The following is a 55,512-nucleotide window of genomic DNA, read 5'->3' as shown; positions in this document are numbered from 1 at the left end:
GGTTCTATCCCGCGATCTACCTGGCGGGCATGGCGGTGTTCTGGATCGGCGCCCTCCCGGCGTACTTCGACGGCGGCCCCCTGATCGGGAGCGGGCCCTACGTGCTCGCCTGCTTCGCCGGGGCGGGTCTGTTGCTGGCCGCGCTGTACCGCGCCCGCCGCCCGGCACCTGCCGCGGTCTGAGGGGTGCCGGTCGGGGAAGATGGCGGGCATGGGGCACCACGGATGGCAGGGCAACCCGCCCGGCACGGAGGACGAGGCACGCCGCCGCATCGTCGAAGCGGCGACGGCGTGCCTCGACCGGGCCGGGCTCGCGAAGACCAGCCTGTCCGACGTCGCCGCCGAAGCCGGGGTGACCCGGCAGACCGTCTACCGCTACTTCCCGGGTTTGAAGGACATCCTCCGCGCCGTCGCGCTGGCCGGGGTCGAGGAGTTCGCCGGGCGGATGGAACGCCACCTGGCCGCGTTCGGCACGCCGGCGGAAGCCGCGGTCGAGTCGGTGGTGTTCGCGGTCCGGACGGTCCCCGGCGAGCCGTACCTGGGCTTGCTCCTGCAGGCGGGCGAAGCCGACTTCTTCACCGACGGCGTGATTTCGCCGCTGGCCTTCTCGTTCGGAGCGCGGATCCTCCGCAACGTCCCGGTCGACTGGGCGGGCGTGGGTGTGACGACGGACGAAGAGTTGCAGGGGCTCGCCGAAGTCCTGATGCGGTTGTTCATGTCGTTCCTGCAGTACCCGACGACCCCGGCGCTCACGGACGACGAGCTGAGGGCCCTCGTCCACCGCTGGATCGGCCCGGCTCTGCGGAGCTGACTCAGGGGGATCGGAAGGCTCGCCGGTAGGCGCCGGGCGTGGTGCCGATCTGAGCGCGGAACCGGCGCCGCAGGTTGACCGCGGACGTCAGGCCGACCCGGGCCGCGATCGCCTCCACCGGCAGGTCGGTTTCCTCCAGCAACGTGCGGGCTTCCGTCACCCGGCGGGCCAGCGTGGGTGGGGAGGGACTCCGCGGCAGACCGCACTGGCTCGCGGGTCGAAACTCGCTCCGGTAGGTGCCTGATGGCGCCGATTTGAGCGTGGACCCCCTTCCGCCGCGCGGTGGAAGCAGCCAGTACCCCGGGTGGCGGGAGCGAGCCGGTCGGCCCGGGCGAGTGCGCGTGGGTAGCGGGTTCGGCAGCTGGCCGCGCCAGGCTCAAGGCGTCCGGAACGCGCGCCGGTAGGCGCCCGGAGTAGTACCTACCTGAGCGCGGAACCGGCGCCGCAGGTTGACCGCGGACGTCAGGCCGACCCGGGCCGCGATCGCCTCCACCGGCAGGTCGGTTTCCTCCAGCAGCGTGCGGGCTTCCGTCACCCGGCGGGCCAGCAGCCACGCACCCGGACTCGTCCCGAGCCGTTCTCCGAAGCGCCGGGCCAGCGTGCGCGGCGAGACACCCGCGTGCGCCGCCATCTCACCCACCGACAACGGCGTTCCGAGCCGTTGCGCCGCCCACTCCAGCAGACCGTCCAGCGCGTCCGGCGGCGGGGACGGCGGGGCGAACTGGGCCTGGCCCCCTTCCCGATGGGGTGGCATCACCATGTGCCGCGCGACGAGGGCGGCGTGCGCGGCTCCGTGGTCCTTGCGGACCAGGTGCAGGCACAGGTCGATCCCCGCGCCCGCCCCGGCGCTCGTCGCGACGTCGCCGTGGTCGACGTACAGCACGTCCGGCTCCACGCGCACCCGGGGAAACTCGCGCCGCAGCTGTTCGGCGCGTTGCCAGTGGGTCGTGGCGGACCGGCCGTCCAGCAGGCCCGTGCGGGCCAGCGCGAACACCCCCGAGCAGATCGTGACCAGCCGCGCGCCCCGGGCGTGGGCCCGCAGCAGCGCGCGGCGGACGCGCGGGGACAGCGGCGCCTCCACCGGCGCCCACCCCGGGATGATGACGGTGTCCGCGGAGGCAAGCGCCGCCAGTCCACGGGAGACCGACATCGCGTACCCGGCCGTCGTCGGCACCGGGCCGGGCGTCTCGGCGCACACCTCGAACTCGTAGTGCTGCGGCACCCCGGCGCGCGGCGTCCCGAAGACCTCCGCCGCGCACCCCAGCTCGAACGTCGACTGCACCGGCCGCACCAGGGCCACCACGCGATGCATGGCAAGAAAGTACCCCAAGGTGTCTTCCCGGACTCTGGCCCGCCCCGCCGCGCGCGGGCACCGTGGCGGCATGCACCCCGAGATCCTTTCCCAGCCGGGTTACACCTCCGCCGCCGTCGAGGACGCCCCCGTCCGCGAACTGTTCCCCGGCATCCGGCTGCGTCCACTGTGGACCGGCGCGAACGGCGCGCACGCCAACGTCCTGGAGATGGACGCCGGCACGTCGTGGCCGCGCCGGGACGTCCACGAACCCGGCCCGGAGGAGGTCTACGTCGTCGCGGGCACGTTCAACGACGGCGCCCGCGACTACCCGGCGGGCACGTTCCTGCACGCGCCGGCCGGTTCGTGGCACGTGCCCGCGACGACGACCGGCTGCACGCTGTTCCTCTTCTACCCGGAAGGCTGACGCTCGATCACGCTCCGACGCCCAGCGCGGCGAGCAGCACGGAGAAGAACGTGACCCCGGCGAGCGTCGCGTGGGCGAGCGGCCGGGGACGGCGCAGCATGGCCAGCCCGGCCCGGCCGTAGTCGCGCAGGGCGCCCGAGCGGCCGTGGCGCGCGCGGTGGCCGCGCACCAGGAGCGTGTCGCCGAGCCCGTTGCCGGCGGCGAGGACGGCGAGCGCCGTCCAGGCGAGCGCGGCGGGATGCCCGGTCGCCAGGTAGCCGATCCAGAGCGCCAGGCCGGCGAGGGTCGTGGCCAGGTGCCCGTAGGCCAGCGGCGGTGGCGTGCTTCCCGAGCGCAGCCACCCGACGAACATGGTCAGCCCCACGGTCGCGCCGGCCAGCCAGCACACCAGGGCGAGGAGGGGAGTCATGCGCCTGACGGTACTACTATCGTAGTGTCCAGTCACTACCTCTATAGTGAAACCGTGACCACGAATCGCGAGCGGGCCCTCGGCGCGGCGATCGAGCTCCTCGGGACCGAAGGACTGCGGGCGCTCACCCACTCCCGCGTCGACAGCCGCGCCGGCCTGCCCAAGGGCTCGGCTTCCAACTACTTCCGGACCCGCGCCGCCCTGCTCGAGGGCGTCGTCCAGCACATGGTCGACCGCGAGGCCCCGGCCGTCGCCGACGCCGTCCTCGCGCCGGACAGCCGCGAGGAGCTGGTCGACGAGCTGGTCCGGTTCTACGAGTTCCTCACCGGCCCGAGCCGGGTCGTGACCGCGGCCCGGATGGTGCTGCTGGCCGAGGCCAGCCACGACCCGGTACTGCGCGCAGCACTCACCCGGGGCCGGGCGACGTTCGAGCGGCTGTTCGTCCCCGCGCTGATCCGGCTCGGCGCGACCGACCCGAAAACGGCCACCGAAGCGCTGGCGGCCTGCTTCGAAGGCCTTTACGCGCACCGGATCGGCCGCCACGCCGATCCCGACGCCCGGGCGGTGTTCGAGCTGGTCGTCCGGAGCGTGCTCCCGCCGCGCTGAAAATTTCCGGGCCGCGCGGGGAGAAGCCGCGTGCTGCAGTGTTCGAACAGCTCCGCGCGGGCACCGGCCTCGCCGTCGCGGAGGCGTCGCAGCAGGATCCGCCGGCAGCGCTGGAACACGGGCCGGGCGTACCGGCCGTAGAGCGCGCCGAGCGCACTCCAGTCACCGTCGTTCAACTCCGCTCCGGGCCGGGGGGGCTTCGCCACGTCACAGGTCGCCGGGTACGTGGCGGCCCGGGCCGGTTTCTCCCCGCCGGAGGCGAAATTTTCGCCGGACGTTCTGGCCGGGCCGCGCGCCGCCCTGGAAGTCGCGGACCCGCGTTGTCCGGGTTTTGTCCAGCTCGGCGATTCCTTCGGCGCGCGCCCGGTGTCTACACCTCGGAAACGGCGGGAAGCCGCCGACGGGAGCCGCGAGGAGACGCGAGTGAGCACCAGAACTTCACCCACACCGGTGCCACCGGTAGCAGGCGCGAAACGGAGGTGGGTGCTGGCCATCACCTCGGTCGCCTCCCTGATGGTCGTCCTCGACTCGCTGGTCGTGGCCACCGCCCTGACCGCGATCAAGACGGACCTCGGCGCGTCCATCACCGAGCTCGAATGGACGGTCAACGCCTACGGCCTGAGCTTCGCCGTCCTCCTCATGACGGCCGCGGCCGCCGGGGACCGCTGGGGCCGGCGGCGGGTGTTCGCCGCCGGGGTGACCGTGTTCGCGGTCGCGTCCCTGGTCTGCGCGGTCGCGCCGAACGTGGAGACCCTGATCGCCGGCCGCGTGCTCCAAGGCGCGGGCGCCGCCTTCGTCATGCCGCTCGCCCTCGCGTTGCTGGGAGCCGCCTTCCCGCCGGAGCTCAGGCCCAAGGCACTCGGCGTCTTCGCCGGCGTGAGCGGCGTGGCGGTGCCGCTCGGGCCGCTCCTCGGCGGCGCCGTCGTGGAGGGCATCTCCTGGCCGTGGATCTTCTGGATCAACGTCCCGGTGGGGCTCGCCCTGGTCTGCTTCGCGCTGACCCGCGTCGAAGAGAGCCACGGCCCGGACCCGGCCATCGACTTCCCGGGGCTGGTGCTGGCCGGTGCCGGTTCGTTCGGCGTGGTCTGGGCCCTGGTCCAGGGCAACACCGCCGGCTGGACCAGCTGGGTGGTCGTCGGCCCGCTCGTGGCCGGTCTGGTGGCGCTCGGGGCGTTCATCGCCCGTCAGCGGAAAGCCGCCCACCCGATGCTGCCGCTCCACCTGTTCCGCTCACGCCGGTTCGCCGCGGGCAACGTCGTGGTCTTCTTCCACTGGGCCTCCGCGCTGGGTGCGGTGTTCTTCATGGCCCAGTTCCTGCAGGCCGGGCTGGGGTACGGGCCGCTGGCCGCCGGTCTCGGGCTGGCGCCGTGGGGACTGACCACGGCGGTCATCCCGCAGGTGGCGGGCCGGCTGGTCGGCCGGTTCGGCGAGCGGCCCTTCATCGTCGCGGGGCTGGGCCTGCACAGCCTCGCCATGCTCTGGATCGCCCTGGTGGCCGACCCGCAGAGCCCGTACTGGGCGATCGCCGCGCCGCTGGTGCTGTCCGGAGCCGGCATCGCGCTGTGCCTGCCTGCCGTGCAGAGCGCGGTGCTGACGTCGGTCGCCCCGCGGTTCATCGGCAAGGCCTCCGGCGCCTTCAGCGCGATGCGGCAGCTCGGCGGGGCGTTCGGCGTCGCGGTCCTGGTCGTCGGGTTCTCGCTGGCCGGCAGCTACGCCTCGAGTGACGCGTTCACCGACGGGTTCACCGCCGCCGTCGTGGTCAGCGCCGTCCTCGGCACCGCCGGCGCGCTCACCGGAATCCTCATTCCCCGCCACGAACCGAAGGAGTAGGACCATGTCCGACCTGAAGGCGCACGCCGACCTGCTGCGCGAGCTCCACCACGGGAAGATGCTCGTGCTGCCGAACGCCTGGGACGAGGCCAGCGCCGAACTCGTCGCCGGAATGGGGTTCCCGGTCGTGGCGACCTCGAGCGCCGCCGTTGCGGACGTGCTCGGGCACCAGGACGGCGAAAAGGCGCCCTGGCGGGAGATGTTCGCGGCCGCCGCGCGGATCGCCCGTGCCGTGCCCGTCCCGGTGACCATGGACGCCGAGGCGGGCTACGGCTTGACGCCGGACCAGCTCGTGGCGGAGCTCGTCGAGGCCGGGGTCGCCGGCTGCAACCTCGAGGACGCCGATCACCGGTCCGGCGGCCTCGTGGACGCCGAGGCGCACGCGGACCGGCTCGCCCAGGTCCGCGCGGCCGCCGACGCGGCCGGCGTGCCGATCGTCGTCAACGCGCGGATCGACGTGTTCCTGCCGTCCGGCGGGATTCCGGAGGAGGACCGGCCGGCCGAGGCGATCCGGCGGGGCCGGCTCTACCGGCGGGCCGGCGCGGACTGCGTCTACCCGATCGGGGTGTCTTCCGAGTCCGTCATCGGGCGGCTGGTCACCGAGGTACCCGGGCCGGTCAACGGCAACACCGGCGCGTCGCTGGACCTCGCCGCGCTGGAGTCGATGGGCGTGGCGCGGGTGTCCTTCGGGCCCCGCTTCTACCGCGGGGGCCTGGACGCGATGCGCGGCGCCCTCGAAGCCCTCCGCCCGGCGGGGGAGCCGGATGCCCGCCGATGAGGCGGTGCTGGCGGCCGCCCTGGACTACGCGGTCACGTCGGCGGCCGGGATCGGCGTCGCCGACCTCGGCCGCCGGTCGGCCTGCGCCGGCTGGACCGTGGCCGAAGCGCTGGCGCACCTCACGCAGTCACTCCGGTACCTGGCCGCTTCGCTGAGCTCCGGCGCCGTGCCGGCCACGGTCGCGCCGCCGGGCACGGCCCGGACGCTGAGCCGCGACCTCGGCCGGGCGGCGGCCTCGCTCGGCGCCGCGGCCCACGACCTGCGGGGGCGGCGCTCGGTCGCGGTCGACGGCCTTCCGCTGCCGTGCCACCGCCTGATGGTGGTGGGCGCGATCGAGGCGGCGGTCCACGGCTGGGACGCCGCCCGGGGCGCCGGCTGTGCCCGGCCCCTGCCCGGCGAGCTGGCCACGCGGCTGCTCGAGGAGCTGCCGCTGGTCCTCGACGGCGAAACCCGCCGCGGGATGTTCGCCGACCCCGTCGTCCTGCCCCCGGGACGGCCGCCCGCCGAGCGCCTGCTCGCGGCGCTCGGGCGCGATCCGGGCCGGATCCGTACCCACGAGCAGGGAGTGTGGCGTGCCTTCTGAGACGATTCCCCTGATGGCCGACGCGCAGCTGCGAGACGAGTTCGCCTCGCTTCGCCATGCCCTCGTCGCCCACTGCTACCAGATGACCGGCTCCTACCAGGACGCCGAAGACGTCGTCCAGGAGACGTACCTCCGGGCGGCGCGCGGGATGGACGCCTTCGAAGGGCGCTCTTCGCTCAAGACGTGGCTCTACCGGATCGCGACCAACACCTGCATCACGGAGCTGAACCACCGGAGCCGGCGGGTGCTGCCCGCCGGGCTCGGCGCACCGGCGAGCGACCCCGACACCCGCGTCTTCGGCGACGACTCCCTCGCGTGGCTCGAGCCGCTGCCCGACGCCGTCCTCGGTCACCGGAACACCGACCCGGGGGAGGTCGTCGTCCGGCGCGAGTCGGTGCGGCTGGCGTTGGTCGCGGCGCTGCAGTACCTGCCGGTGCGGCAGCGGGCGGCGTTCCTGTTGCGGGAGGTCCTTTCCTGGTCCGCCGCGGAGATCGCGGAAACGCTCGGCATCAGCGTTCCCGCGGTGAAGAGCCTCCTGCAACGGGCCCGCGGACGCCTCGACGAACTGGACCTCGACGCACCGGCCGCCGAGCAGCCGGCCGCGGAGATCGAGCGCGCCCTGCTCGACCGCTACATCGCGGCGTTCGAGGCGGAGGACGCCGCCGCCATCCGCGCGGTCATCCACGACGACTTCAGCCTGGAATCCGTGCCGCACCCGGTCTGGTTCAAGGGGTTGGACGTGTGCCTGCCGTTCCTGGAGCGCCACGCTTTCCCGGCGACGGCCGGAGCGATCCGCCTCCTCCCGACCCGCGCCAACGGCCAACCGGCCGCGGCCGGCTACCGCCGCGACGCGGCCGGGGTGCTGCGCGCCGAAGGTTTGTGGGTGTACACCCTGAGGGGCGACCGCTTCTCCCGCGCGATCAAGTTCCCGGAGGCGGCCCTGGTGACGGCGGCGGGGTTGCCCGCCCGCCTTTCCTGACCGCACGGCCGCTGCGGCGGAGTCAGCACCGCCGCGAACGCCGACAGATCGGCTGCTTCGCCGGCGGCGGTTTCGCCGACCGGAACGCCGCACGCACGCTGACCCTGGCTGCCTTCGGCGCGGCGGTGGCCGTCCCTGAGTACCGCGTGGTCACACTCGCCGGGCTCGCCCGGGTCTGCCCGCCTTCGCGATCAACGTGGGCATCGCCCTCGGCTAGGAGCTGTCCTGTAAGTCGTCGGAGCCAGAGCACGATGGCGGCGATGGTGAGTTCGGCCTGGTAGTAGGCGGCGCGTTTGGCGTAGCGGGCGGCCAGGTCACGAAACTGTTTGAGCCGGTTGAAGCACCGCTCGACCACGTTGCGCTGCCGGTAGACCTCGGGATCGAACGCGGGTGGTCGCCCGCCGCGGGAGCCCTTGGCTGCCCGGCGGGCGATCTGGCATCCCGCTCAGGGCTGACGAAGGTGATCCTCCGGTCCCGCATCGCCCGGCGGGTCGAGGGATGCGAGTACGCCTTGTCCGCGATCACCGTCTCCGGCCGGCACCGCGGACGCCCTGGCCCGAGGCGTCCGACGCTGATGCCGTCCAGCAGCGGAACCAGCTGCGGGTTGTCTCCGGCTTGGCCTGGGGTGAGCAGGAACCGCATCGGCATGCCACCTCCATCGACAGCGAGGTGGATCTTGGTGCTCAGCCCGCCGCGGGACCGCCCGAGTCCTTCCCCGTCGAGGGCGAGGGCCTCGATTCCGTCGCTGCATCCCCTTTTTTCCGGGCTCCAGCAGCGTGCTGGTGCGCTCGGACCACGCTCGAGTCGATCGAGATGATCCATTCGAGGTCGCCGACGGCGTCGTCTTTGACGATCACCCGGTCGAGGATCTTGTCCCAGGTGCCGTCCTTGGTCCATAACCGCAGCCGTTCATGAGCGGATTTCCACGGCCCATACCGTTCGGGCAGGTCACGCCACGGAGCGCCGGTGCGCAGCTAGATCACTTACAGGACAGGCCCTAGACCGCCGGTTGCGCGGTGTACGGCCGGGTTGTCGGCGGTCGTGGCCCGGCCTGATCATCCTCGTGGCCGCGATCCCGGTCGCCTGGGCGACCACGGCCGCTGCGCCACGGTCAGGCGCAGCGGGACCGGCCCGGGCAGCTGCGCACGAACTTGACCACCGGGGCCGCCGGGATCGCCTGGTTCGCAGCGGGCATCCCCTGCGGCCATTCGATCGACAGCGCGACGGCCGAGGAGTTGTTGCCGTAGTTCTTCTCCGCCAGCGTCCGGTCGGCGTTCACCGTGTTCACCAGGTCGTACGTCCCCGCCGGGACGTGGGTGATGTCCAGCCACTGGAAGTCGACGTCGTACTTGTAGTCGTCGCCGGAGCCGACCGAGATTCCTTCGAGCACCTCGAGGGCGGTGGGTTCGTGGTGGCGGCACTGGTTGCTGCGGAGGGTGTCGGCGAGGTTCGCGTCGGGGCCCGTGTCGCCCGGCACGTGGGCCAGCCGGCCGGCGTCGGCCACCGGGTACCGGTCGCCGAGGCAGAAGCCGTTCTTGCGGTCGGTGACGATCGTCTTGCCCTGCGGGGAAACCAGCGTGAAGTGCTCGAAGTTCATCAGGTGCCAGTGCTGGTGGGCCAGCGCGGGTTCGTAGTAGGTGAACGCCCCCGTGGCGCGCTGCGCGGACGCGTAGCCCGGCGGGATCGAGCCGCTGCCGCCGTCGCGCATGGCCTGCCGGACCGTCATGGTGCTCTGCTGCGCGTTGTCGCGACGCCCGTAGAGCAGCAACGGCCCGTCGCCGATGTTCTCTTCCGACGTGGTGAAGCGCAGCCGGACGGCTTTCGCCACGTTGGCCGGAACGCAGCGGCCGTTGGGCGCGCCGGGGTCGACCACCAGGCACACGTCCCAGGCCTGGCACCGCGCGAGGTCCCCGGATTCGCCCGTGGTGCATCCCGGGGGGACCTGGCGGAGATCGGGGAGGAGCAGATCGGGTGCCGCGTAGGCGCGCGGGGCCGACGCCGACCCCGCGGCGAGGAGCACCGCCGCGACCACTGCCGCGTATTTCTTGAGCACGAGCTGGACCGTCCTGTCCGGTGTTTCAACCGGCTCATTCTAGGCGGATTCCGGCCGCGGTCCGGGGGAGCGACGCACGCACGTCACACCATCGACTGAGTGGTGACCCATTCCCGCTCGCCCGGTGAGTACCGTGCGGGCGAACTGCCGCCGTCGAAGAGGAACTCCATGCCGACCACCACCGAATTCCGGGAATCCGTCGAGAACTGTCCCGAGGTGGTGCTCGCGGCCGTCGGCGGCGCGACGCTGGTGTGCGGGACCCGGCCGGAACTCATCAAACTGGCCCCGCTGGTGCGGTTGTTCGGCGACGAGGGCACGGTCGTCTACACGGGACAGCACTACGACGAGTCCCTGTACGAGCGCATCCGCGCGCACCTGCCGCCGTCGAACCGCTTCCACGAACTCGGCGTGGGCGGCGGCCGCCGCGGTGACCAGCTCGGCCGGACGATCAGCGCGGTCGACGAGGTGCTCGCGACCCACCCCGGACGCGTGGTGCTCGTCCAGGGCGACACGACCTCCGCGCTCGCCGGGGCGCTGGCGGCCAACGCGCACGGTCTGCCGCTGGTGCACGTCGAAGCCGGGCTGCGCAGCCACGACCGGGCGATGCCGGAGGAGCACAACCGGGTGCTGATCGACCACCTGGCCGACCTGTGCTGCGCGCCGACCGACCTCAACCGCCGGAACCTGCTGGCGGAAAACGTGCCCGCCGAACGGATCGCCGTCACCGGCAACACGGTTGTCGAGGCGCTGGAGGCCGCGCTCCCGCCCGCCGCGGAACGGGCGGCCGTCCTGGCGGCGCGCGGGCTGGAGCGGGACCGCTACGTCCTGGCCACCATCCACCGGCCGGAGAACGTCGACGATCCCGAGCGGCTGTCGGTGATCCTCGGCGAGCTCGGCCGGCTGCCGGTGCCCGTGGTCTTCCCGTTGCACCCGCGCACGGCCAAGAGCGTCGACCGGTTCGGCCTCGGCCGGCTGCTCGACCCGCTCGTCGTGGCGGAGCCCCAGGCCTACCCGGACTTCCTCGCCCTGGCCGCGGAAACCGCCCTGATCGTGTCCGATTCGGGCGGCATCCAGGAAGAAGCGAGTGTCCTCAAGCGCCCGGTGGTCGTGGTGCGGCGGAGCACCGAGCGGCCCGAGATCGCCGGCACGTTCGGGGTGCGCGTGCCGCCCGGGCCGCGGATCGGCGCGGAAGCCGCGCGGTGGCTCGACGACGTCGCCGGCCACCGCGAGCGCCTCCGGCGGATCCCGTCACCGTACGGCGACGGGTCCGCCTCGGCCCGGATCGTGGCCGCGCTCGGTTCCGTGCTCGTTCAGCGGACCGGCGCGGCGACCTCCGGCTGAGCGGGCGCGGCGACGATCCGGCTCGTGACGTCGTTCGCGAGGGCCACGCTCGAGTTCCAGCTCGTGACCTCCGGGTACACGTGGGCCGTCGTGGCCAGCAGCAGGTTCGTGCCGTCCACCGTGACGGGCGGCCGCGCGGCGAGGTAACCGAGCGGGTACACGGGTTCGACGAACGGCGCCTTGAACACCCGGACGTCCGCGATGCCGTCCGGGCCGAGCTCGGGGTAGAGACCCATGAGCTGAGCCGACCAGCGCGCGGCGATCGCGGCGTCGTCGTCGAGGTACAGCTGCGAGTCGCGATCGGTGTAGCGCATGACGTAGACGAGGTGGTCGCCTCCGTAGGCCTCCGTGCCGGCGAGCTCGGACATGGCGACGACCCCGTCGAACTCCGTGCCCGAGTGCAGCACCGGGGTCCAGTAGTGCTCCGTCAGCGGCCGCCGGAGGAAGAACACGCCGGTGACCACCCCCTGGTAGGCCAGGTCGGTGCGGGGCAGCCGGGCGGCGAGCGCGTCGTCGGCGATGCGCCGCAGCAGGGGCAGCGGCACGGTGGAGACGACGTGGTCCGCGTCGAGGATCTCGCCGCCGGTCAGGGTGAGGATCGAGCGGCCCTGCGTGCTGTGCAGCCGCCGGACGGGGGCCGCCGTGCGCACGGTGCCGCCGGCCTCCTCGATCGACGTCCGCAGCGCGTCGATGATCGTCTTGTAGCCGCCGTCCGGGTAGCCGCGCGTGGCCACGTTGCGCTCCCGGCCCAGCCGCTGCCACAGGTACAGCGCGGGCACGTCCCCGAAGGACGGCCCGAACTTCGAGCCGAACATCGGCGCGAAGAGCCGCTCCCAGACGACGTCGCCGTAGAGCCCGCGCAGCCAGTCCTCGGTGCGGAGCGTGTCGAGGTCCCGGCCCTGGCCCAAGCGCCGCAGCAGCAGGGAAACCACGCCGAAGCGAACGCGGTCGTGGAGCCGCAGCGGGGAGAACCGCAGCAGGTCCCAGGGGGAGTTGAACGCGTGGCGGCGGCCGTCGACGACCATGCCCATCGTCGTGTTGCGCCACCGGACCGAGTCCTTCAGGCCCACTTCGTCGAGCAGCTGCAGCAAGCTCGCGTCGGTCGGCATGACGCAGTGGTAGAACCGCTCGACCCACCGGTCTCCGCGGGCGAAGAACGTGCCGAGGCCGCCGAGCTGGTCGCCGGCCTCCAGCAGGGTCACCCGGGTGCCGAGCCGGGCGAGGCGGTGGGCGGCCGCGAGGCCGCAGATGCCGCCGCCGATCACGGCGACGTGCTGGTTGGTGGTCGGGTTCGTCGTCACCGGCGGGGTCACAGCTTCCGGTAGGGCGCCGGGCTCAGCCGGTCGCGGGCGAGCAGTTTCAGGTACTGCATGATGGTCCGGCGCAGCTTCAGCTTGCTCGGCCCCTGCTTCCGGTCGTACTGCAGGGCCAGCGGCACCTCGGCGATCACCGGCCGGCAGTGGCGCAGCTTGAGCAGCAGCTCCACCATGCACGCGAAGCCCTGCTCCTCGATGAGCCGTTCGCCCCAGTGGGCGGAGGCCCGCGCCAGCAGGGACGCCCGGTAGGCCCGGTAGCCGCTGGTGAAGTCGCGGACGCCGTCGACGTCGAGGGCGCGGCGGAAGAGCTGAGCCGCACCGCGGGAGAGCAGCCGCCGCCCGAACGGCGCGGTCCGGTCGTCGCCGCCCGGGACGAACCGCGAGCAGATGGCGACGTCCGCGCCGGCGTCGATCTCCGCCTGCAGCGCGCGGATCAGCGCCGGGTCGTGCGTGTCGTCGGCGTCCATGACGACGACGACGTCCTCGGGGCCGGCTTCCTCGAGCGCGGCCCGGAGCCCGGACTGCACCGCCCGGCCGAGCCCGAGGTTCACCAGGTGCCGCACGACGCGGACGTCGAGCCCGCCGAAGCCGGACCCGGCCACCGCCGCGGTGGCGTCGGCGGAACCGTCGTCGACGACCCAGACGGTGAGCCGCTCGGTGCGGGCCACGTCGGCGAGCCGCCGCAGCAACGGCGGTAGCGACGCTTCTTCGTTGAACGCGGGCAGCACGACGTGCGCCCGTCCGCCGGTCCGGGCCTCGGTGCGGTCCGGTTCGGCCAATGTGGCCAGGGTGGTCTCTTCGTGCGCCACGGGTCCCCTCGTCTGGTTGTGCTGTCACCCGCCCGGAATCGGGCTTCGTGCGGCCGTCAGGTGATATTCGGCTATGTTGTGTGGTTTCTTTAGCGGCCTCGAGAGTCCCCCGGAAGGATGGACGTCATTCCAGAACTACGTGGTGTTTCCATCGGTCACTGGATCGGGTTTCTTCAGGTGCCCGATCGGGTGGATTCCCGGAATTCCAGGCCGAATTTCACCCGACCGGGCCGGTGTTGCCTCGAATGGCTGAGTCGTGAAGAAAGCGAGAATGAATTCCTCATGTCAGGAAGAGGGCAAGACCGGTGACTGAACTGAGAGACGCGGTCCTCGCCGAAGCGCTGCCGGCGCCGCGGCGCGGCACCCGGCCGGGCGCCGCGCCGCGCAACCCCGTGCGCACCCGGCCGTTGCTGGCGCGGGTCAACGCCGTGGCCGTGCTGCTCGTCGCCGTCGACTGCGCGGCCTGGCTGACCGCTGTGCTGCGGACCGGCCCCGGGCCGGTGTGCGCGGCGGTGACCGCCGTGGCGCTGGCGGGTGCCCGGGTGACCGGCCGGGTCCACCGCCGCCGCCTCTGGCTGTCCTGGCTGCAGGACCTCCCGCGCTCGGTCACCGCGACCGCGCTGGCCTTCGCGCTGGTCACGGGGGTCGGCCTGGTGGCCGGGATGGACGGCGCGAGCACGGCACGGATGCAGGAAGTGGTGCTGCTCTTCGCCGTGCTCGGGGAGGCCGCCCGGCCGGCGGTCTTCGCGGCCGGCCGGTGGGGACGCCGCCGGCTGCGGCGCTGCGACCGGGCCGTCGTGGTCGGCTCCGGCCGGATCGGCGGCGAACTGGTCCGCACCATGCTGGAGCACCCGGAGTTCGGGCTGCTCCCGGTCGGTGTCGCGGCGGCCGACCCGGACCCGGTGCCGGCCGGCCTGCCGGTCGAGCCGATCGCCGGCGACCTCGCCGAGGCCATCGGCCGGCTGCGCGCGGGCACGGTGATCCTCGCCCCCGCCGACGACCGGGACGGCGCGATCGTCGACGCCGCCATCACCGCCCACCGGCTCGGGTGCGTCACGCTGGTGCTGCCGCACCTGTTCGAGCTCTGCCCGGACGGACCGGGCGTGGACCGGCTCCGCAGCTACCCGCTGGTGTGGCTGGGTGGCGCGCCGACCCGCCGGCCCAGCTGGTGGGTCAAGCGGGCCGTCGAGACCGCGCTGGCCGCGGCCGCGCTCGTCGTCCTCGCCCCGGTCATCGCCTGCGGGGCGCTGGCCGTCGCGCTGGAAAGCGGCTTCCCGGTGTTCTTCCGCCAGGTGCGGGTCGGGATGGACGGCCGGACGTTCGTGCTCTACAAGCTCCGCAGCGTCCGGCAGGCCGCCGTCGACGATTCGCAGACGCGCTGGTCGGTCGCCGGCGACAGCCGGGTCGGCCCGGTCGGCCGGTTCCTCCGGCGGTCCTCTTTGGACGAATTGCCGCAGCTGTGGAACGTCGTGCGCGGGGACATGTCGCTCGTCGGGCCGCGGCCGGAGCGGCCGGTGTTCGTGCACGAGTTCTCCGCGGTCCACGACCTGTACTGGGCCCGGCACCGGGTGCCGACCGGGCTGACCGGCCTGGCGCAGGTGCACGGCCTGCGCGGGGACACCTCGATCGCGGACCGGGCCCGCTACGACAACTACTACATCGCGAACTGGTCCCTCTGGCTGGACGTCAAGATCGTCATCCTCACGGTGGGAGAACTGCTGTGCCGAAGGCAACGCTGATGCGGACCCACCCGGTGGTGGCCGGGGCGGCCGCGCTCGTCCTGGTGGCCGGCTGCCTGACGGGGTGCGTCCCCGGCTCGGGCCAGGGGACTCCGGCCCGGGGGCAGTCCTCGCAGGACGTCTCGGCCCGGGGGTATTCGGCGCCACCGCCGAAGCCCCTCGCGCCGTGCGCGTGGTGGTACGGGATCGGCCAGCCGCCCACGGCCTCGGAGATCGAGACGGCGGCCAAGCGGTACCAGGTCGTCGTGCTCAACGCCGACCAGAGCGCGAGCATGCGCCGCCTGCGCCAGCTCAACCCGCGGGTGAAGGTGCTGGTGTACAAGGACTTGTCCAGCACCCGCAACTACCCGGGCGCGGTCGACGGCGGCCGGGACGCCGCCTTCCTGCCGAGCGGGATCGGGTACGTCGCCGCGCAGCAGACCCACCCCGAGTGGTTCGCCCAGGACGTCAACGGGCGGCGCATCGAGTGGCAGGGGTACCCCAAGCACTGGCAGATGACGGTGTGGAACCCCGCCTACCAGCAGGCGTGGACCGACGCCGTCGTCGCGGAGGTGACCCGCGAGGGCTGGGACGGGGTGCTCGCGGACAACGACTTCAACTCGCTGAGCCACTACTCGTCCGCGGTGCTGGCCGGCACGGCGAACGTCGCGGAGACCGACCGCAAGCTCCGCGACGGCCTCGACGCGTTCCTGTCCCTCGCCGGTGACGCGTTCGAGGCGGTGGGGAAGCTCCTGGTGCCCAACGTGTCCGAGACGCACCTGGTGCCGGGCCGGTGGACCGCCCACTCCCGCTTCGGCGGGGCCATGGAGGAGAACTTCGGGTTCCGCGAAGACGGCGGGACCGGCGGGCTCCTGACCTTCCGCGGCAACGAGTTCCAGGAACTGCGGGCCCAGGCGGCCCTCGGCGAGTCCATGCTGCTGCTCGTCACGCGGACGCACAACGCGCGCGAGGAACGGGCGGGGTACGCGAGCGCGGCCCTGCTCGCCGGGCCGCGGACGTGCTGGACCCGGGCGACGACCGACGACTACCGGGACCCGGAGTGGTCGGCCCTGCAGGACAGCGGGCTGGGCGAGGCGGTGGACGCCGCCGGCCGCGAGCCGAACGGCGTCTGGACCCGGACGTTCAGCCACGGCTGGGTCGCGGTGAACACCACGGCGGCCGCCCAGACGGTGATCCCGCCCGAAGGCCTCGTCGCCCCCGGCTCACCCCCGCCCCGCCCGACCCCGACGCCTTCGCCGTCCCCTTCGTCAGGGCCCCCGCCACCGCCCCAGCCGCCCACCCCGATCACGCTGGAGGCCGCGGACGCGATCGTCCTGGTCGAACCGGCCAAAGCCCCGTCCTAACCCGCCGTGATGCCCGCCTGATCACGCGAGATCCGTCTCCAGTCACGCGAGTCCCGTCTCCAGTCACGCGAGTCCGGGCCCGGATCACGCGGACCGCGGTGATCGGACGGGCTTCACGCGTGATCGGACAGACGACACGGCTTGGTGAGCCGGTCGTACAGCGCGAGGTGACGGCGTGCGCAGGCCTCCGGCCGGTACCGCGCCTGAGCCCGCTCGGCGAGGAGCCGGCCGATCCGGGCCGGGTCCGGTTCCGCGAACAGGGCGCGCAGCCCGTCGGCGAGCGCGGCGACGTCGCCTGGGGGCACCAGGAAGGACGAGCCGCCCAGCATGTCCGGCACGCCGCCGGTGGCCGTCGCGAGGACCGGCTTCCCGGCGGCCATCGCCTCCGCCACCACGAGCGGCTGCTGCTCCATGGTGGACGGAAGGACCAGCGCGTCCGCCGTGGCGAGCAGGGCGGGGACGTCCGGCCGGAAGCCCAGGAACGTCACGCGCCCGGCCAGCGGTGACGTCTGCGCGGCGCGCTCCGCCTCGGCGCGCTGCGGGCCGTCGCCGACCACCGTCAGCCGGGCGTCCGGCGGCAGCACGCCGGGCCGGGCCAGCGCGGCCAGCAGGTCGAGGATTCCCTTGCGCTCCACCAGGAGCCCGGCGAACACGAGGTGCCGCACCGGCCCGCGCGGCGGGTGCGGCGAGGCCGGTTCGACGCAGTTGTCGAGGTGCTCCAGCCGTCCCGCGGGCACCTTGAGGCGCCGCCGCAGGAAGCGGCCCATCGCCTCGGCGGGCACGATCGTGCGGTCCAGGACGCGGGCCACCACGGCGTCCGCCGCGAGCACGGTCCGGGTGTACCCGGACGGCCCGGCCGCGCCGCGCTCGCCGCGGAACCACGGCTCGGCCACGTCGTCGGGCACGCCGTGGTAGGTCTGGAGCAGGACGGGCCGGGCGCCACGGGCGAAGCGCAGGCCCGCGATCACCAGGCCCGCGCGCCGGTCCTGGGCGTGCACGACGTCGGGCCGCCACGCCCGCAGCGCCGCCCGCGCCCGGCCCGCCGCCGCGAAGTCCTCCTTGTCCGCCACCTTCAGTTCCTCGTGACGGCCGTCGAGCAATGCGGCACCCCGGGCGGGCACGGGACCGAAAACCCGCACCTCGACGCCGGTCCCGGCCAGCGTGGCGGCCAGCCGGACGGTGACGTCGACCGGGCCGCCCCGGTCCTGGGTGAGCAGGTAGGCGATGCGGGTCACGGGAGGCGCTCCGAAGGGGTGAGTTTGTCGACGAGGGCGGCGATCTGGTCGGTCATCCGCCCGCGGTCGAAGGACAGCTCCGCGCGACGGCGGCCGCGCTCGCCTTCGAGCCGGGCCAGCCCGGGGTCGGCGAGGCGCGTGGCCACCGCCTCGGCGAGGAGGGCGAGGTCACCGGGCGGCAGCACGGCGCCCGCGTCCGCGACGCTCTGGCGCATCCCGCCGACGTCGAACGCGACCACCGGCCGGGCGCACGCCATCGCCTCCAGCGGCACGAGGGCCATGCCCTCGGCGCGGGAAGGCAGGACGACCACGTCGGCGGCCGTGTACCAGGCGGCGGGCTCGTCGGTGTGCCCCGCCCACCGCACGGACGCGTGGCCCGCCACCGGATGCCGCTCGCGCCACACGGGACCCAGCGGCCCGTCACCGGCGAAGACGAGCTTCGCGTCCGGCAGGCGCCGCAGCACCGCCGGCCAGGCCGACAGCAGCTGGTCCTGGCCCTTGAGCTCGGCCAGCCGGCCCAGGCAGACCGCGATCGGGTCCTCCTCGGGCAGGCCGAGCCGCCGCCGCGCCGCGGTCCGGTCGCCGGGGAGGAACCGGGTGGTGTCGACGCCGTTGCAGACGACGTCCGCCTCGGCCGTCACCCCCGCCGTCCGGCCGGCGGCCAGCTCGTCGTCGCTCACGCACACGACGAGGTCGGTCCACCGCGAGGCGAAGCGTTCCCACGCGGCGGACGCGCGGCGCAGGGTCCCGCGTGCCGTCTCGAAGGACCACAGGTGGGGCTGGAAGACGGTCGGCCGCCGGCCGCGCACGGCCAGGCGTCCGGCGAGCCCGGCTTTCGAGCTGTGCAGGTGCACGACGTCCGGGGCCAGCTCGGCCAGGAGGCGGCGCAACCGCAGCGTCTCGGGGATCGAGCGGGGGCCGGGGGAGCGGCGCGCGGACCAGTCGCGGACCTCGATCCCGAGCTCGCGCGCGCGGCAGGCGAGCGGGCCGGGAGGGCACACGACGGCGACGGACCAGCCCCGGTCGTGCTGGGCCACCGCGAGCTCCAACACGACGGCGGCGACCCCGGCGGTCACCGGCTGGGTGACGTGCGCGATCTTCACCGCAGGCCACCCCGGCGCAGTTCGGCCAGCGCGTCCCGCTGCAGCAGCAGGGTCGCCCCGGCGTACCCGGCCACCAGGACGGCGGCGGCACCGAGCGCACCCGGCAAGGTGTCGGCGAACACCTCGGACAGCACCAGCGCGGGCACCGCCCCGGCGGCGCAGGCGAGCAGGACGCGGGCCACCGTCCCGGCGAGCTCCGCGACCGGCGGCGCCACGCCGATCCCGGCCAGCACCCGCCAGGCGAGCGGCACCACGAGCCACGCCGCGCCGAGCTGGACCGCGGCGACGGCCCCGATTCCCGCGTGGGTCAGCAGGACCAGCCCCACCGCGAGCAGGACCAGGTGGGTCGTCTCGAGGGCCAGGTACCGCCGGACGTGCCCGGTCGCCTTCACCGCCTGGTACCAGATCTGCAGCAGGCAGATCCCCACGCCGTAGCCGGACAGCAGCGCGAGCGGACCGGCCGCGGGCGCCCACCGCGCGCCCAGCAGCACGACGTGGCCGGCGAGGACGGCGAGGGCGAGGTACAGGCCGCCGGTCACCACGAGCACCGCCCGCGTGAACCGGGTGACCGCCCCGCCCAGCGGCCGGCCCTCGCGCCGCAACCGCGTGAACACCGGGAAGGCGACCGCGCCGAGCACGACCGCCACCATGATGTAGGGCACCCAGGCGAGCCGGTACGCGAGCGAGTAGACGCCGACCGCGTCCGGCCCGAGCCCGTGCCCCACCGCGAGGTAGTCGAGGTTGACCAGCAGCGCGGCCACGACCGCCGCCGGCCCCACCACGGCCACCCAGCGCAGGACCTCCCGGACCGCTTTGCCGTCCCAGCACGGCCGGACCCCGCCGCGGACCAGCATCCCGAGCAGCGGCTGCGCCACCGCCGTGCCCACCAGGCCGAGCACCAGCGACACGGGCCCGGCCCCGCCCGCCGCGAGCACCACCGTCAGCACGGCGCCCAGCACCGCGGACCCGCCGTCGGGCAGGAGCCGGCGGCGGAAGTCCAGCTCCCGGTGCATGAGGCCCATCTGCACGCCGCCCGCCGCCGAGAACGGCAGGCCGAGCGCCGCGAGCCGGACCAGCCCGGCGGCGTCCGGGGTGCCGAGCGACGCCGTGAGCGGGCCGGCGGCGGCCACCAGCGCGGCGGCCAGGAGGAGCCCGGCGCCGACGCTCAGCGTGAGCACCGTGCCCGCCGTCCGGCGCGGATCGCCTTCGGTGCGGCCGATGACGTCGTAGACGCCGATCGACTGCACCACCTGGCCGAGGTTCACCAGCGCCACCGCCAGGGCCACGGCCCCGAGCTGCCCCTCGGTCAGCAGGGCCGCCAGCACCAGCGTGACCAGCATCTGGCTGCTCTTGCTGACGAGGTTGACCACGCCGAGCCACAGCGATCCCCGGACCGCGCGGGTCCCGAGCGCGGCCGTCACGCGGCCACCACGGGTTCGGCGGCCCGCACCCGCGTCAGCCGGACCGCGGCGAACACCGCCAGACCCCACGCGACAACCACCGCGACGCCGTCCACGGTGACCGCGGCCCGCGAGCCGAGCACCGACGCCACCGCGGAGTCCACTGTGTACAAATGCGCGAAGGGGACGGCCAGCGCGAGGACGGCCAGACCCGCCGGGCCCCAGCCCGGCTCGGCGCGGTTGCGCCACCACAGCGCGGCCACGGCCGCCATCGCGGGCACGGCGATCAGCACGTCACCGGGCTGGTGCACCACGCAGACCACCACGGCGAGGCACGTCAGCAGGTCGGCGACCGGCGCCGCGGCGGCCCGGTCCAGCCGCCGCGCGAGCAGCACGCTCGTGCCGAGCACCCCGGCCAGCACGAGCAGTTCGACGCCCGAGGGCGCCCAGCCGGTGACGCGGAACAGCACCGCGGCGACGTCGATCCGTTGCGCGGTCACCGAATCCACCGCGCCGTAGTCGGTGCCCCGCGCGTGGGTGAGGTTCGCGACGACGACGTCGACGAACGGGCCGATCCCGCCGCCGCGCACCACCAGCAGCGCCACGACCGGCAGGCTGGCCGCCGCGGCGATCGCGGTCCCGGCCAGCGCCACCCGGCGCGAGCCCCGCGCGAACAGCAGGACCGCCAGGGGAAACCCGTACTGGGGCTTCAGCCACGCCAGCGCGAGCGCCACCGCCGCCCACCCCGGCCGGTCCCGCCTCGCCAGCAGGGCGCCGGCCGCGCCGAGGGCGATCAGCGGGTTGATCTGGCCGACGTAGAGCTGCGCCTTCCCGACCTGGCTGGTCACCAGCAGGGCCGCGACCACCGCCGTGGTGACGGCGAAGGGCACCGGGACGTACCGGCGGACCGCGTGCGCCGTCAGGGCCGCGAGAGAAACCAGCAGCAGCAACGAAACCACGGTGAACGCGACGGCACCCACCCGGTACCCCGGCAGCGCGAACGGCGCGTGCAGCAGCAGGTGGTAGGGCTGGTACAGGTTGAAGTCCTGGCGGACCGGCCAGTGCGCGAACATGGCGGCGGGGTCGTAGGGGTTGCCGCCGGCGAGGAACTCCCGGATCGGGAAGTACAGGGCGTCGCGGAAGTCCTGCAGCCGTTCCTCCGCCAGGTTCCCCGCCGCCGGCAACGGCACCTGCCACGACGGCGCCAGCGCGTGCCAGGCGCTCACGGTCCCGGCGAGGGCCGCCACGACGAAGAGGAGACGCTGCTTCGGGGTCATGCCAGCACCACCGCCACGAGCACGGCGCCGGCGGGCAGCACCCCGGCGGTGGCGGTCAGCTCGTCGTGCCGGTGCCGACCGGCCGCGGCCACCGCCACGACCGACGCGCCGTCACCGCTTTCGCCGTCCGGCAGGCCGGCCGCCAGTTTTTCCGCGGTTTCGGCGAGGTCCGGGCTGACGGGCAGCACGCGGACCGGGCGTCCGCCCGCCCGGCACAGGACGGCCAGCCGGTCGGCCGCCGCCGGATCGTCTTCCCGCAGGACCGCCACCGGGCGGTGGATGCCGGCCGCGGCCAGCGCCCGGCGGACCGGACCCGTGCCGCCGCGCAGCCGTCCCGGGGTCAGCCGGCGGATCGCCGCCGCCGCGAGCCCGGCGGCGACCGCGCCGACCAGGGCCAGCCCGATCACCAGCGGCGCGTCCGGGGACAGCGCGACGACCTCGGGACGGGGATCGAGCATCCGCAGCTTGCCGGCCGGGGCCAGCAGGTCCGCGTCGATCATCGCCCGGCCCAGCGCCGTCGCCGCCGCGCCGGCCTGCTCCGCCGAGGGCGCCCGCACCGACAGCCGCGCGAGGCCGGACGCCGGCACCAGCTCGACGGACACGTGCTCGCCCAGCTCGCCGGGGGAGTAGCCGGACACCGGGGCCGCCGCCTGCAGCACCGACGGGCTGCGGGCCAGTTCGACCAGCGCGGGCAGGGCCAGCGACACGACTTCGCCGTACTGCGGCGCCGCACCGTCCGCCGCGGCGGGCCCGGCGAGCAGGCTCACCCGGCCCTGGTACTCGGCGCCGCGCGTCAGGCCGACGAGCAGCACGAGCGCGCCGGCCAGCAGCGCCACGGCGACGCTCAGCACGGCGGTGCGCGGGAGGCGGTGGTTCATCGGGCACCTCGGAGCAGTTCGTCGTAGGACTTCATCAGCGTGTGCGCGTCGTACTCCCGCTCGACGGCGCGGAGCCCGGCGGCGGCCGCGGCCTCCCGGGCGGCCGGGTCGAACAGCAGGGTGTTCAGGGCTTCGGCCGTCGCGGCCGGATCTCCGGGCGGGACCACGAGGCCGCCGCCGTCCGCGAGGACCTCGCCGATCCCGCCGACGCCGGTCGCGACCACCGGCCGCCCGGCGGCCATCGACTCCAGCACCGCCAGCGGCAGGCCTTCCCAGTCGCTGGTGAGGACGGTGACGTCGGCCGCCGCGAGCAGGTCGGGCACGTCCTTCCGGGTGCCGAGGAACTCGACCCGGCGGCCCAGCGCTTCGCAGCGGCGTTCGAGGTCCGCGCGCAGGCTGCCGTCGCCGGCGAGCCACAGCACCGCGTCGCCGCCGACCGCGGCCCAGGCGTCCAGCAGGACGTCGTGGCGCTTCTGCGGCTCCAGCCGGGCGAGGCAGAGCGCGACCGGCGTCCGCTCCGGGAGGCCGAGCGAGGCGCGGACCTCCGCGCGGCCGAACACCGGCGGCCGGGCGAACACGGCGTTGCGGATCACCGCCGGCCGGTCGAGGCCCGCCGCGGTCAGCCGGTCCGCGGTGGCGGGGGAGACGGCGACGACGCCGTCCGACGTGCGGCGCAGGATCCGCGCGGCGGCGGGGTAATCGTCCCCGGCGACGCCGTGGAACACGGTGACGAGCGGCCGCCGCCGTCCGGCCGTGACGGCGAGGCGGGCCACCAGGCTCGCGCCGACGTTGTGGGCCAGCACGACGTCGGGCCGGAACCGCGCGACCGCGCGGCGGGCAGCCCAGGCCGCCTTCAGCACGCCCGCCTTGCTGCGGCGGGCCGGGGGGACGGGGAACGTCGGCGTGCCGGCCGCGGCCAGCGCGTCGGCGCGGAACCCCCCGGCGCTGGCGACCGCGGACACCCAGCCGTACTCCTCGCCGCGGGTCACCATGCCGGCCACGAGCGTTTCCGCCCCGCCGGCCCCCATTTCACTGATCACGTGCAGCACCCGCATCGGCGCTTCCCTCTCCTTCTCGGCGAACCCGGGCTTCGGCCGCGACGGCGAGCGCGGCCAGCGACCACAACGGCAGGTAGTACTGCTCGGACAGGAACGTCGAGGTGACCCCGACGGCGAGCAGCGACGCCTGGACGGCGACCGCCTCCGTCCGCCGCGGCCCGGGCCCGGCCCGCCGGACCGTCCGCTCGCTCGCCACCACGGCGGTGCCGGCCACCCCGGCGAACAGCGCGAACCCGGGCAGGCCGAGCTCCGCGGCGACCTCGAGGTACATGTTGTGCGCCACCGGGGTCTGCTCGTCGATCTCGGCGTTGTGCGACTCGGCGGCGTAGTGCTCGCGGAAGCCGCCGGGGCCGACGCCGAGCACCGGGTGGGCGGTCAGCATCCGGGCCGCCGCCTGCCAGCGGAGCTCCCGGGTGTCCACATTGGACGCGGCGATGAAGCTCTTCTCCTGCACCGCCCGCGCCAGCTGCGGTCCCGCGGCCAGCAGGGCACCCAGGCCCAGCACGACAACCGCCGCGGCGCCGGCGGCGAGCACCCGCCACGGCAGCACCCGGCGCAGCAGCAGCCAGCCGACCGCGGCGGCCAGGCCCAGCGCGCCGCCGCGGGAGAACGTCGCCGTCGCGCCCGCCACCAGCACGATCCCCGCGGCCGTGAGGGCGAGGCCCCGGCCCCGGCGGTGCACGGCCGCGAGCAGGGGCACGGCCGCGACGAGGAAGTAGGCCAGGTCGTTCGGGTCCGGTTGGGGGCCGCTCGCGCGGGCTTCCCCCGCGGCGACCAGGCTGTACAGCGCACCCGCGCCGGCGACGGTGGCGCCCGCCGCGGCCGCCAGCAGCAGCAGGCGGATCGGCACCTCCCGGCTCGCGACGTCCGCGAGCACCGCCGTGACGACCAGGAACGGCAGCCAGCGCACGGTGTACTCCGCGGTGAACGGGCCCGCCGAGTGCAGGGCCGCGCTCGCCGCCAGCACCACGGCGAGCAGCGCCAGCACCGCGTGCAGCGGCGTCGGGCGGGGGAGCCGCCGCTCCCGGATCCGCACCACGAGCCAGGTCAGCGTCAGCAGGGCGGGCGCCACCTTGCCGAGCTGGCTCTGCACGGCCGTCAGGTAGCCCTCGACCGGCGCCAGCGCGACCGTGGCGCAGGCGAGGATCCGCAGCGGCGTCTCGGCCGGGGGGGTGCGACGGGCGGGCAGGACGACCGCGAACGTGGTCATCCCCAGGCGTCCAGCCGCGTGACCGCGCGGGTGCGCCGCACGTCCGCCCGGCGGACGTACTCGCCGGTGCCGACGACGTCGAAGTGCTCGCGCAGCGCGGCGAGGACCCAGCCGAGCCAGGCCACCTTCCGGCCGCCGGGCACCGCCATGCCGGGGAAGAACTCCATGCCGGGCGCCTCGGCGCCGCCGAGGACGTCGGTGGGGTGCAGCAGCAGCGAGGGGGAGACCCCGCGGGCGAGGCAGAGCCGCAACGCCGTCCGGAAGTAGGCCCGGGCCAGCCGCGGCGACACCTGGTGCAGCTGCAGGAGGTACGAGCCGTGGATCGGCGTGCGCAGCACCGGCATCGTCGTCACCGGCAGCTCGACGAGCGCGCTGCCGTCGCAGGTGCGCCAGCGGTAGGCGTGCACCGGCGCCAGCACCCGCGAAAAGCCGCCGAACAGCTCGTCGCGGCCCTCGCCGCCGCCGGCGGCGGGCGCGGAGCGGTTGTGGTACGCGCGGGCCAGCGGGCCGATCCAGGTCGGCAGGGTGCTGGCGTCGTAGGCGTATCCCCGTTCGGCCAGCAGCTCGATCAGATCGCGCGTGGCGCTGTAGCCGGGACCGCGGAACCCGCGGGGCCGCGGCGCGCCCGCGGCGACGATCGCGTCCTCCGTGCGGCTCAGCTCGTCCTCGAGCCGGTCGCGGGAATAGCGGTGCAGCCAGGGTTCGTGGCCGAACGAGTGGTTGGCCACCTCGTGGCCCGCCGCGGCGATCTCGGCGACCGCCTTGGCGCCGTCCTCGCGGACGACGTCGGCGCCCACCGCGAACACCGTCGTCGTGAGCCGCTGCTCGCCGAGGATCTCCAGCAGCCGCGGCACCGCGGAGGGCAGGAAGCTGGGCCGGTCCCGCCAGCCGGGGTCGCCGTGGGTCTTGAGGTAGGCCCAGAGGTTGTCGAGGTCGACCGAGACGCTGGCGAGCGGCCGCGGGGTCACACGGCCTCCTGGGCGAGGCGGGCCGCGCCCGGGCGCGACTGCAGGCCGAGCAGCAGGACACCGCACACGACCACGGCGAGCCCGAGGCCGACCCACGGGCCGTGGCCGGCGGGGACGTCGTCGCCGAGCACGGTGATGCCGGTGACCGACGCCAGCACGATCGTGGTGGCGTCGGCCGTGGCCACGACCGCGGCCGCCGCGCCGCGCTGCAGCGCGACCGCCATCGAAGCCTGGCCGAGCACGGCGGCGGCCAGCATCAGCCAGGTCAGCGGATTCCCCGGGAGGGCGAGGAGATCGAGGTGGGCGAGCGTGCGGCTCGCGACCGCGACGACGGCGAACGCGACGCCGGACAGCACGGCGGCCGGCAGGAACGTGCCGGACCGGCCGGCCGGGACCATGGCGAGTCCCGTGCCGAGGACCACGACCGCCAAGGCGGCGACCCCGCTCGGCGGCAGGTCCGTGGCGACCGAGGCCGCCGACAACCCGGCGAGCACGACGAGCCCGGCCGCCAGCAGCACCAGCGTCATCGCCTCCGCGGCGCGGATCCGCCACCCGAGGACGGCGACCCCGAACACGGTGGCCAGGCCGATCGCCGAGGAGGACGCGGTCTGGACCAGGTAGAGCGGCAGCGACGCCCGGGCGAAGAAGGCCAGCGCGAACCCGCCCACCTGGCCCGCGAAACCCACCAGGTACAACCGGTCGGCGGCCAGCCGGGCCAGCAGGCCCAGCCCCGCACCCGGCCGGGTCCCGGCCCGCCGGGCGGCGACGCTCTGCGCGACGATCCCCACCGCGTACAGCACCGCGGACGCCACGAGTACCGCGTAATCCACCACGAGCGACTCCTCAGGTCCCGCATCGCGCACCAGGTTCCGGGCCGGCTGCCCACGTCGAAAGAGTAAGAACGCCGAAGGCCCGACACGGACGAAGGATCGGTTCCGCAATTTTGTGACTCAGCGGAACGGATTTGCGGGGTGCTCTCGACCTCAAAAGCGTGACGTTTCGCGCTTTGCCGAGTTCTGCGCACGGTGCGTGATTGCGGGCCGTGGGTGTCGGGTGCGAGGGTGGCTGCCTGAAGGGCGCATGTCCTTCGTAAGATGGGCTTGCGTCAGGATCCGGGGAACCCGGCCCGCCCCGCAGTCCTTCGAAGCGCTCGGCGTCCGCGGCTCTCGCGGCGGAAGCGGAAGCCCGTCCGGAAATAACCTCCTGTTCCCTAATAGGGGACAAGAACCCCGGTCAGAGAACTGCGCATATCACACGATCAGGGAGTCAGCTGGAACGGTTCTCCGGTGATCAGTAGTTTTTGCCCACCACGGCGGAACACACCTTCATTGCCGCCGCGGCAGACTCGGATCGACGATCGAGGAGAAGCATGCTGAAGAAGATCGGCTTCGTGACGGCCGCCATGGCGGCCGGCGCATTCCTGACCGGTGGCATCGCGGCCGCCGGCACGCCGGACGGCGACCACCACCATCACCACCACGGCGACTACGGCCACTACGACTACTACGGCCAGGTCGGCCTGGTGAACCTGAACAACACCGACGTGCTCCACAACGTCAACGGCACGCTCGGCGTGTGCGGCAACGACGTCAACGTGCTCGGCGTCCAGGTGCCGATCCACGACTCGCTCAACGGCATCGGCGTGCCGATCCTGTCGCCGGGCGGGCACGAGGCCAGCAGCGAGTCGCCGTACAACTGCGCCTCCGGCGGCGTGTCCGACGGCGGAAGCAGCCAGCACAACTGAGTTCCCGTGCCGGACCGCCCGCCGTGTGTTGCGGAAGCGGGGCACGGCACGGACGCTCGTGCGGGTGGGGCCGGTTCGGTGGACCGGTCCCACCCGGCGGCGAGGTGGATCAAGGGGCGCTCGGACGAGCGCCCCTTTTGGGTGTGTGCGGGGTCCGGTGCCGGTGCTCCATCCGGCCGAGCCGCCCTCCGAGAAAATCTCCCCCGCCGGAGTAGACATTCGGCGGCGAGTGTGTGTAGTGTTCTTCTCGTAGCGAGAGAGACAACGTCAAGCAGGCGCGGGAGAGAACGGAACTACCCGCGAGGTGAGACAAGACGGTCAGGCAGTGCGGAGCCGATCCAGGAACAAGGTTCCGGCTGGTGACCGGGAGCAGTGACCCGGGGCCGGGTTTTGTGAAGAGGTTTGACCAGGTAGTACCGGCCCCGGGAGCTTGTGTAGTCGAATGAAGTGCAGTGGCAGGACCGGTCAGGTGGCCGGAGCCGATCAGTGAACGGGGCTCCGGGCAGTGACCAGCGGCGTCAGCGTGCTGGGACCGATCAGTGGAAGGGTTCCCGGCGGTGGCGTTCGCAGCGGTAGCAGCAAGTGCAGGACCGGCAAGTGCAGTTGAAGCAAGTGCTAGTGCAGTTGAAGTACCGGTAAGTGCAGTACCCAGTAAGTGGAAAACACAGGAAAGAAGGGACGGGAACCATCATTGGATCGCCCGCAGCGGCAGAGTAGCGCCGCGCGGGTGCCGTAGTCCCATCGAGTTCGGAGGTGGTGCTCGGTCACGAATGAGCGATCCCCGCGGGATCCGGCTTCCGGCCGGACGCGGGTGCAGGACGCCGGCGGTCACGCCGGTTGACAATGGTGTAAACCCAACCCTTGAGGACCCCGGGTGCCGTGCACGGCACCCGGGGTCCTTTGTGATGCGGAGGTGGAATGATTCCTGACCAAGAAGGACCGGCCACGCCGAGCGGGGCCGACAAGTTCGACGACGAGCACTACCCGGCCTACACCATGGGCCGGGCCGCCGACATGCTCGGCACCACCCAAGGCTTCCTGCGCAGCCTCGACGAGGCGGGCCTGATCACGCCGCACCGCTCCGCCGGCGGCCACCGCCGCTACTCCCGGCACCAGCTGCGCCTGGCCGCCCGGGTGCGGGAACTGGTCGACCACGGCACCGCCGTCGACGCCGCCTGCCGCATCGTCACCCTCGAAGACCAGCTCCACGAAGCCCAGCGGCTCAACACCGAGCTCCGCGCCGCCGACTGAGTCCCCGCCTTCGACAACCGGATCGGCACGCGGCACGCACCCGCGTGCCGATCAGCGTCGGTGGTGCGGGTAATCCGGTGAACGGCCCTGGAAGGACAGGATCGCGGGGTTCCGGATCGTGCCGTCCCGGATCTCGACGGCGCGCCGGACGGTTTCGTGCTCGTCCCAGCCGGCCGGTCCGGAAAGGACCGACCGCAGGTGCGGCAGCAGCGCCTCGCTGATCTCCCACGTGGCCGAGTTCCACAGGTACGACGGGCTGTGGTCGACCCCGTAGTACGTGACGCCGTCGCCGACCGGGAACGTCGGCCGGGAGAACGTCGTCGGCCGGGCCCAGCTGAAACCCATGCCTTCGTCGCAGGAGACGTCGACGATGAGGCTGCCGGGGGCGAACGCGGCGAGGTCCTCCTCGATGAGGAAGGTCAGCGGGGCGTCGGTGTCCTGCAGCACGCAGTTGACGACGATGTCGTGCTCGGCGAGGAACCCGGCCAGCGGCACCCGGCCGTGCGCGGTGACCGCGTGGCTGCGGCGGAGATCGCCCGGGTTGTTCACGTCGTGGTCGATGTGCACCATCGTCGCGGAGTGGATCGGCGAGCCGACCGCGCTCAGGCCACGGGCGGTGAGGACGTCGACGTCGTGGACCCCGTGGGCGTTCAAGGCGGTCACCGAACCGCGCGCCGTCGCACCGAAGCCGATCACCACGGCCCGCAGCCGCCGTCCGTAGTCCCCGGTCGACCCGATCAGCTGCAGGGCGTGCAGCACCGAGCAGTAGCCGGCCAGCTCGTTGTTCTTGTGGAACACGTGCAGGCCGAACGAGCCGTCGCGCCGCCAGTGGTTCATCGCCTCGAAGGCGATCACGGTCAGCCGCCGGTCGATGGCGAGCTGGGTCAGTTCGGTGTCCTGCACGCAGTGTGGCCAGCCCCACAGCACCTGGCCGTCCCGCAGCGCGGCGACGTCCTCCCGCAGCGGCTTGGCCAGCAGGACGACGTCGCATTCGGCGGTGAGCTGCTCGCGCGTCCGCAGCCCCGCGACGACCTTCAGCAGCTGTTCGTCGGGCACGCCGAAGGGTTCGCCGTACCCGTGTTCGAGGTAGATGGTCTCCCGGAGGTCGGCGTCGATCCGGTCGAGGTGGTGCGGGTGGATCGGCAACCGCCGTTCGTTCTCCTTGCGGGAACGCGCGACGACGCCGAGGGTGAGCTGGTGCACGGTGGCCCCTTTGCTAGGACCCAGTCTTAACACACCCTCCGCAGCCATCGTGTACGCTCGGTGGTGTCCGAGAGCATTTCGTGCGCGAGTGGTCGAACCTGCGCCGTCCTCGGCCCCAATCCGGCCAGTACCAGCAGCCGGGGACGGGAGCACCGACATGCCGTCGGGCCCGAAAACCACCCTTTCCGCTCCGCCGGCCACCGAAACCCGTCTGTCGCTGAAGCCGGCGGCACCCGTCACCGGTCACGTCGACGGCGGGTGGTGGCCCCGGACCCGTGACCTGTCCGCCGAACTGCCCGCGCTGCTCACGGCGGTGGCTGCCCGGCTGGGCCGGATCGACCGGGTCACCTACCACCTCGGCGAGTGGCCGTCGTCCGGCCGCCGGATCTCCGCCGACGCCGGCGTCGTCCGGCTCGAGGGGTTCCGGTCACAGCCCGCCGGCACGCTGACGGTGATCGGCTGGGACCGGCACCGGCTGACCTTGCTGGTCGTCCCGCCGGAAACCGGCCCCGACGCCGCGCGGCACGCCCTCGCGGCCGCCGCGGACCGGGACAACACCGACGACAGCACGCGCCTGCTCGCCGCTCCGGCCGGGCAGCCCGACGGCGGCGTACCGCTGCCTGCATGAACCACGCCACCGCCGGTGGCGTACCACGAAAGGAAAACCCGATCACTACTTCCACAGTGGACAGTGCGCTGTTCAGCCACCCCGTCGCCGAAGAAGTTCGCCCCGGAGCGCTGACCGCGCCCCAGGACAGTCGCTACGGGAGCCTGTTCCTCCAGCCGGTGTACACCCCCGGCCCGCACACTGACGACGACCCCGAGCCCGGCCCGCAGTGGCGCCCCCGCGCGCAAAGCGCCCGCGCCCACGACCCGTCCGGCCGCCGCGGCCGCCGGTGAGGCTGCCCGGCGCCGGTCTGCCGCCTCGCTGAGGCGTGGCTCATCGTTCGTCGACGAGCGGGACTTCTTCCGCGGTGACGTCGGAGACGAGGGCGAACGCGGCGGCCGCTTCGGGGCGGTCCGCTATCCGCTCCCGGGCGGTTCGCAGGTGTTCGGCGGAGTCCCACCGCCAGATGCCGACCCAGGTCCGGTCGTCCGTCCGGCCCAGCCGGGCCTCGGCCAGCCCGGAGGCCACCGACCTGACGGTGGTCACCAATGTCGCGTGCCGGGCACGCACTTCGTCCGCGTCGGCGGGGTCGGCCTGGAACCGGGTGATCGCGATCAGCGCCATGACTGTAGCTCTTCTCTAGAGTTGGCTTCTAGCGAACGACTCTAGAGGTACGCTACAGGCGTGACGGATGTCAAGCGAGTGAACAAACGGGCCGAGAAGGCCCAGCAGACCCGGCAGCGCATCCTGGCCGCGGCCGCCGACCTGTTCGTCGAACACGGGTACGGCGCGACCAACCTCCAGGACGTCGCCGCGCGCGCCGAGGTGGCGGTCCAGACGATCTACTTCGTCTTCGGCAACAAGCGAACCCTGCTCAAGGAGCTCGTCGACGTCACGATCGCCGGCGACGATGAACCGGTCGCCACCATGAACCGGCCCTGGTTCCTCGACGCCCTCGCCGCCGAAACGGCCGAAGGCCAGCTGGAAGCGCACGTCGCGGGCACCAGGGCGATCCTGGACCGCGTCGCGCCCATCACCCAGATGGTGGCCGCCGCGTCCGCCACGGACGTGGAAGTCGCCCAGCTGTGGCCGAACGGCGATGCCCCGCGCTTGGAGGTCCACACGGCCGCGGCGCGAGCTCTCGTCGCCAAGCCGGGAGCCCGCGAAGGGCTCACCGCCGAGTATGCGGCCGACCTGCTGTACGCCTTGCTCAGCACCCAGTGCTACCTGCTGCTCGTCCGCGACCGCGGCTGGCCGCCGCGCCGGTGGGAGGAGTGGGCTTGCCGCACTCTGCGTGCGGAGCTGTGCTCTCCCTGACCTCGGGCGTCACCCACCGTCCGCCACCCGGGTCGACGACGAAGATCCGATGCCCCGCCGACCCCGCCGCCCAGGTGGAAACGCGGCTGCCCATCGCCATCGCGGCGGTCGCGTAGACGTCGGCGCGGGTCAGGGACGGCCCGGTGACCGTCGCCGCCGAGAACTCGACCGCCGGGGAGCCCGTGAGGGGGTCGACGATGTGCGCGCCCCGCTCCGCGGTGCCCGAGGTCGCGACCGCGAAGTCCCGGCCCGGCACCACCGTGAGGATCCGCCGCGGGGCGGCCGGGTCGCTGATCCCGACCCGCCACGGCCGGCCCGGGGCCGCCTCGCCGGCGAGCTGGACGTCGCCGCCGCCGTTGACCGCGTGGTCGCGGCTGCCGTGGCGGCGCAGCAGGCCGCTCGCCCGTTCGACCGCCCAGCCCTTGACCAGCCCGGTCGGGTCGGGCGCGCCGCGCCAGCGCGCCGTGAAGTACCCGTCCGTCTCGGCTTCGTAGCGCTCACACAGCTCGAGCACCTCCGCCACGTGCGGATCGGCGTCCGCGACCGTGAGCTCGCCCCGGTGCCAGCGGCTGAGGTCGCTGTCCGGGCGGAAGGTGCTGAACACGGCGTCGACGCGGTGCAGCCAGGCGACGACGTCGGCGAGCGCGGCGGACCAGTCGCCCGGGCCGCGGACGTCGATCGTGAAGACCGTCCCCATGCAGTGCTCGACGTGCACGGTCACGAGAGCCCCGCCTTGTCGAGGGCGCTCTGCAGGGACCGGACGTAGCCGTCGGAGGTGTAGGTCGCGCCGGAGACCGTGTCGATGTCGGCGGTGCCCGCCTGGGCGGCCTCCTGGTCGAGCTCCGGGATCGCGTACTCGTTGATCTCCTGGTCCCGCGGGTTCTCGGTCGGGTACTCGACCGCGGTGACCGACGCCAGCTTGCCGTTTTCGACGGTGATGCGGACCTGGACCGGGCCGAACCGGGTGTCGGCGGCGTCGCCGGTGACCGTGCCGCTCCCGGCGGCCGTCGTGGTGTCCCCGCCGACGGCGGCCGGCGGGGTGGCCGCCGCCGTCGTGGTGGGCTGGGTCTTGAACGACAGCAGCAGCACCAGCCCGGAGATCGTGCCGGCGAAGGCGAAGATGACCCGTTTCATGGGGAGGCCTTTCTCAGAACTCGAAGCTCTCGTGGTGGATCCGCCGCCGGGGCACCCCGGCGGCGCGCAGCTCGGCGCGCACGGCCGCGGTCATCCCGGGCGGCCCGCACAGGTAGACGTCGTGGCGGGCGAGGTCCGGCACGTGGTGGCGCAGCCGGGTCAGGGGGTCGCCGCCGAGCTGGGCGCGGCTGCCGGTGAGGATCCACAGCCCGGCGCCGCAGCCGGCCGCGAGCTGCTCGAGCTCCTCGCGGAACACGACGTCCGCCTCGCTGGTGGCGCGGTAGACGAGGGTGAGCTCACCCGGGAACGCCGGCAGGGCCTGGAACAGCGCGCGGATCGGCGTGATCCCGACGCCGCCCGCGACGAGCAGGACCTTGCGCTCGCGGCGCGCCGACGGCGTCATCGCCCCGTACGGCCCTTCGGTGACCACCCGCGTGCCCGGCTTCAGGGCGGCGAGGGCGGCGCTGTGGTCGCCGAGCGCCTTGACGGTGATCCGCATCCGGTCGGGGCGCACGGACGCCGAAAGCGAGTACGGCGCGGAAACCCACCACAGGTCCCGGGTCAGGAAGCGCCAGCGGAAGAACTGCCCGGCTTCGGCCCGCAGCTCGTCGAGGTGCCGGCCGGTGACCACGATGCTCACCACCCCGGCGGCTTCGGGGATCAGGGAATGCACGCGCAACCGGTGGCAGAACGCCTGCCGCACCGGGGTGACGAACCGGTACCACAGGATCGCGGCGCCGGCCCCGGCGTACAGGACCGACCAGGCCACGCGGGCGGTGAGGTCGTCGTCCATGAACTGGGCGCCGGTGGCGAACTGGTGGCTGAACGCCAGCGCCATGGCCAGGTAGGTGTAGAAGTGCAGGAAGTACCAGGTTTCGTAGCGCAGCCTTCGCCGGGCCGCGCGGGCGGAGCTGACGCCGACGCCGACGAGCAGCAGTCCGGCGACGGTCGCGGCGAGCACGTCCGGGTAGCTCAGCAGGAGCGTCGTGGCCTGGCCGACGACGCCGGTGTGCGCGGAAACGGCGTAGCCCCACGTGATGAGCAGCCCGTGCGCGACGACGAGCGAGACGACGTACCGCCCGCCCATCGCGTGCCAGCGGGCCAGCCGGTCGGCACCGATGCCGCGTTCCAGCGGCGGGATCCGCGCCATCAGCGTCACGAGCACGACGAAGCCGTACCCGGCGAGCAGGCCGGTGATCCGCCCGGCGTTGGTCAGCCAGTCGCCGAGCCCGTGCACCGACGGCGTCCCGGCCCACCAGAGGCCGAGCGCGGCGAGCGCGCCCGCCGCGACCACCGCGAGGACGGCACCCGGCCGGGCGCGGGCCGGCGGCAGGGCCGCGGCCGGAGCGGGCGGGCCCGCGATCTCCCGGACGGGAGCGGGGTGCAGAGAGGTCATGCCTTCTTTGTCCGGCACGAACCTGTACCGGGCTTGGGCGGTTCCTGTGAGCAGGCTTTGACGCCGGGTTGCTTCCGGACGCACCGCGCCGGGCCGCCGTGACCGCTTGACCGTCCCTTGTGGAAGGTGCGCGGACGGAGCGGTCCCGCCCGCGCACCCCGGTCCAGCCGAGCGGGCAGCCGACGTCCGGGCACAGCGTTGGTTCCGGTGCGGCTGCCCGGGAAGCCGGACGTCGCCGAGCCGGCCGGGGCCAGGGTCCCGTTCCGGCTCGCGTTGGTCGCCGGGTGGGGGAGTGGTCGGCGGCGAGGTGGGGAGCCGAGCGCCGCGGCACGGCCGGGTACCAACGGTCGGCCATCTTGCGCACCGGGGTGGCGACCGAGCGCGCGGGCGGGGTGTTCCCGCCCGCGCACCCCGGTTCAGCCGGGCGGACCGACGACGGCGAGCGCGAAAGCCCGGCGTGGCCGGGTTTTCCTCATGGCGTCACGCTCAGGAGATGCGCCTTGAAGCCTTCGCCATAGGTGCTCGTGGGCGTCCCGGCGTAGTCCTGGATGAGCACGTTGCCGCCGCTGCAGCCCCACGGGTTCCACGTCCAGGCGGTGTAGCCGAGCCGGTGGGCGTCGAGCCACGCCGTCACCTGGTCGAGGTAGTCGTGCGCGCACGAGTCCTGGCCGATCTCGCCGGCGTGCACCGGCACCTGCGCGGCGACCGCGCCGATCTGGCTGTCCCAGCAGGCGGAGGTCTTGCAGGCGTTGAAGTTGTACGAGTGCCACGAGGCGACGACGTTGTTCAGCGGGTCGATCGGCCGGTAGGCCAGCCACTGGGACAGGTCGTTGGTCCAGGTGAGCCCGGCGGACATGACGACGTTGGCGGCGCCGGTCGCGCGGACCGCGTCGAGGAGGTCCTGCATGCCGGCCACCTCGTAGCCGATCCCGGCGCACGTCCCGCCGTCGCGCAGGCAGCGCCACTCGGCGGCCGCGTCCGCCCAGTTGTCGGCCGCGTCCGGGTAGGGCTCGTTGAACAGGTCGAAGACGACGGCGTCGTTGCCCTTGAACGCGGTCGCGACCTGCGTCCAGAAGGCCGGCGTGTACTGCATGCTCGGCATCGGTTTCTGGCAGGTCGCGGTGGCGTCCGGGCAGGCCGAGATGTTGCCGGTGTACTGCCCGTGCGTCCAGTGCAGGTCGAGGATCGGGTTGAGGCCGTTCGCGACGAGCAGGCCGACGTAGTCCTTGACCGCCTGCTGGTAGGCGGGCCCGCTGGGCGAGCCGGACAGGCCCAGCCAGCAGTCCTCGTTCAGCGGGATCCGGACCGCGCGGATGTGCCAGGCCTTCATCGCGTCGACGGACGCCTGGTCGACCGGGCCGCTGTCCCACATGCCCTTGCCCTGCACGCAGGCGAACTCGCCGCTGGAGCGGTTGACGCCGAGCAGCCGGTAGGCCGTCCCGCCGGCGGTCAGCTGGTTCCCGGACACCCGCAGGGCGGGCGCGGGACCGCTCGACGGCGGTGGATCGGTCGGCGGGACGCCGGTGCAGGCGGCGCCGTTGACCGCGAAGTCCGCCGGCGCTCCGGTGCTGCCGCCGGAGGCGAAGTTCGCGCCCGGCTGGACGCTGCCCCCGGCGGGGATGGTGCCGTTCCAGGCCGCGTTGCGGACGGTGACCTGCTTGCCGGACTGGGACCAGACGCCGTTCCAGCCCTGTTGCAGGGTCTGGCCGCCGGGGTAGGAGTAGGTGAGGGTCCAGCCGTCGACCGCCGCCGTGCCGAGGTTGGCGATCGTGACGGTGGCGCTGAAGCCGGAGCCCCAGTCGTTCGTGGTGTAGCCGACCCGGCAGGCGAACGCCGTGGCCGTGGCGCTCGCCCCGGAGACCGGCGCCGCCGACAGCGTCGCGGCCGCGAAAACGCCCGCGACGACGAGGAGTTTCTTCAGTGACATACCCATGGCACTCCCTTGTGCACGTGAACCGATGCCTCTGGGAGCGCTCCCAAGTACGTTACAGTTGTGGTTGCCGGGGCGCGTGTCAATCGCCGGGCCGGGCCGCCGTGGCGAATTCACCCGCCTGCCGCCGGGCCGTCAGCCCGGTGGCGCAGCACTGGGCGCCGCCGCGGTCACGAACCGTGGCGGCGTCAGGCCCTCTTCTTCATCAGTGCGGAGAGGTCGACAACCTGGTCGCCCGGCGGCTCCGAGAACAGGTCCGGCGGCGGCGTGGCCGGGGAAGCTGTCGGGCGAAGGTCACGTTCCGGGCGGCGTCAGCCGAGCGTGACGTCCAGCGCGCGGTTCGGGACCGCGTCGAGGGCGGCGAGCGTGGTCTCGTCGAGCACGATGCCGCCGGCGGCGACGTTCGCCTCGAGGTGCTCGGCGTTCGCGGTGCCGGGGATCAGGTGCACGTTCGGGGCGTGGTGGAGCAGCCAGGCCAGCCCGATCTGCGACGGCGTGCGGTTCAGGGCGTGCGCGGTCTCGTGCACCACCGGCTCGTCGGTCACCTTCGGCAGACCGGGGAACGCGCCGCCGAGCGGGAAGAACGGCACCCAGGCGATGTTCTCGGCGCGGCAGAGGGCGAGCAGGTCCTCGTCGTCGCGGCCGACGAGGCTGTAGGCGTTCTGCACGCAGGCGATGCCGGCCGGGAGAGCCCGGCGCAGGACGTCGAGGGTGACGCTGCTGAGCCCGATCGCGCCGATCTTGCCTTCGTCGCGCAGGGCCGTCATCACGGCGAGCTGGTCGTCGAGGTCGACCACCTGGTCGCCTTCGGCCAGCAGGCCCGGCAGGGTGTCGAGGCGGCGCAGGTTCACCAGCGGGATCCGGTCGAGGCCGAGGCTCCTGAGGTTGTCCTCGACGCTCGCGCGCAGTTCGCGGGGCCGCTGCGCGGAGCGGAGCGGGATCGGGCCGCCGGGGTCGGGGTCGGCGCCGACCTTGCTGGCGATGAGGACGTCGTCGTCGGGCCGGATCGCCTCCCGGAGGAGCCCGTTGACGAAGCCGTCGCCGTAGAACTCGGCGGTGTCGACGTGGTCGACGCCGAGTTCGACCGCGCGGCGCAGGAGGGCGAGGGCCGCGGGGCGGTCGTCGTGCAGGCGGCTCAGCTGCATCGCGCCGTACCCGACGCGGGAGACGGTGCGGCCGGCGAGCGGGCCGGCCCCTCCGGGACGCTGTTCGGCAGAAATCATGGCAAGCCCGCTTCCGTGCGATGATGACGGTGAAGCGGAGGAACCTCCGCTAAGTCGACCGTAGCACAACCGGAGGTGCCTCCGTTTTGCCTGAACCGTCGCCGGGCCGCCCGGTGCGCTCCGACGCGCGCCGCAACCGCGAGAAGCTCGTCGCGGTCGCGCGGGCCGCCTTCGCCGCCGCCGACGGCACCGTCACGCTCGAAGCCATCGCCCGCGAGGCCGGCGTCGGGATCGGCACGCTCTACCGCCACTTCCCGACCCGCGAAGAGCTCGTCGAAGCCGTCTACGCGGCCGAACTCGACGACCTCACCGCAAGCGCCCCCGCGTTGCTCGAACAGTGCCCGCCCGAGCGCGCCCTCCGCGCCTGGATGGACCGCTACGGGGCGTTCATCGAAACCAAACGCGGGATGGCCGACGTCCTGCGCGCGAGCTTGGCTTCGGGCCGCATCGCGACACCCGTGACGCGGCGGCGCATCACCGCCGCGATCGGGGCGATCCTCGATGCCGGGGCCCGTTCGGGCACGCTGCGCGCCGACGCCGATCCCGAGGACGTCACCACGCTGCTGCTCGGCGTGTTCCTTGCCACGGCGGCCGGTCCCGCCCCCGAGCAGCTGGGGCGGCTCTTCGACCTCGTCGTCGACGCGGTGAGACCTGGCTCGCGTGCGGAATGAAACAGGCTCCCGGAGCCTTCCAGCCTGCGTGAAGAAGATTGGTTTCCTGTCGTTCGGCCACTGGTCGGCGAGCGCGCACTCCGAGACGCGGTCCGCCGCCGACTTCCTGCACCAGTCGATCGACCTCGCGGTCGCGGCCGAGGAGCTCGGCGTGGACGGCGCCTACTTCCGCGTGCACCACTTCGCGCGGCAGGCGGCCAGCCCGTTCCCGCTGCTCTCGGCGATCGGGGCGCGCACCTCGAAGATCGAGATCGGCACCGGCGTCATCGACATGCGCTACGAGAACCCGCTGTACATGATCGAGGACGCGGGCGCCGCCGACCTCATCTCCGGCGGCCGGCTCCAGCTCGGCATCAGCCGGGGGTCCCCCGAGCAGGTGATCGAGGGCTGGCGGTACTTCGGGTACGCCCCCGGCGAGGGCGAGACCGACGCCGACATGGCCCGGCAGCACACCGAGGTGTTCCTCAAGCTGCTCGAGGGGGAGGGGTTCGCCCAGCCGAACCCGCGGCCGATGTTCGCCAACCCGCCGGGCCTGCTGCGGCTCGAACCGCACTCCGAAGGCCTGCGCGAGCGCATCTGGTGGGGCTCCGGCTCGAACGCGACCGGCGTCTGGGCCGCGAAGCTGGGCATGAACCTGCAGAGCTCGACCCTGAAGGACGACGAGACGGGCGAGCCGCTGCACGTCCAGCAGCGCAAGCAGATCGAGGCCTACCGCGAAGCGTGGACGGAGGCGGGCCACGCGCGCGAGCCGCGCGTTTCGGTCAGCCGCAGCATCTTCGCGCTGACCAACGACCTCGACCGCGCCTACTTCGGCCGCGACCGCCACTCGCGCGACCAGGTCGGCATGATCGACGAAAACACCAGGGCGATCTTCGGGCGCTCGTACGCCGCCGAGCCCGACGAGCTGGTCCGCGAGCTCAAGGAGGACGAGGCCGTCCAGGCCGCGGACACCCTGCTGCTGACCATCCCGAACCAGCTGGGCGTCGACTACAACGTCCACGTGCTGGAGAGCATCCTCACCCACGTGGCGCCGGAACTCGGCTGGCGCTGAGGGGAGCAGGCCCGGTGGCGGCCGGGCCGCTTCCGCTCAGCCGTGGGTGACGTTCAGGCCGTAGAACGCGACCCGGGCGCCCTTCGTCGTGCTGTCCGAAGAGGACTGGTTGTACGAGCCCGCCTTGAAGTACTGCTTGTACGGCTTGAACGACGACGGGATGCCGTAGTGCGTGGTGCTGCCGTTGACCGTGAGGTCGATCGTGTTGCCGCCGGAAATGCCGATCGTGTAGGTCCACGTCTTGCCGAGCGAGACGTGGCCGACGGTGTGCGGCGTCTGGCCGCCGTCGGGGGAGTTCTCCGTGCCCAGCACGATGTCGCCGCTCGCCCGGTAGTACAGCTCCAGCAGGGGTTTCGTCGACAACCCGCCGGTGCCGAGGTGCACCTGGCCCACGCACACGTTCGACGTCACCGACACCACCCGCAAGGTGGCGCTCAGCTTGTGCGACCCGCTCAGCGACCAGTTCGCGGCCGACCCGTCGCGGTTCATCTCGCGCAGCTCCGACCGCGCGTAGTTCGAGTTCGGCGTCGTCACGCCCTTTTCCGGCGCCCAGAAGGTCATCGCGCCGTCGCGGGTGTCGGTGTAGAAGTAGCTGTCCTGGAAGCCGTTCGGCCCCTGCAGCCGGGACGACGAGATCGTGGTCGGCTTGCCCGGCGAGCCGACCGGCTCCTGCAGCTGCCAGATCGACAGGTCGAAGTTGCCGCCCGGCGCCACGGACGGATCGGCGGCCAGCGCGGGGGACGCGGTGACCGCGGCCAGCGCCGGGACCGCCAGGAGGACGAGCAAGGCACGCACACGCATCGTTGGGTGTCCTTTCGCGGTGGGGACACTGCACCATTCGTTCACGGAGGTGAATAAATGGTCTGGACAACCCGGCGGCGTGGACCCACGGTAGGACGGCGATCACCCGTTGTCAAGATCGCCGCGGACGCGAACGGGCCCGGCCGATCGGGAGGATCGGCCGGGCCCGTCGGCTTACCGGATCAGGCGAGGTCGAAGCGGTCGAGCTCCATGACCTTCGTCCACGCCGCGACGAAGTCGGCCACGAACTTCTCGCGGGCGTCTTCGCTGGCGTAGACCTCCGAGAGGGCGCGCAGCTGCGAGTTCGAGCCGAAGACGAGGTCGACCGCCGTGGCGGTCCACTTCAGCTCGTCGGTCGCCACGTCGCGGATCTCGTAGACGTTCTCCTCGGACTCCGACACCTTCCACCGGGTGCCCGGCGCGAGCAGGTTGGCGAAGAAGTCGTTGGTCAGCACGCCCGGCTTGTCGGTGAGGACACCGTGCGCGGCCCCGCCGTGGTTGGTCCCGAGCGAGCGCAGGCCACCGACCAGGACGGTCATCTCCGGCGCGGACAGGCCGAGCATGTAGGCGCGCTCGACGAGCAGCACCTCCGGCTGCAGCTTCTCGCCGGAGCGCAGGTAGTTGCGGAACCCGTCGGCGCGCGGCTCCATCACCTTGAAGGAGTCGACGTCGGTCTGCTCCTGCGAGGCGTCGGTGCGGCCCGGGTGGAACGGCACGGTCACCTCGACGCCCGCGTCACGCGCGGCCTTCTCGACGGCGGCCGAGCCGGCCAGCACGATGAGGTCGGCGAGCGAGACCTTCGCGCCGCCCGCCTCGTTGAACTCGCGCTGGATGCCCTCGAGGGTCTCCAGGACCTTGCCGAGCTGCTCGGGCTGGTTGACCTCCCAGTTGCGCTGCGGCTCCAGGCGGATCCGGGCGCCGTTCGCGCCACCGCGCTTGTCGGTGGAGCGGAAGCTCGCGGCCGACGCCCACGCGGTCGACACCAGCTCGGAGACCGAAAGGCCGGACTCGAGCACCTTCGCCTTGAGGGCGGCGATGTCGGCGTCGCCCACCAGGCCGCCCTCGACGGCCGGCACCGGGTCCTGCCACAGCTGCGGCTCGGCGACCCACGGGCCGAGGAAGCGGCTGACCGGGCCCATGTCGCGGTGCAGCAGCTTGTACCAGGCCTTGGCGAACGCCAGCGCGAACTCGTCCGGGTGCTCCAGGAACCGGCGGGAGATCGGGCCGTAGACCGGGTCGAAGCGCAGCGACAGGTCCGTCGTGAGCATCGTCGGCTTGTGCTTCTTGTTCGGGTCGTACGGGTCCGGGATGATCTCCGGGGCGTCCTTGGCGACGTACTGCTTGCCGCCGCCGGGGCTCGTGGTGAGCTCCCACTCGTAGCCGAACAGGATCTCGAAGAAGCGGTTGCTCCACTCGGTCGGCTTGTCGGTCCAGGTGACCTCGAGCCCGCTGGTGATCGTGTCGGCGCCCTTGCCGGAGCCGTGCGTGCTCAGCCAGCCGAGGCCCTGCGTCTCGATCGGGGCACCCTCGGGCTCCGGGCCCACGTGGTCATCGGCGACGCCGGCGCCGTGGGTCTTGCCGAAGGTGTGGCCGCCGGCGATGAGGGCGACGGTCTCTTCGTCGTTCATCGCCATCCGGGCGAAGGTCTCGCGGATGAAGTGCGCCGCCGCCTCGAAGTCCGCGCTGCCGCGGGGACCCTCGGGGTTGACGTAGATGAGGCCCATCTCGGTCGCGCCGACCTCGGGCGCCATCTCCGAGTCGCTGACGTAGCGCTCGTCACCCAGCCAGTCGTCCTCCGGGCCCCAGATGATCTCCTCGGGCTCCCAGACGTCTTCGCGGCCGAAGCCGAAGCCGAAGGTCTTGAAGCCCATCGACTCCAGAGCGACGTTGCCGGCGAGCACGAGCAGGTCGGCCCACGAGATCTTCTGGCCGTACTTCTGCTTGACCGGCCACAGCAGGCGGCGGGCCTTGTCGAGGTTGGCGTTGTCGGGCCAGCTGTTGAGCGGGGCGAAGCGCTGGCTGCCGTCCCCGGCGCCGCCGCGGCCGTCGTGGATGCGGTAGGTGCCCGCCGCGTGCCAGCTCATCCGGATCATCAGGCCGCCGTAGTGGCCGAAGTCGGCGGGCCACCAGTCCTGCGAGGTGGTGAGCACCTCGGTGATGTCCCGCTTGAGCGCCTCGACGTCGAGCTTGGCGAATTCCTTGGCGTAGCTGAAGTTCTCGCCGAGCGGGTTGCCCTTGGCAGAGTGGGCGTGCAGCACGGACAGGTCGAGCTGGTTCGGCCACCAGTCCTTGTTCGTGCGCGGACGTCCGCCCGTCTTCGGCTGCGGCGAGTCGATCGCCGGGTTCTCGCTCTCGCTGCCGTGCGAGGTCACCGAATCGTGCGCGACCGGGCAACCGGCCGCCGCCTTCTTGTCCACGCCCTGCGCGCTGGACGGGGCGTTGTCCTGGGTGGAGCTCATTTACTTCCTTCCGGGAGCGGCGAATCTTTTCGGGGGCGTTCGGCCGCGCATCCGGGGCAGGTGCCCCAGTAGACGACCTCCGCCTGGTCGATCACGAAACCGTGGTCGTCCGAAGCGGTGAGACAGGGGGTGTGGCCGACGGCGCAGTCGACATCGGCTATCGCCCCGCACGAACGGCACACGACATGGTGGTGGTTGTCACCCACCCGTGCCTCGTAGCGGGCGTTCGCGCCGGCCGGCTGGATCCGCCGGATCAGCCCGGTGTCGGTGAGCGCCCGCAACACGTCGTAGATCGTCTGGTGCGACACCGTCGGGTGTTCGGCCCGCACCAGGTCGATCACCGTCTCGGTGTCGACGTGGGGATGGTCGCGCAGCGCGGCCAGCACGGCCAGCCGGGGCCGGGTGACCCGCAGCGAGACCTCCCGCAGTTGTGCTTCGAAGTCCGACATCACCGGCGACCCTAAGGCCTTTTCTGGAATGGGTCAAGTTATCGGCCGGGCGAGCCGGCCCTCCGGGGTTCACGCTGAGTCAGCGGCACGATTAGGCTCCCGGGCATGCCGGACACGCAGTACGAAGACCTGCTCCGCCACGTGCTCGACACGGGCGCCCGCAAGGAGGACCGCACCGGGACGGGCACGCGGTCGATCTTCGGGCACCAGCTGCGCTACCGGCTGTCCGACGGGTTCCCGCTGATCACGACGAAGAAGGTCCACTTCCGCTCGATCGCGTACGAACTGCTGTGGTTCCTCCGCGGCGACGGGAACGTGAAGTGGCTGCAGGAGAACGGCGTCACGATCTGGGACGAGTGGGCGGCGCCGGACGGGGACCTCGGCCCGGTCTACGGCGTGCAGTGGCGGTCGTGGCCGACCCCGGACGGGGGACACGTCGACCAGCTCGGCGAGGTGCTGCGCACGCTGCGCGAGAACCCCGACTCCCGCCGGATCATCGTCTCCGCGTGGAACGTCGCCGACATCCCGCGCATGGCGCTGCCGCCGTGCCACGCGTTCTTCCAGTTCTACGTCGCCGGCGGGGAGCTGTCCTGCCAGCTCTACCAGCGGAGCGCGGACCTGTTCCTCGGCGTGCCGTTCAACATCGCGAGCTACGCGCTGCTGACGCACATGATCGCCGAGCAGGTCGGCCTCGGCGTCGGCGACTTCGTCTGGACGGGCGGGGACTGCCACATCTACGACAACCACACCGAGCAGGTCCGCACGCAGCTCGCGCGCGAGCCCCGGCCGTTCCCCACGCTGAGCCTGAAGCCGGCGGAAAGCCTGTTCGACTACACCTACGAGCACCTCGCGCTCGACGGCTACGACCCGCACCCGGGCATCAAGGCGCCGGTGGCGGTGTGATCGGGCTGGTCTGGGCGCAGTCGGCCAACGGCGTCATCGGCCGCGACGGCACGCTGCCGTGGCACCTGCCGGAGGACCTGAAGCACTTCCGCACCCTGACCGCGGGCGCGAGCGTGCTCATGGGCCGCCGCACCTGGGAGTCGCTGCCGCCGCGGTTCCGGCCGCTGCCGGGCCGGCGCAACCTCGTGCTGTCGCGCACGCCCCAGGACGGCGTGGAGACGTTCCCCGGCCTGCCGGAGGCGCTCGCCACGGTGTCCGGGGACGGCTGGGTGATCGGCGGCGCGGCGGTGTACCGGGCGGCCCTGCCCTTCGCCGACCGGATCGTGGTCACCGAGCTCCGGGAGTCCTTCGACGGGGACACGCACGCACCGGACGTGGGCCGTCCGCCCGACTCCACCGGGGAGTGGCAGGAGTCGGCGACGGGGCTGCACTACCGGTTCCTGACCTGGAACTGACGCCGCGCCGGGCCCGGCCGGGCGAAGCGCCCGGCGGTCGGTCACCATGAAGCGGTGTCTCAGCCCCTGACCTCCTCGAACCCGGCCGGCCCCGGCCTGCTGTACCTGGTGAAGCAGCTCGAGCTCGCCGTGCGCGCCCGCCTGGACGAGGTGCTCCGGCCCGTCGCGCTCACGCCGCTGCAGTACACCGCGCTGACCGTGCTGGAGCGGCGGTCGGGCCTCACCACCGCGGAGCTGGCGCGGAACTCGTTCGTCACCGACCAGGCGATGGCCGACATGGTCGTCGCGCTCGAGCGGCGGGGCTTCATCGCGCGCGACGGCGACCCGCGGGACCGGCGGCGGCGGGTGATCCGGCTGACCGGCCCCGGTGAGGAGGTCCTCGGCCGGGTCCGCGACGACGTCGTCGCGCTCGAACAGCGGATGGTCTCCGGGCTGGCACCGCGCGACGCGGCCCGGTTCCGCGAGTACGTCGTCGCGTGTCACGCGACGCTGTCGGACCGGCCCTCGCACTGACCTTCGGACGAATAAAGGACAGGAAACCTGTACATCGGCGAGGGTGCGTGGCACTCTGCTGGGCATGCGTAGGTGGTATGGCCGGGCGATGGCGCTGGCCGCGACGATCCTGATGGCGATCGGCCTGACCTCCGGGGTCGCGGCCGGGGTCACGAGCGGGCACCACACCGGGCAGCTGCCGGACGGCGCCACCTGGGTGGCCGACGTCCCGGCCGCCTGGAACGGCACGACCATCCTGTACAGCCACGGGTTCGGCCCGCTGGCCGCCCGGAACGCGCCGGACGACGAAACCCGGCAGGCGCTGCTCGGTGACGGGTACGCGCTGGTCGGCTCGTCCTACAGCGGCCCGTCGTGGTGGGCGCTCGCCTCGACCGTCGACGACCAGTTCGGCGCGCTCGCGGCGCTCGAGCGGCTGACCGGCCCTTCGCGGCGCACGATCGCGTGGGGCACGTCGATGGGCGGGCTCGTCAGCGCGCTGGAAGGCGAAGACCCGGGACGGCGGCTCGACGGGGTGCTGAGCACCTGCGGGCTCGTCGCCGGCGGGCTCAACCTGAACAACTACCAGCTGGACGGCGAGTACGCGCTCGCGCACCTGCTCGCGCCGGCACAGGACGTCAAGCTCGTCCGCTTCGCCAGTCCCGAAGAAGGGAACGCGTCGGCGGCGGCGTTGACGAAGATCGCCACCGACGCGCAGGCCACCCCGGCGGGGCGGGCGCGGATCGCACTGGCCGCCGCGCTGATGAACGAGCCGGGGTGGTTCACCGGCGCCACGCCGCCGGCGCCGTCCGACTACGCGGGCCAGGAAGCCCAGCAACAGCAGGAACTCGCGCAGTTCGTGCTCGGGTTCGTCGTGCCGGGGCGGTACCAGATCGAGCTGGCGGCGGGCGGCAACAGCGCGTTCACCGCGGGCGTCGACTACCGCGCGCTGCTGGCCGGCAGCAGCCACGCCCGCCAGGTCCGCGCCCTGTACCGGGCGGCCGGCCTCGACCTGGACGCCGACCTGACGACGCTGACCCGCGACGCCGACATCCGGCCGGACCCGCAGGCCGTCCGCACGCTGGCGCGCACGTCGACGGTGACCGGCCGCCTGCGCGTGCCGACGCTGAACATCCACACCACCGCCGACCAGCTCGTGCCCGTGGAGCAGGAGGACTGGTACGGCAAGCAGGTCCGCCGGGCGGGCGCCGGGGCCCTGCTGCGCCAGGCCTACGTCGGGGCGACCGGGCACTGCGCCTTCCGGCCGGCCGAGACGATCGCGGCGCTGCACGCCCTCGAATCGCGCGTCGAGTCCGGCCGCTGGGGTGAGGTCACCGAACCCCGGCGGCTCAACGAAGCGGCCGCGGGACTGGGTGGCGAGGGTCGTTACCTCCGGTTCGACCCGCCGCGGCTGACCGGCGGGCTGGGTGAGCCGGGGCGGTGAGCACGCGGGCGATGATCCCGGCCGCCGCGGCCATGCCGGCCGCGTTCGGGTGGTACGGGTAGGCCGGGGACGCCGGGACCGCGCCCTCCAGCCAGCGGGCCGCGGGCTCGGCGCACAGACCGTGCCGGGCGCTCGGACCTCGGATGTCCACATAGGACGCCCCGTGCCGCACGGCCTGGCCGGCGAGCATCGCCGTCAGGTGGTCGAACGTCGCCTGGAGGTAGCCGGCGTCGGCCGGGGTGAACGGGTCGGCCGGGTAACAGCCGCCCGGGCGCCAGTACGTCAGGTAGCCGGTCACGACCACGCGCGCGGCGGGGGAGCGGCGGTGGATCTCCGCCAGCGCGGCGGCGATCTTCGGCGCGGTGGCCTCGATGCGCGCGGCGAACCGGTCCCCGTACTGCTCCCGGCACGATGGCCGGACGGGCCCGTCGGGGCTCGCGCACGTCACGAACGCCGAGCCCAGCGCGATGTCGTTGGCGCCGATCGCCAGCGTGACGAGGCCGGTGTCGCGGCGCAGCGCGTCGAACTGCGGGGCGACCACCCCCGCCTGCTTCCCGGTGAGGTCGGCGGTCGTCGCGCCGGAGCAGGTCACGTCGGTCAGCGTGGCGCCGAGCCGCTCCGCCAGCACGTGCGGCCAGTTGTGGTCGGAGCGCAGGCACGTCCCGTCGATCTCGTCCGGGATCCACGGCCCGGCGGCCGACGAGTCGCCGAGCGCCACGTACCGGATCCGCTCGCCCGCGTCCGCGGGCGCCGTGAGCAGCCCGGCCAGCACCACCAGCGCGAGGAGGAGCCTCATGAGACCGGCTGCCCCTCGTTCGGGGTGGCCGCCGTCGCCTTCGCCGCGTCACGCCGGATGGCGGCCGCCAGCAGGGGCACCAGGGCGACAGCGACGGCGGCGGCCGCGGCGAACACGAAGTAGGGCACCACCAGGCTGTCCGTGGAGCTTTCGATGAGGCCGTACACATAGGGACCCACGAAGCCGCCGGTGATCCCGAGCATGTTGATGAAGGCGAGCCCGGCCGCCGCCGTCAGCCCGGACAGCCGCGACATCGCGACCGACCAGAACAGCGGCAATGTGCCGAAGGCGAAGAAGTTCGAGACGAACAGCAGGCCCACGCTCCACACGGGATTCCGGGAGACGAGGAAGCCGGCGAGGATGAGCAGCTCGGCGACCGCGCACACCGCGATGAGCGGGATCTCGCGGCCGAGGCGGCGCTTGAGCCACGGGAAAACCAGCACGCCGGCCAGCGCCGAAATCCCGCCGCTGCCCGCCACCAGCCCGATGAGGAACGGGCTGTCCAGGCCGAGCGACTGGATGTAGGCCGGGAAGTTGAAGCCGATCCCGCCGCCGATCGCCTGGTTGATCAGGTAGATGGCGCCGAGCAGCAGCACCGTCGGGCGGCCGAACGCCGCTCGCAGCGTGCGGCCCACGCCGACCGGAGCCGCGGACGCGTGGCCGACCGCCCGCTCGGTGAGCACGGCCGCTTCCTCCGCCGTGAGCCACTTCGCGTCCGCGGGGCGGCTGGGCAGGGCGAACCAGACGAGCACGCCGACGACGATCGTCACGAGTCCCTCGACCAGGAACATCCACTGCCAGCCCCGCAGCCCGCCGACGCCGTGCAGTTCCATCAGCGCGCCGCCCAGCGGTGAGCCGATGATGATCGCGACGCAGGGCGCGGTGTAGATCAGGCCGACGATCGTCACGCGGTGCTTCTGGGAGAACCACTGGGTGACCATGTACATCATGGCCGGGAAGAGGCCCGCCTCCGCGGCGCCGAGCAGCAGCCGGAGGATGTAGAACGAAACGTCGTCGCCCACGAACATCATGGCGGCCGACACCGCGCCCCAGGTGACGGCGATGCGCGTGATCCACAGGCGGGCGCCGACGCGGTAGAGGACGAGGTTGCTCGGCACCTCGAGCAGGGCGTAGCTGACGAAGAACAGGCCGGCCCCCAGCCCGTACGCGGCCGCGCTGATCCCGACGTCCGCCGCCAGTGAGGTCTTCGCGAGCGCGACGTTGGTCCGGTCGACGTACGACATGAAGTAGGCGATGCCGAGCACCGGCAGCAGCCGGGTGACGGCCTTCTTGGTGGCGAGTTCGTGCAGGAGGTCTCGTGCGTTCGTCATCGGACGCCCTTCGGGTGATTTCTGCCGCCCATACCGTCTGACCTGCAATACTACGGAGTATCACGATAAGTTCGCCGCGTGTGGGCTGTCAACCGCTCCTCGCTGCCCGTGAGACGATGACCCGGTCGGAACGAGGAGGACCCAGGTGAGCGCGAGCCCCGATCTCGAGCCCGGCGCGCGGCGCAGGATCCTGGACGCGGCGGCCGAGGCGTTCATGGCGCACGGGTTCGCCAACGCCACGATCGACGACATCGCCCGCGAGGTGGGCGCCACCAAAGGCCTGGTGTACTACCACTTCCGGTCGAAGTTCGACATCTTCCTCGCGGTGTACGAAGAGGCCATGGGCCGCGTCCGCGACCGGGTCGAACGGCACGCCCACGGCGGCGGCACCGGCCGCGACCGGCTCGTGGCCATGGCGGTGGCGCACGCGGTGAACCTGATGGAGGACCTGGCCTACCACCACGTCGTCCACCAGGCGGTGCGCGGCCAGGTGGCGACCGCGCTCAAGGCCCGCCAGCGCGACACGCTCCAGGAGCTGAACCAGCTGCGCAGCGATTACGAGCAGTTGTTCCGCAGCGTGGTGACAAGCGGCATCGAGGACGGCTCACTGCGCCCGGTCGACCCCGCGCTCGCCACGCGGACCCTGCTGAGCAACCTCAACGCGATCGACACGTGGTTCCACCGCATCGAGGGCCAGTCCACGGCGGAGCTCCACGACCTCGCCCACCGGATCGTCGACCTCCTGATCGGCGGCCTGGCCCGCTGAGCCTTCAGTGGCCGACCGCCTTGGCTTTCGAGGCGGGTGGCCACCTGGTCGAGCGGCTGCGTGCTTCGCCGCGCGCGGCAGCGACCTTCTCGGCGTCGGCGGAGCCGGTGTTGCGGAGCACGGAGGTGACGGCGGCCGCGTCTCCGGCGGCGTACTCGTACCGGTCGAACCGCGCGGCCTGCGAGCCGCCCGCACGGTTGAGGCCGAACCGGACCGGACGTTGCGGAGCGGGGTGGCGACGCTATACCGTGAGCGGAACTAGAACAGGTTCCAGTTTGCGGTGCGGGTGGACCGAGGAGCGGAAATGGCGAAAAGGGCGCCGCGCGGCGACGAGGCCGACTACGTCGTCGTCGGGTCGGGGAGCTCGGGGGCGGCGATCGCGGGGCGGCTGGCCGAGGCCGGGGCCAGCGTGATCGTGCTCGAAGCCGGGAAGAGCGACGAGCAGCTGCTGGTCAGGAAGCCGGGGCTGGTCGGTCCGATGCACGCGGTGCCCCAGCTCAAGAAGCCCCTCGACTGGGGCTACTACGGGATCCCGCAGAAACACGTTCTCGATCGCCGGATGCCGGTCCCGCGCGGCAAGGTGGTCGGCGGCTCCAGCTCCATCAACGGCATGGTCTACGTCCGCGGCAACCGCGCCAACTTCGACTCCTGGGCCGCCGAAGGCAACACCGGCTGGGACGCCGACAGCGTCAACGCGGCGTACAAGCGGATGGAGGACTTCGAGGACGGCGAGAACGCCTTCCGGGGTGCGGGCGGCCCGATCCGGGTCACCCGCAACAAGATCCCCCAGGAAGGGTCGCTCCAGTTCATCGACGCCACCTCCGACGCGCTGGGCTGCAAGATCCTCGACGACTACAACGCCGAGTCGCAGGAAGGCGTCAGCCGGATGCAGCAGAACGCCGCGGACGGCCTGCGCTACAGCGCCTCCCGCGGCTACCTCCACGACCTCAAGCCCGCGACGCTGGAGCTGCAGTCCCGCGTGCTGGCGAAGAGGGTCGTGGTCGAGAACGGCCGCGCGGTGGGCGTCGAAGTCGTCGACGCCGGCGGCACCCGCCGCACCGTCCGCGCCGGCAAGGAGGTCATCCTCTCCGCCGGGGTCATCGGCTCCGCGCAGCTGCTCATGCTCTCCGGCGTCGGCCACGCCGAGCACCTCAAGGAGCACGGCATCGCCGTTGTCGCGGACCTGCCGGTCGGCGACAACCTGCACGACCACATGTTCCACGCCCTGACCTTCCACGTGACGTCGAGCCGGAACAAGGGCACGGCCCCGTACTTCGCGCGCGGCCTGATCAGGGAGCTGCTGCGCCCCGGCACCACGTTCCTGGCCAACTCGGTCTTCGAGGCGGTCGCGTTCCTCCGGACGTCCCAGGCCGGCGCGATCCCCGACCTCCAGCTGCACCTGCTGCCGTGGGCGTACGTCTCGCCGAACCAGGACGCGCCGATCCGGCACGACGTCGACAAGCGCGGCGCGCTCACGGTCCTGACGACGCTGATCTACCCGAAGAGCCGCGGCACGCTCCGGCTCGCCTCGGCCGACCCCGCGGCGGCGCCGGTCATCGACTTCCAGTACCTGGCCGACCCGGCCGACCTCGAGCTGCTCGGCGAGGGCTCGGAGATGGTGCGTGAGATCTTCGCCTCGAAGGCGTTCAAGGGCGCGGTCAAGGAAGAGATCCACCCGGGCAAGGACCTGCGGGGCCAGGAGCTGCGCGACGCGATCCTCAACCGCGCGACGTCGGTCTACCACGGCGTCGGCACCTGCCGGATGGGCGTCGACGAGCTCGCGGTCGTCGGCCCCGACCTGAAGGTGCGCGGGGTCGACGGCCTGCGGGTCTGCGACGCCTCGATCATGCCGTCGATCACCGGCGGCAACACCAACGCGCCCTGCATCATGATCGGCGAGATGGGCGCGCAGCTCGTCCTTTCGGGCCAGTGAAGGGGATCCGACCATGACCGTCACCCCGCTCGCGCTTTCCCGTCCGGCGTCGGTGACCGACGCGCTGCTGCGGCAGCTCGTCGCCCGGGTGCCGGGTTCGGCAGGCGCGCCCTGGAAGCTGACCGAGGTCTACACCGGCGAGGTGCTCGTCGACCTGCCGCAGTCGGCGCCGTCCGACATCGAGCGGGCGTTCGTCCTCGCGCGCGAGGCCCAGCGGAAGTGGGCCGCCACCCCGCTCAAGCGGCGGCTGGCGGTGTTCAAGCGGGCGCACGCGCTCTTCCTCGAGCACGCGCGGACCGTCACCGACCTCATCCAGGCCGAGAGCGGCAAGAACCGGCAGATGGCGATCGAAGAGACCTGCGACCCGGCGATGGTGATGAGCCACTACCTCAAACGGGCCGCCAAGCTCCTCGCCCCGGTCCGGCGCGGCGGGCCGGTGCCGCTGCTGACGACGTCGACCGAGATCCGGCAGCCCAAGGGTGTCGTCGGGATCATCGCGCCGTGGAACTTCCCGTTCGCCACCGGCATTTCCGACGCCGTGCCGGCTTTGATGGCGGGCAACGCGGTCGTGCTGAAACCCGACAACAAGACGGCCCTCTCGCCGCTCTACGGCGTCCGGCTGCTGGAGGAGGCCGGCCTGCCGGAGGGCCTGTTCCAGGTCGTCTGCGGCGAAGGCCCCGACGTCGGCCCCACGCTCATCGACCACGCCGACTACGTGATGTTCACCGGCTCCACGGCCACCGGCCGGGTGATCGGCGAGCGGGCCGGCCGGAACCTGATCGGCTGCTGCCTCGAACTCGGCGGCAAGAACCCGATGATCGTGCTCGAGGACGCCGACCTCGCCGACGCCGTGCAGGGCGCGATCTTCGGCGCGTTCGGCAACACCGGCCAGATCTGCATGCACATCGAGCGGATCTACCTGCCGGAGTCCCGGTACGACGAGTTCAAGGACGCGTACGTGGCCAGGGCGCGGGCCCTCGACGTCCGCGCCGCCTACGACTTCGGGCCCGACATGGGCTCGCTCGTCTCCGTCGACCACATGCACCGCGTCAAGGAGCACGTCGAGGACGCCGTCGCCAAGGGCGCGACGGTGCTCTGCGGCGGCAAGCCGCGCCCCGACCTCGGCCCGGCGTTCTTCGAGCCCACGATCCTCGAAGGCGTCACGAAGGACATGCTCTGCGGCGTCACCGAAACCTTCGGCCCCGTGGTGGCCCTGCACCGGTACCGCACGGTCGACGAAGCCGTCGCGCTCGCCAACGACACCGACTACGGCCTCAACGCGTCGGTCTGGAGCCGCGACCTCGACGCCGCGCGCGCCGTGGCCGCGCGCCTGGAGTCCGGCAACGTCAACGTCAACGACATCCTCGCCACCGCGTACGCGGCCAAGGGAACGCCGTCCGGCGGGGTGAAGAACTCCGGCGTCGGCGCCCGCCACGGCGACCAGGGCCTGCTCAAGTACACCGACGTGCAGAACCTGGCCGTGCTGAAGAAGCAGGTCATGGGTCCGCGGCCGGGCCAGGACCACGAGAAGTACGTCAAGGGCATGCTCTCGGGGCTGAAGCTCATGCGAAAGCTGCGCATCCGGTAGCGGTCGACGACGCGTCTCCGGCCGCGAGGGCTGGGGCACCGGGGTGACCTGGCAGCTGTCCCTCGAAGCCCGGCCGCTCGGCGAGTCGCAGCTCACGCGCGAGTGAGCCGTGGTCGCGCACCGTCCGCCCGGCCGGTCGGGCATGATCGGTCCGGACGACGGAGGTTCGGAGACTGATGCGCGTTCTGTCGGAGAGTCAGCTGGGTGCGGTGCTGGCCGGGGTGCCGTCGCCGTCGCCGCGGGTGGTGGTCAGCGGGAACTTCGCGACGCCGTCGCGGGCCGTGGCGGTGCTGGACGCCGCCCTGGCGGAGTACCGGCTGTTCGCGCTCAACGCCCAAGACGGCCTGCCGGACCGGCCGGGCGTGCTGCTCGAGACGCCCTTCGTGGGGCCGGGGATGCGCGGCCGCGAGGGTCTGCGGTACTTCCCGTCCCGGTTGTCGCTGGTGCCGCAGCTGCTCAAGAACTCCCTGCCGCCCGACGTCGTGCTGGTGCACACCTCGGTGCCCCTGGACGGCGTGGTGTCGCTGGGCACGGAGGTGAACATCCTGCCCGCGGCGATCGAAGCCGTCCGCGCCCGCGGTGGCCTGGTGGTCGCGCAGCTCAACCCGAACATGCCGTTCACCCACGGCGACGGCGTGCTGCCGGTCGACGAGATCGACTACGCGCTCGAAGCCGAGGAGCCGCTGCGGTCGCCGGCGCCGCGGCCACTGGGGGACCCGGCCCTGGCCATCGGCGCGCGCGTGGCCGAGCTGGTCGGCGACGGCGCGACGCTGCAGCTCGGCATCGGCGGGATCCCCGACGCGACGCTGGCCGCCGTGACCGGCCGCAAAGGGCTCGCGGTGTGGTCGGAGATGTTCAGCGACGGCGTGCTCGCGCTCGACCGCGCCGGGGCGCTCGATCCGGCCGAGCCGGTGACGGCGTCGTTCGTGTTCGGCAGCGCCGAGCTGTACAAGTGGGTCGACCGCAACCCGCGGGTCCGGCTGCTGCGCACCGAGAAGACGAACGATCCCGCGGTGATCGCCCGCCAGCGCGGCCTGGTTTCGGTGAACAGCGCCCTGGAGGTCGACCTGTTCGCCCAGGCCAACGCCAGCCGGGTGCGCGGAGCGATCTATTCGGGTTTCGGCGGGCAGACCGACTTCGTGGTCGGAGCGCTGCACTCACCGGGCGGCCGGGCGATCATCGCCCTGCCGTCCTGGCACCCGAAGGCCGGCGTGTCGACGGTCGTGCCCCGGCTCGCCGGTCCGGTGACCTCGTTCCAGCACAGCTTCTTCGTCAGCGAGCACGGGATCGCGACGATCTGGGGCCACGACGCCGACGAGCAGGCCCAGCAGATCGTCGAGCGGGTCGCGCACCCGGACGCCCGGGAGGAACTGCGGGCGCGGGGCCGTGACCTCGGGTTCGCCCTGCGTCCCTGAATCCTGGGCTCGCGGTGGCGTCCGCCGCTGGTGAACACCCGCGTGGGCCCGGCTCGCCGGTGGCATCGTGGAAACCACGAGTCCACGGGGGAGAGGCCGACGTGCGCTACCACCTTGCCCAGGCCAACATCGCCGTCGCCACCCGGCGGCTGAACCATCCGCGCCTGGCCGGTTTCGTCGACCGGCTGGAGGACATCGACCGGCTGGCGCGCCGCAGCCCGGGCTTCGTGTGGCGGCCCACGGACGCGGAGGTCGCGGCCGACCTCGACCGCCTGCTGGACGACCCCTGGCGTCAGGTCCTCAACGTTTCGGTGTGGGAGTCACTCGACGCCCTGAGGCGGTTCACCTACGGAGGCGACCGCCTCGCGGTCATGCGTGAGGGCGCCGGGGCCGGCTGGTTCGACCGTGCCACCAGCCGGCACGCGTTGTGGTGGGTGGCGGCGGGCCACCGGCCGTCCCTCCGCGACGCACTGACCAAACTGGACCAGATCGGCCGGGAGGGTCCGACCCCGGACGCGTTCACCTTCGCCCGGCCCTTCCCGCCGTCCGGCGGGAACGCCGCCGCCTACCGGATCACCGGACGACGACACCCGCGAGACGCGCGGTACCACGCCCGGCGGGACACTGGGCGTAGCTCCAGTCATCGACCCTCGTCCACGTAGGCGCGTAGTACTCGGACCCGTTCGAGCACCGCACGTACGCACGGTATTCGCCGAAACCGTAGTAACAGACAGCATAGGTCCGAACGTTGCTCACGAAGCCTGTCTCGCAGTCCGACGGGTCGGCACTCGCCGGCGAGGCACCGGCCATCAGCCCGATGCCGCTCACCAGAGCGGGAACAGCGAGCACCGTCAACCACCGCTTCGCTTTTCGCATGAGGAATCCTCTCTCGTAAGTTGCCGTGCCCGAAGCTAGCCGGGTCCCTGGCACGGTTCCTTGCACGACTCTGCAATGTCCAGGTCAACGGTTCCGGGTGCGCACTGCCGTGCGGGGTGGCACCGCACCCGGCCCGGGGGTCGGCCGCCCCGCCGGGTCATCGGCGCAGCGCGCGCCGCCGGGTCAGGAACACCGGGCCGCCGCCGGTGGCCAGGAGCGCGGTGCCCCCGGTAGACATCGGTCGGGGGCACCCGGCTTGTCGCCGCCTCCGAGCCCGGCCTGAGTCGACGGCCTCGAACTCAGGGCCGGAGGCGCCGCTGCCAGGACGGCACGCCCGGCCCAGGAGCCAGGCAGGACCTGCGCTGACGGAGTCGAGCGCTTGACCGGGCACGTCCTCCTCCTCGGCTGGGTTCGGCACCAGGGTGCGTGTCAGGTCGCCGAGGTCGGGGCGGCGAGTACGCCGGGCGAGCTGCTGGATCGCCTGCTGAGCCACCGCCACGGCCGGTGGGCGGGCTGAGTCGTAGGTCCACTGTGGACGCCCCAGCCGGGCGGCGGCAGAGCGGTGCTGAGCCGGTCGATGCCGTGCGCACCGGGCTCGCCCGGAAAGCGAGCGGCCGGCCGCTAGGGTCGGCTGATGGAGCTGAGGCAGGTCGAGCACTTCCTCGCCGTGGTGCGCAGCGGGAACTTCACCGCCGCCGCGCGGGAGGTGCATGTGGTGCAGTCGGCCCTGAGCGCGTCGATCCGCAAGCTCGAAACGGATCTGGGCGCGCCCCTGTTCGACCGGACCACCCGGCGGGTCGCGCTGACCGAGGCGGGGCGGGCGCTGCTGCCGCTCGC

General features: G+C 73.0%; 57 protein-coding genes and 2 pseudogenes (2 of these 59 running past the window's edge). 29 read left to right on the top strand and 30 right to left on the bottom strand.

The features are described 5' to 3' along the window. On the top strand, positions 1-182 hold the final stretch of the coding sequence (locus ACH54P_RS09180; protein WP_489911911.1) for an enolase-like domain-containing protein. 877 nt of this gene lie to the left of the window's left edge; 182 of the gene's 1,059 nt are visible here — the last part of the coding sequence; its start codon lies off the left edge, out of view; the stop codon is at positions 180-182. Positions 183-210: 28 nt separating this feature from the next. Next, a complete protein-coding gene (locus ACH54P_RS09175) occupies positions 211-810 on the top strand; it encodes a TetR/AcrR family transcriptional regulator (RefSeq protein ID WP_489911910.1) in 600 nt (199 codons plus the stop codon). 1 nt (position 811) lies between these two features. On the opposite strand, the pseudogene ACH54P_RS09170 reads toward ACH54P_RS09175, so the two are convergent. After that, positions 812-982: pseudogene (locus tag ACH54P_RS09170) on the bottom strand (helix-turn-helix domain-containing protein); the annotation flags it as partial. A gap of 204 nt (positions 983-1,186) precedes the next feature. Continuing rightward, on the bottom strand, positions 1,187-2,122 hold the full coding sequence (locus tag ACH54P_RS09165) for a GlxA family transcriptional regulator (protein ID WP_489911909.1): 936 nt from the start codon (positions 2,120-2,122) through the stop codon (positions 1,187-1,189). Positions 2,123-2,192: 70 nt separating this feature from the next. Here ACH54P_RS09165 and ACH54P_RS09160 point away from each other — a divergent pair, with 70 nt between their 5' ends. Next, complete coding sequence (locus tag ACH54P_RS09160) at positions 2,193-2,528, top strand: cupin domain-containing protein (protein WP_489911908.1); 336 nt, start codon at positions 2,193-2,195, stop codon at positions 2,526-2,528. Between the two features lie 7 nt (positions 2,529-2,535). Here the strand turns inward: ACH54P_RS09160 and ACH54P_RS09155 are convergent, their stop codons facing one another. Next, positions 2,536-2,937, bottom strand: a complete 402-nt coding sequence (locus ACH54P_RS09155) for a hypothetical protein (RefSeq protein WP_489911907.1) — start codon at positions 2,935-2,937, stop codon at positions 2,536-2,538. Positions 2,938-2,991: 54 nt separating this feature from the next. On the opposite strand from ACH54P_RS09155, the gene ACH54P_RS09150 reads away from it, so the two are divergent. The 5 genes from ACH54P_RS09150 (at position 2,992) to ACH54P_RS09130 (ending at position 7,713) form a co-directional block, all read left to right on the top strand. Beyond that, positions 2,992-3,543 (top strand): TetR/AcrR family transcriptional regulator, encoded by a 552-nt coding sequence (locus ACH54P_RS09150; protein WP_489911906.1) that lies wholly within the window; start codon positions 2,992-2,994, stop codon positions 3,541-3,543. A 483-nt stretch (positions 3,544-4,026) separates the two neighbouring features. Beyond that, entirely contained in the window at positions 4,027-5,373 is a 1,347-nt protein-coding gene (locus ACH54P_RS09145) for a DHA2 family efflux MFS transporter permease subunit (protein WP_489911905.1), read from the top strand. A 4-nt stretch (positions 5,374-5,377) separates the two neighbouring features. After that, positions 5,378-6,151, top strand: coding sequence for an isocitrate lyase/PEP mutase family protein (locus ACH54P_RS09140; RefSeq protein ID WP_489911904.1), 774 nt, complete (start codon positions 5,378-5,380; stop codon positions 6,149-6,151). After that, positions 6,138-6,734, top strand: a complete 597-nt coding sequence (locus ACH54P_RS09135) for a maleylpyruvate isomerase family mycothiol-dependent enzyme (RefSeq protein ID WP_489911903.1) — start codon at positions 6,138-6,140, stop codon at positions 6,732-6,734. Before ACH54P_RS09140 ends, ACH54P_RS09135 begins: the two co-directional genes overlap by 14 nt. A gap of 13 nt (positions 6,735-6,747) precedes the next feature. After that, positions 6,748-7,713, top strand: a complete 966-nt coding sequence (locus ACH54P_RS09130; protein WP_489916373.1) for an RNA polymerase subunit sigma-70 — start codon at positions 6,748-6,750, stop codon at positions 7,711-7,713. A 22-nt stretch (positions 7,714-7,735) separates the two neighbouring features. On the opposite strand, the gene ACH54P_RS09125 is transcribed toward ACH54P_RS09130, so the two are convergent. From ACH54P_RS09125 to ACH54P_RS09110, 4 genes and pseudogenes are all read right to left on the bottom strand, one after another. Next, positions 7,736-8,068 carry a hypothetical protein gene (locus tag ACH54P_RS09125; protein ID WP_489917157.1) on the bottom strand — a complete coding sequence of 111 codons (333 nt, stop codon included), beginning with the start codon at positions 8,066-8,068 and terminating at the stop codon, positions 7,736-7,738. A 95-nt stretch (positions 8,069-8,163) separates the two neighbouring features. Further along, positions 8,164-8,451, bottom strand: a pseudogene (locus ACH54P_RS09120) (transposase); the annotation flags it as partial. After that, positions 8,397-8,687, bottom strand: a complete 291-nt coding sequence (locus ACH54P_RS09115) for a transposase (protein WP_489916371.1) — start codon at positions 8,685-8,687, stop codon at positions 8,397-8,399. The pseudogene ACH54P_RS09120 and the gene ACH54P_RS09115, both read right to left, overlap by 55 nt. Before the next feature lie 137 nt (positions 8,688-8,824). Next, complete coding sequence (locus ACH54P_RS09110) at positions 8,825-9,766, bottom strand: lysyl oxidase family protein (protein ID WP_489911902.1); 942 nt, start codon at positions 9,764-9,766, stop codon at positions 8,825-8,827. 168 nt (positions 9,767-9,934) lie between these two features. Here ACH54P_RS09110 and wecB point away from each other — a divergent pair, with 168 nt between their 5' ends. Further along, positions 9,935-11,107, top strand: coding sequence for a non-hydrolyzing UDP-N-acetylglucosamine 2-epimerase (gene wecB, locus ACH54P_RS09105; protein WP_489911901.1), 1,173 nt, complete (start codon positions 9,935-9,937; stop codon positions 11,105-11,107). Here the strand turns inward: wecB and ACH54P_RS09100 are convergent. After that, a complete protein-coding gene (locus ACH54P_RS09100) occupies positions 11,077-12,408 on the bottom strand; it encodes an NAD(P)/FAD-dependent oxidoreductase (RefSeq protein ID WP_489911900.1) in 1,332 nt (443 codons plus the stop codon). The genes wecB and ACH54P_RS09100 overlap by 31 nt on opposite strands. An 8-nt stretch (positions 12,409-12,416) precedes the next feature. Further along, positions 12,417-13,232 carry a glycosyltransferase gene (locus ACH54P_RS09095; protein WP_489911899.1) on the bottom strand — a complete coding sequence of 272 codons (816 nt, stop codon included), beginning with the start codon at positions 13,230-13,232 and terminating at the stop codon, positions 12,417-12,419. A 305-nt stretch (positions 13,233-13,537) separates the two neighbouring features. Here ACH54P_RS09095 and ACH54P_RS09090 point away from each other — a divergent pair, with 305 nt between their 5' ends. Both ACH54P_RS09090 and ACH54P_RS09085 read left to right on the top strand, forming a co-directional pair. Beyond that, positions 13,538-14,971, top strand: coding sequence for an exopolysaccharide biosynthesis polyprenyl glycosylphosphotransferase (locus ACH54P_RS09090; RefSeq protein WP_489911898.1), 1,434 nt, complete (start codon positions 13,538-13,540; stop codon positions 14,969-14,971). Further along, a complete protein-coding gene (locus tag ACH54P_RS09085) occupies positions 14,953-16,314 on the top strand; it encodes a putative glycoside hydrolase family 15 protein (RefSeq protein ID WP_489911897.1) in 1,362 nt (453 codons plus the stop codon). The genes ACH54P_RS09090 and ACH54P_RS09085 overlap by 19 nt, the downstream gene beginning before the upstream one ends. A gap of 113 nt (positions 16,315-16,427) precedes the next feature. On the opposite strand, the gene ACH54P_RS09080 is transcribed toward ACH54P_RS09085, so the two are convergent. Genes ACH54P_RS09080 through ACH54P_RS09040 form a run of 9 tightly spaced genes read right to left on the bottom strand, consistent with a single transcriptional unit; the run spans position 16,428 to position 26,276 of the window. After that, complete coding sequence (locus ACH54P_RS09080) at positions 16,428-17,549, bottom strand: glycosyltransferase family 4 protein (RefSeq protein ID WP_489911896.1); 1,122 nt, start codon at positions 17,547-17,549, stop codon at positions 16,428-16,430. Further along, positions 17,546-18,652: a glycosyltransferase gene (locus tag ACH54P_RS09075; RefSeq protein WP_489911895.1), complete on the bottom strand. Its 1,107-nt coding sequence runs from the start codon at positions 18,650-18,652 to the stop codon at positions 17,546-17,548. Before ACH54P_RS09075 ends, ACH54P_RS09080 begins: the two co-directional genes overlap by 4 nt. Next, positions 18,649-20,073, bottom strand: a complete 1,425-nt coding sequence (locus ACH54P_RS09070; RefSeq protein ID WP_489911894.1) for an oligosaccharide flippase family protein — start codon at positions 20,071-20,073, stop codon at positions 18,649-18,651. The genes ACH54P_RS09075 and ACH54P_RS09070 overlap by 4 nt, the downstream gene beginning before the upstream one ends. Next, positions 20,070-21,329, bottom strand: a complete 1,260-nt coding sequence (locus ACH54P_RS09065) for a glycosyltransferase 87 family protein (RefSeq protein WP_489911893.1) — start codon at positions 21,327-21,329, stop codon at positions 20,070-20,072. Before ACH54P_RS09065 ends, ACH54P_RS09070 begins: the two co-directional genes overlap by 4 nt. Continuing rightward, entirely contained in the window at positions 21,326-22,207 is an 882-nt protein-coding gene (locus ACH54P_RS09060; RefSeq protein WP_489911892.1) for a hypothetical protein, read from the bottom strand. Before ACH54P_RS09060 ends, ACH54P_RS09065 begins: the two co-directional genes overlap by 4 nt. Then, a complete protein-coding gene (locus ACH54P_RS09055; RefSeq protein ID WP_489911891.1) occupies positions 22,204-23,262 on the bottom strand; it encodes a glycosyltransferase family 4 protein in 1,059 nt (352 codons plus the stop codon). The genes ACH54P_RS09060 and ACH54P_RS09055 overlap by 4 nt, the downstream gene beginning before the upstream one ends. Continuing rightward, complete coding sequence (locus ACH54P_RS09050) at positions 23,237-24,475, bottom strand: O-antigen ligase family protein (RefSeq protein ID WP_489911890.1); 1,239 nt, start codon at positions 24,473-24,475, stop codon at positions 23,237-23,239. Before ACH54P_RS09050 ends, ACH54P_RS09055 begins: the two co-directional genes overlap by 26 nt. Continuing rightward, entirely contained in the window at positions 24,472-25,443 is a 972-nt protein-coding gene (locus ACH54P_RS09045) for a polysaccharide deacetylase family protein (RefSeq protein WP_489911889.1), read from the bottom strand. The genes ACH54P_RS09050 and ACH54P_RS09045 overlap by 4 nt, the downstream gene beginning before the upstream one ends. Continuing rightward, positions 25,440-26,276 carry a DMT family protein gene (locus tag ACH54P_RS09040; protein WP_489911888.1) on the bottom strand — a complete coding sequence of 279 codons (837 nt, stop codon included), beginning with the start codon at positions 26,274-26,276 and terminating at the stop codon, positions 25,440-25,442. Before ACH54P_RS09040 ends, ACH54P_RS09045 begins: the two co-directional genes overlap by 4 nt. Positions 26,277-26,812: 536 nt before the next feature. Here ACH54P_RS09040 and ACH54P_RS09035 point away from each other — a divergent pair. Together ACH54P_RS09035 and ACH54P_RS09030 are read left to right on the top strand one after the other, a co-directional pair. Next, the gene (locus tag ACH54P_RS09035) at positions 26,813-27,187 is read left to right on the top strand and encodes a hypothetical protein (protein WP_489911887.1); all 375 of its coding nucleotides are present in this window, start codon (positions 26,813-26,815) and stop codon (positions 27,185-27,187) included. 918 nt (positions 27,188-28,105) lie between these two features. Continuing rightward, positions 28,106-28,438, top strand: a complete 333-nt coding sequence (locus ACH54P_RS09030) for a helix-turn-helix domain-containing protein (protein ID WP_489911886.1) — start codon at positions 28,106-28,108, stop codon at positions 28,436-28,438. A 51-nt stretch (positions 28,439-28,489) separates the two neighbouring features. Here the strand turns inward: ACH54P_RS09030 and ACH54P_RS09025 are convergent, their stop codons facing one another. Beyond that, on the bottom strand, positions 28,490-29,641 hold the full coding sequence (locus ACH54P_RS09025; RefSeq protein ID WP_489911885.1) for a N(5)-(carboxyethyl)ornithine synthase: 1,152 nt from the start codon (positions 29,639-29,641) through the stop codon (positions 28,490-28,492). Between the two features lie 157 nt (positions 29,642-29,798). Here ACH54P_RS09025 and ACH54P_RS09020 point away from each other — a divergent pair, with 157 nt between their 5' ends. After that, on the top strand, positions 29,799-30,269 hold the full coding sequence (locus tag ACH54P_RS09020) for a DUF5994 family protein (protein WP_489911884.1): 471 nt from the start codon (positions 29,799-29,801) through the stop codon (positions 30,267-30,269). Beyond that, positions 30,266-30,541, top strand: a complete 276-nt coding sequence (locus ACH54P_RS09015; protein WP_489911883.1) for a hypothetical protein — start codon at positions 30,266-30,268, stop codon at positions 30,539-30,541. The genes ACH54P_RS09020 and ACH54P_RS09015 overlap by 4 nt, the downstream gene beginning before the upstream one ends. A gap of 40 nt (positions 30,542-30,581) precedes the next feature. Here ACH54P_RS09015 and ACH54P_RS09010 read toward each other — a convergent pair whose 3' ends face one another. Beyond that, on the bottom strand, positions 30,582-30,872 hold the full coding sequence (locus ACH54P_RS09010; protein WP_489911882.1) for an antibiotic biosynthesis monooxygenase: 291 nt from the start codon (positions 30,870-30,872) through the stop codon (positions 30,582-30,584). Positions 30,873-30,932: 60 nt separating this feature from the next. Between ACH54P_RS09010 and ACH54P_RS09005 the strand changes: the two genes are divergently transcribed. Continuing rightward, on the top strand, positions 30,933-31,565 hold the full coding sequence (locus ACH54P_RS09005) for a TetR/AcrR family transcriptional regulator (RefSeq protein ID WP_489911881.1): 633 nt from the start codon (positions 30,933-30,935) through the stop codon (positions 31,563-31,565). On the opposite strand, the gene ACH54P_RS09000 is transcribed toward ACH54P_RS09005, so the two are convergent. The 5 genes from ACH54P_RS09000 to ACH54P_RS08980 form a co-directional block, all read right to left on the bottom strand. Beyond that, complete coding sequence (locus tag ACH54P_RS09000) at positions 31,459-32,286, bottom strand: FAD:protein FMN transferase (protein WP_489911880.1); 828 nt, start codon at positions 32,284-32,286, stop codon at positions 31,459-31,461. The genes ACH54P_RS09005 and ACH54P_RS09000 overlap by 107 nt on opposite strands. After that, a complete protein-coding gene (locus ACH54P_RS08995; RefSeq protein WP_489911879.1) occupies positions 32,283-32,699 on the bottom strand; it encodes an FMN-binding protein in 417 nt (138 codons plus the stop codon). Before ACH54P_RS08995 ends, ACH54P_RS09000 begins: the two co-directional genes overlap by 4 nt. Before the next feature lie 13 nt (positions 32,700-32,712). Beyond that, a complete protein-coding gene (locus ACH54P_RS08990; RefSeq protein ID WP_489911878.1) occupies positions 32,713-34,095 on the bottom strand; it encodes a ferredoxin reductase family protein in 1,383 nt (460 codons plus the stop codon). Positions 34,096-34,567: 472 nt separating this feature from the next. Further along, positions 34,568-36,028, bottom strand: coding sequence for a cellulose binding domain-containing protein (locus ACH54P_RS08985; RefSeq protein ID WP_489911877.1), 1,461 nt, complete (start codon positions 36,026-36,028; stop codon positions 34,568-34,570). Between the two features lie 308 nt (positions 36,029-36,336). Next, entirely contained in the window at positions 36,337-37,248 is a 912-nt protein-coding gene (locus tag ACH54P_RS08980; RefSeq protein WP_489911876.1) for an aldo/keto reductase, read from the bottom strand. An 86-nt stretch (positions 37,249-37,334) separates the two neighbouring features. Here ACH54P_RS08980 and ACH54P_RS08975 point away from each other — a divergent pair, with 86 nt between their 5' ends. Both ACH54P_RS08975 and ACH54P_RS08970 read left to right on the top strand, forming a co-directional pair. Next, on the top strand, positions 37,335-37,919 hold the full coding sequence (locus ACH54P_RS08975; protein ID WP_489911875.1) for a TetR/AcrR family transcriptional regulator: 585 nt from the start codon (positions 37,335-37,337) through the stop codon (positions 37,917-37,919). Between the two features lie 28 nt (positions 37,920-37,947). Next, on the top strand, positions 37,948-38,970 hold the full coding sequence (locus ACH54P_RS08970) for an LLM class flavin-dependent oxidoreductase (RefSeq protein WP_489911874.1): 1,023 nt from the start codon (positions 37,948-37,950) through the stop codon (positions 38,968-38,970). A 36-nt stretch (positions 38,971-39,006) separates the two neighbouring features. Here the strand turns inward: ACH54P_RS08970 and ACH54P_RS08965 are convergent, their stop codons facing one another. The 3 genes from ACH54P_RS08965 to ACH54P_RS08955 form a co-directional block, all read right to left on the bottom strand. Beyond that, complete coding sequence (locus ACH54P_RS08965) at positions 39,007-39,771, bottom strand: polysaccharide lyase family 7 protein (RefSeq protein ID WP_489911873.1); 765 nt, start codon at positions 39,769-39,771, stop codon at positions 39,007-39,009. A 182-nt stretch (positions 39,772-39,953) separates the two neighbouring features. Further along, a complete protein-coding gene (katG, locus tag ACH54P_RS08960) occupies positions 39,954-42,230 on the bottom strand; it encodes a catalase/peroxidase HPI (RefSeq protein ID WP_489911872.1) in 2,277 nt (758 codons plus the stop codon). Continuing rightward, positions 42,227-42,679 (bottom strand): Fur family transcriptional regulator, encoded by a 453-nt coding sequence (locus ACH54P_RS08955; RefSeq protein WP_489911871.1) that lies wholly within the window; start codon positions 42,677-42,679, stop codon positions 42,227-42,229. The genes katG and ACH54P_RS08955 overlap by 4 nt, the downstream gene beginning before the upstream one ends. Before the next feature lie 105 nt (positions 42,680-42,784). Between ACH54P_RS08955 and ACH54P_RS08950 the strand changes: the two genes are divergently transcribed. The 4 genes from ACH54P_RS08950 to ACH54P_RS08935 all read left to right on the top strand — a co-directional run bounded on the left by ACH54P_RS08950 (position 42,785) and on the right by ACH54P_RS08935 (position 45,970). After that, positions 42,785-43,582: a thymidylate synthase gene (locus ACH54P_RS08950; protein ID WP_489911870.1), complete on the top strand. Its 798-nt coding sequence runs from the start codon at positions 42,785-42,787 to the stop codon at positions 43,580-43,582. Beyond that, positions 43,579-44,037, top strand: a complete 459-nt coding sequence (locus ACH54P_RS08945; protein WP_489911869.1) for a dihydrofolate reductase — start codon at positions 43,579-43,581, stop codon at positions 44,035-44,037. The genes ACH54P_RS08950 and ACH54P_RS08945 overlap by 4 nt, the downstream gene beginning before the upstream one ends. Before the next feature lie 54 nt (positions 44,038-44,091). Further along, on the top strand, positions 44,092-44,550 hold the full coding sequence (locus tag ACH54P_RS08940) for a MarR family winged helix-turn-helix transcriptional regulator (protein WP_489911868.1): 459 nt from the start codon (positions 44,092-44,094) through the stop codon (positions 44,548-44,550). 64 nt (positions 44,551-44,614) lie between these two features. Next, positions 44,615-45,970, top strand: a complete 1,356-nt coding sequence (locus ACH54P_RS08935) for an alpha/beta fold hydrolase (RefSeq protein ID WP_489911867.1) — start codon at positions 44,615-44,617, stop codon at positions 45,968-45,970. Here ACH54P_RS08935 and ACH54P_RS08930 read toward each other — a convergent pair. Continuing rightward, positions 45,876-46,766, bottom strand: coding sequence for an SGNH/GDSL hydrolase family protein (locus tag ACH54P_RS08930; protein ID WP_489911866.1), 891 nt, complete (start codon positions 46,764-46,766; stop codon positions 45,876-45,878). The genes ACH54P_RS08935 and ACH54P_RS08930 overlap by 95 nt on opposite strands. Next, positions 46,763-48,097, bottom strand: a complete 1,335-nt coding sequence (locus tag ACH54P_RS08925; RefSeq protein ID WP_489911865.1) for an MFS transporter — start codon at positions 48,095-48,097, stop codon at positions 46,763-46,765. The genes ACH54P_RS08930 and ACH54P_RS08925 overlap by 4 nt, the downstream gene beginning before the upstream one ends. A 145-nt stretch (positions 48,098-48,242) precedes the next feature. Between ACH54P_RS08925 and ACH54P_RS08920 the strand changes: the two genes are divergently transcribed. The 7 genes from ACH54P_RS08920 to ACH54P_RS08890 form a co-directional block, all read left to right on the top strand. Then, entirely contained in the window at positions 48,243-48,863 is a 621-nt protein-coding gene (locus tag ACH54P_RS08920; protein WP_489911864.1) for a TetR family transcriptional regulator, read from the top strand. 304 nt (positions 48,864-49,167) lie between these two features. Further along, positions 49,168-50,796 carry a GMC family oxidoreductase gene (locus ACH54P_RS08915; protein WP_489911863.1) on the top strand — a complete coding sequence of 543 codons (1,629 nt, stop codon included), beginning with the start codon at positions 49,168-49,170 and terminating at the stop codon, positions 50,794-50,796. A 13-nt stretch (positions 50,797-50,809) separates the two neighbouring features. Further along, positions 50,810-52,384 (top strand): succinic semialdehyde dehydrogenase, encoded by a 1,575-nt coding sequence (locus ACH54P_RS08910; RefSeq protein WP_489911862.1) that lies wholly within the window; start codon positions 50,810-50,812, stop codon positions 52,382-52,384. Positions 52,385-52,560: 176 nt separating this feature from the next. Beyond that, the gene (locus tag ACH54P_RS08905; protein ID WP_489911861.1) at positions 52,561-53,799 is read left to right on the top strand and encodes an acetyl-CoA hydrolase/transferase family protein; all 1,239 of its coding nucleotides are present in this window, start codon (positions 52,561-52,563) and stop codon (positions 53,797-53,799) included. Between the two features lie 101 nt (positions 53,800-53,900). After that, on the top strand, positions 53,901-54,461 hold the full coding sequence (locus tag ACH54P_RS08900) for a DUF3291 domain-containing protein (protein WP_489911860.1): 561 nt from the start codon (positions 53,901-53,903) through the stop codon (positions 54,459-54,461). A gap of 593 nt (positions 54,462-55,054) precedes the next feature. Continuing rightward, positions 55,055-55,192 (top strand): hypothetical protein, encoded by a 138-nt coding sequence (locus ACH54P_RS08895; RefSeq protein WP_489911859.1) that lies wholly within the window; start codon positions 55,055-55,057, stop codon positions 55,190-55,192. Between the two features lie 117 nt (positions 55,193-55,309). Beyond that, a protein-coding gene (locus tag ACH54P_RS08890) for a LysR family transcriptional regulator (RefSeq protein ID WP_489911858.1) crosses the window boundary here: on the top strand, positions 55,310-55,512 show its 5' end (the start). Its footprint extends 661 nt past the window's final position; only the first 203 of its 864 coding nucleotides appear in the window; its start codon is at positions 55,310-55,312; its stop codon lies beyond the right edge, outside the window.

It is taken from the genome of Amycolatopsis sp. N2S4-7, from assembly GCF_058119595.1.
This window is presented reverse-complemented; position numbering and strand designations above follow the sequence as displayed.

Coding starts and splice junctions, on each gene's coding strand:
- ACH54P_RS08965 (WP_489911873.1), bottom strand. CDS start 39,771: ATGCGTGTGCGTGCCTTGCTCGTCCTCCTGGCGGTCCCGGCGCTGGCC.
- ACH54P_RS09135 (WP_489911903.1), top strand. CDS start 6,138: ATGCCCGCCGATGAGGCGGTGCTGGCGGCCGCCCTGGACTACGCGGTC.
- ACH54P_RS08905 (WP_489911861.1), top strand. CDS start 52,561: ATGCGCGTTCTGTCGGAGAGTCAGCTGGGTGCGGTGCTGGCCGGGGTG.
- ACH54P_RS09055 (WP_489911891.1), bottom strand. CDS start 23,262: ATGCGGGTGCTGCACGTGATCAGTGAAATGGGGGCCGGCGGGGCGGAA.
- katG (WP_489911872.1), bottom strand. CDS start 42,230: ATGAGCTCCACCCAGGACAACGCCCCGTCCAGCGCGCAGGGCGTGGAC.
- ACH54P_RS08930 (WP_489911866.1), bottom strand. CDS start 46,766: ATGAGGCTCCTCCTCGCGCTGGTGGTGCTGGCCGGGCTGCTCACGGCG.
- ACH54P_RS09050 (WP_489911890.1), bottom strand. CDS start 24,475: ATGACCACGTTCGCGGTCGTCCTGCCCGCCCGTCGCACCCCCCCGGCC.
- ACH54P_RS09130 (WP_489916373.1), top strand. CDS start 6,748: ATGGCCGACGCGCAGCTGCGAGACGAGTTCGCCTCGCTTCGCCATGCC.
- ACH54P_RS09030 (WP_489911886.1), top strand. CDS start 28,106: ATGATTCCTGACCAAGAAGGACCGGCCACGCCGAGCGGGGCCGACAAG.
- ACH54P_RS09175 (WP_489911910.1), top strand. CDS start 211: ATGGGGCACCACGGATGGCAGGGCAACCCGCCCGGCACGGAGGACGAG.
- ACH54P_RS08990 (WP_489911878.1), bottom strand. CDS start 34,095: ATGACCTCTCTGCACCCCGCTCCCGTCCGGGAGATCGCGGGCCCGCCC.
- ACH54P_RS08950 (WP_489911870.1), top strand. CDS start 42,785: ATGCCGGACACGCAGTACGAAGACCTGCTCCGCCACGTGCTCGACACG.
- ACH54P_RS08995 (WP_489911879.1), bottom strand. CDS start 32,699: ATGAAACGGGTCATCTTCGCCTTCGCCGGCACGATCTCCGGGCTGGTG.
- ACH54P_RS08910 (WP_489911862.1), top strand. CDS start 50,810: ATGACCGTCACCCCGCTCGCGCTTTCCCGTCCGGCGTCGGTGACCGAC.
- ACH54P_RS08915 (WP_489911863.1), top strand. CDS start 49,168: ATGGCGAAAAGGGCGCCGCGCGGCGACGAGGCCGACTACGTCGTCGTC.
- ACH54P_RS09155 (WP_489911907.1), bottom strand. CDS start 2,937: ATGACTCCCCTCCTCGCCCTGGTGTGCTGGCTGGCCGGCGCGACCGTG.
- ACH54P_RS09160 (WP_489911908.1), top strand. CDS start 2,193: ATGCACCCCGAGATCCTTTCCCAGCCGGGTTACACCTCCGCCGCCGTC.
- ACH54P_RS09020 (WP_489911884.1), top strand. CDS start 29,799: ATGCCGTCGGGCCCGAAAACCACCCTTTCCGCTCCGCCGGCCACCGAA.
- ACH54P_RS08925 (WP_489911865.1), bottom strand. CDS start 48,097: ATGACGAACGCACGAGACCTCCTGCACGAACTCGCCACCAAGAAGGCC.
- ACH54P_RS09015 (WP_489911883.1), top strand. CDS start 30,266: ATGAACCACGCCACCGCCGGTGGCGTACCACGAAAGGAAAACCCGATC.
- wecB (WP_489911901.1), top strand. CDS start 9,935: ATGCCGACCACCACCGAATTCCGGGAATCCGTCGAGAACTGTCCCGAG.
- ACH54P_RS09065 (WP_489911893.1), bottom strand. CDS start 21,329: ATGACCCCGAAGCAGCGTCTCCTCTTCGTCGTGGCGGCCCTCGCCGGG.
- ACH54P_RS09140 (WP_489911904.1), top strand. CDS start 5,378: ATGTCCGACCTGAAGGCGCACGCCGACCTGCTGCGCGAGCTCCACCAC.
- ACH54P_RS08985 (WP_489911877.1), bottom strand. CDS start 36,028: ATGGGTATGTCACTGAAGAAACTCCTCGTCGTCGCGGGCGTTTTCGCG.
- ACH54P_RS09010 (WP_489911882.1), bottom strand. CDS start 30,872: ATGGCGCTGATCGCGATCACCCGGTTCCAGGCCGACCCCGCCGACGCG.
- ACH54P_RS08980 (WP_489911876.1), bottom strand. CDS start 37,248: ATGATTTCTGCCGAACAGCGTCCCGGAGGGGCCGGCCCGCTCGCCGGC.
- ACH54P_RS08935 (WP_489911867.1), top strand. CDS start 44,615: ATGCGTAGGTGGTATGGCCGGGCGATGGCGCTGGCCGCGACGATCCTG.
- ACH54P_RS09165 (WP_489911909.1), bottom strand. CDS start 2,122: ATGCATCGCGTGGTGGCCCTGGTGCGGCCGGTGCAGTCGACGTTCGAG.
- ACH54P_RS09060 (WP_489911892.1), bottom strand. CDS start 22,207: ATGAACCACCGCCTCCCGCGCACCGCCGTGCTGAGCGTCGCCGTGGCG.
- ACH54P_RS08955 (WP_489911871.1), bottom strand. CDS start 42,679: ATGTCGGACTTCGAAGCACAACTGCGGGAGGTCTCGCTGCGGGTCACC.
- ACH54P_RS09035 (WP_489911887.1), top strand. CDS start 26,813: ATGCTGAAGAAGATCGGCTTCGTGACGGCCGCCATGGCGGCCGGCGCA.